The following is a 57,671-nucleotide window of genomic DNA, read 5'->3' as shown; positions in this document are numbered from 1 at the left end:
CTGCTTCCAGCAACAATGTGTCCTGCGGCTGGGCCAGCGTATCGAAGATAGCGGAAGCGTCAGTGCTATACGTGATAGCGCGCTTCGCAGTACTAAATGGCATGTCTGCCCTTTCGCGGAAAGTTAATTTCTGTCGTTTAATCTATTATTTCAAGTTTGCTCAGTCCGCGAGCTGTAGGGCGTCGAAAACGCCAAAAGGCCCGCAGATGCGAGCCCTAAATGTCATGCGAAAAATCGGCCCGCGTACTACGCGTGCCACCACCAGTTTGCAGTGTTGATCTTCAGCATGCCGTTTACTGTAGCACCTCCAGACACCAATGAGATCGCCGCCACCATTGCGGGGGTAGAGAGGTTTCACGTGAAACATGCGAGCGCGGAACCCTTGCACGGATCTCAATTGTGACGTAGGCTACTTCGCAAAACGAATAGTGATTCGTATTGTGAAGGAGACTATGAATGACTGACGTGTACTTTGTGGGAGCTGCTAGGTTGCCAATTGGTAAGTTTGGTGGCTCTTTGTCCAAGTTTAGCTTGGAGGAATTAGGTTCTTTTGCCGCAAAAGAGGCGATTGAGCGTTCGGGTTTTGAGCCGAATGAGCTGCAATCTGCAGTGGTGGCGAATGTGCTGCCGGTGGTGCCGAGCGACCTTTATATCTCCCGCAAGATTGCCAAGAGCGTAGGCATGGAGGACTCCTCCATCGCGATGAACGTCAACCGTCTGTGCGGTTCTGGTGTGCAGGCAATCATTAGCGCCGCGCAGCAGATTCGCGACGGCGATGCCACGGCCGCACTCGCTGCTGGTGTGGAGAACATGTCCCAGGCGCCCTACTCCGTCGAAGGTGCACGCTTTGGCAAGCGCATGGGCGAAGGCAAGCTCTATGACTGGCTGACCGGCGCGTTGAGCTGTCCCTTCGGTACCGGACATATGGGCGTTACGGCAGAAAATGTTGCCCAGGACCGCGACATTTCCCGCCAGCGTCAGGACGCTTTTGCCGCACAGTCCCAGCGCCGTGCAGCCAAGGCGCAGGAAGAAGGCGTACACGATGAGGAAATCGTTGCCGTGGAGACCAAGCGCGGCACCTTCAGCCATGATGAGCACGTTCGCGATACCAGCGTCGACAAGCTAGCTAAGCTCAAGCCGGCCTTCGCGAAGGACGGCACCGTCACCGCCGGTAACGCCTCCGGCATCAATGACGGTGCGGCGGCGGTGGTGCTGGCGGGCAAGGATGACATCGCCAAGCATGATGTACAACCCCTCGGCCGCCTGGTCAGCTGGGGTATTGCTGGTGTGGACCCCACCCGCATGGGCTTAGGCCCTATCGCCGCAGTACCGAAGGCTCTGAACAAGGCGGGTCTGAACATCGAGGACATCGACCTTATCGAGTCCAACGAAGCCTTCGCCGCGCAGGCCATTGCCGTGCAAGATGAGCTGGGCCTGGACCCGGAGAAGACCAATATTTATGGCGGCGCGGTGGCACACGGTCACCCGGTGGGTGCGACCGGCGTCATTTTGACCACAAAGATTCTTTACGCGCTGCGCAGGCTAAACAAGCGCTACGGCATGGTCACCATGTGCATTGGCGGTGGCCAGGGCATTGCCATCATCATCGAAAACGAGGAGGCAGCATAAATGAGCACGCAGATTACCAAGACCGCCGTCGTTGGTGCGGGTTCGATGGGTTCGGGTATTGCCGCGTTGATGGCTTCCGCAGGCTTCGACGTCGTTTTGCTTGACGTCCAGCGTGAGGGTGCGCAGAAGGGTGTGGATATCCAGCTCAAGCGCCGCGGTTTCTACCACCCGGAGCACGCTGGCAACATCCAGATTGGTTCCACCGAAGAGGACCTGCACCTGCTCGAGGATGTCGATTGGGTCGTCGAGGCCATCTTCGAAGACATCGACGCCAAGCATGAGCTTTACGCCAAGGTTGAGCCGCACTTAAGCGAGCATGCCTTCCTGACCTCGAATACCTCTACCCTGCCGCTGGCCAAGCTCAAGGAGGGCATCAAGCGCCCGGAGAAGTTTGGCATCACCCACTTCTTCAACCCGCCGAAGGTCATGCAGCTCGTTGAGCTCATCGCTGAAAACGACGACACCCGCGAGGCGCTGCGCACCGCCATTGACCAGCAGCTGGGAAAGACCGCGGTGGATTGCCGCGACACCCCGGGCTTCATCGCGAACCGCGTGGGCTGTTTCTGGATGGCAGCAGGCGTGCAGGCAGCCAGGGATCACGACCTGGAGCCAGAGCTTGCCGATGCCGCCTTCGGCCGCCCCTTCGGCATCCCGCGCACCGGTATCTATGGCCTTCTAGACTTCATCGGCTTGCAGCTGGTCAAGCCTATCTGGGGTTCCCTGGAAGGTGCCCTGCCGAAGAACGACCGCCTCTTCGACGTACCGCTGGGCAAGGACGAATTCATCGCTGGCCTGGTCGAACGCGGCTTGACTGGCCGTACCGGCGAAGGCGGCTTCTACCGCGGCCGGGGTGAAACCATCACCGCTGACTACACCTACCGCGAGCGCATCAAGCCGGAGGATCCGGCCCTCGAGCACAAAGAACCCCGCGCCGTCATGGAGACCGACTCCCCTGCCGGTCGCTTCGCCCGCCAGGTATTTCTGGAGACCCTGCGCTACTGCTGCGAGGTCGCACCAGAGATCGCTGAGCACGTCGGGCTTATCGACGAAGGCCTCGAACTCGGCTTCGGCTGGAAGAAGGGCATCTTCGCCCTCGCCGACAGCATTGGCCTCGACTGGGTCCGCGAAGCCTACGGCAACGACGTGCCGGAATTGCTGGGCAAGGCCCAGGATGGCTTCTACCCGGATACGGACAAGGTTCTTAATACCGAAGGCGAGGTCGTCGACTACCCACCGCGCGCCGGGGTCGTCACTCTGGCAGGTCTCCTCGACGAGGGTGCTAAGACCGTCATTAAAACCGACGCTGGCAGCCTCCACCGCCTGGACAATGGCGTGGGCATCATCGACCTGCACACCCCACTCAATTCCCTGCCGACTAGCGCGCTGGCCTTCCTCCGCGAGGTCATTGACAGCGTCGACGAGCACGATATTCGCGCCCTGGTCATCGGCAATGATGAAGCACGCGCCTTCTCCGCGGGCGCTGACCTGCCGTCTATCGCAAAGGCTGCCGAGGAAGGCGACGTCGACCGCATCCGCGAGCTGATTACCGACGGCTCGCAGACGATGAGGAAACTCCGCAACGCACCCCTGCCCATTGTTGGCGCGGTGCGTTCCGTGGCACTCGGCGGTGGTGGCGAACTCGCCATGGCTTGCGACCGCCTGGTCGCACACGCCGATGCCAAGATTGGTTTCCCAGAGCGCAACGTCGGTCTTTACCCTGGCTGGAACGGCACCGTCGCCATGCTGGAGCGCAACTACCTCGCCGGCCACGAGGACTACTACCAGCGCGCCTTCGATTTCATCGCCTCGGCCAAGCCCGCCCCGAATGCCTTCCTGGCCCGCGACACTGAAGCCCTGCGCGACGAGGATGTCATCCTCATGTCCGCGCAGCACGTGCTCGCCCGGGCCATTAAGGAAGCAGAAACGCTTGCCGATGACTACAGCCCCCGCCCCAACACCCTCCTCCCGCTGTACAAGCCCGAGGCAGCACCCAGCGGTTCTGCGCTAGATAAGGACTGGCCACTCGAGGACACCACCGACAACGACCACGCAATCATCAAGCAACTGGTCAAGCAGTACACCGCCGAAACCGACATCGAAGAACTCACCTTCGACGAGTACTGCGACCGCGAAATCGACTTCGTCGTCCCCACCCTCACCTGGCCCGCCAACATCGAGCGCACCGCCCACATGGCGGCCACCCGCAAACCGCTGCGCAATTAAAAATTAGTTGCGAAGCAAAGACGTAGAAACGAGCCCAGCGATTGTTGCCGGGCGCGTTTTCTTGTCTTGGCAAAGTCAAAGCCCCGGGTGCATGTCCTAGAGACAGAGGCAACACCGGGGCGTCCAGCTACAGGTTAGCACCTTATTTGTAAGCGGAGAAGCCCGTGATCTTCTTGCCCATGATGAGCGACTGCACGGTGTCGGTGCCTTCGTAGGTGTGCATGGCTTCGACATCGGCGAAGTGGCGGGCGATGTCGTTCTCCAACAGGATGCCGACGCCGCCGAGCATGTCGCGGGCATCCGAAGCAATGCGGCGGGCAGCACGGGTGTTGTGCAGCTTGGCCAGCGAGGCCTGTTCAGGCTGCAGGGTGCCGGCGGCATCGCGTGTGGTCACCTCGCGGCAGGTGAGCATCATCTGGCTTAAGTCGACCACCATGTTGGACAGGCGCTGCTGAATGATCTGGGCCTTGGCTAGTTCGCGGCCGAACTGCTGGCGCTCTAAGACGTACTCGCGAGCCTTTTCGTAGCAAGCCAGTGCGGAACCCAGCGCCATCCAGGCGACACCGATGCGGGTGGCCTTCAGTACGCGGGAGGTGTCTTTGAAGGTACGCGCGCCGGGCAGCTGATTAGCCACCGGAATGCGGACGTCTTCTAGTTTGATGTGTGCTTGGTGAATTGCACGCAGGGAGAGCTTGCCCTCGATGACCTCGGCGTTATAGCCTGGGGTGTTTTGCGGAACGATGAAACCGGAAACATCGCCGTCTTCGGTGCGGGCGTAAATAATCGTGATGCCGCCGGAGGCACCGTTGCCGATCCACTTCTTTTCACCGTTAAGGACGAACTCGTCGCCATCACGCACGGCGGTGGTCTCCAGTGCCACAGAATCAGAGCCGTGGTCCGGTTCGGTCAGGCCGAATGCGCCGAGGAGCTCACCTTTGGCCATGGCGGGTAAGTACTTATCTTTTTGCTCTTGGCTGCCCAGCATGTCGATAGAACGCATCGCCAGGCCGCCCTGCACTGCGATGACAGTACCCATGGAGGCATCGGCACGCGTGACTTCCATGAGCATGAGCCCGGCTGCCAGCTCAGAGTCTTTGTCTTTGCCGGGGACTGGGAGGCCATCGCTAAGCAAATCCAGCTCCCCCAGTCGACCCACGAGACCGAGCGGGTATTCGGACTTCTGCCACGCATCGTTGATGATGGGCAGACAGTCCTCCCGGAAGGAATGAGCACGCTGCCAGGCGGCGTAATCCTCCTCCGAGAGGGAGTCGAATACCCCCAGGAAATCAATCGTGGGAGAAAATGGGTTCTGGGACATGGTAACCTCCGTTTAACGAATCACTATTAGTATGACATTGTGACCGGCCTCTCACGACCTGTCAAGCACCCCCTATCCCAGAAAGGTGGACTCGTTGTGGCTAATCCCCGACGCCGCGAACAGATCGCCGATGCTGCGCTCAAGCTTTTCGATGAGCTGGGCTACCACGGCACCGGTATGGAAGATATCGCCAAGGCAGTAGGCATGCGTGCCTCGAGCCTGTACAACCACTACAGCTCTAAGCAGGAACTTTTAGCGGAAGTTTCCATTAAAGGAATGGAAGACCTCCTGCGCGTCAACGCCGCAGGATTAGCCGGTGTCACCGGACCGGAGAACAAACTGCGTGCCCTGATGCGCGCTCACGTGGTCTTCCACAGCACCAGCGCGCAAAGCGTGCGCGTGGTGAACAATACGATTAATTCGCTCGAGGAGCCGCACCGCAGCGTCGTTAAGCAATTGCGCCGTGACTACGTCGCCCGCTGGATGAATGTGGTGCGCGAAGGCATGGATGCCGGCGTGTTTAGTGCCCCCGATGTCAAAATTGCCTGCTGGGCGCTCATCGACATGGGTATGGGCGTATCGATCTGGTACTCCCCCGACGGGCCGTATACCGCGGAGGAACTCGGTGACATGTACGGCCAATTCGCGTTGCGTCAATTATCCGCGGAGAATGCACTGGAATTCTCCGCGCAGACGGAAGAATTAGAAAGCGTTGTGCGTTAGCTAGCGTGCGCCCACCATGAAGTGGTTGCGGGACTGCTCAGCGGTGTGCTCAGGGCTAAGTTCAATGCCCTTGCGGTCGCGGAGCAGGAAGCTTGTGATAAAGCCGATGACGCACGCTGTGACCAGGTAGCCGGTAACCGCCCAGGTGGTATCGGTGGCTTCGACGAGGCTGGCGGCAATCGTCGGGGCGAAAGCACCACCCAGGATGGAGCCGATGGCATACGTAATCGAGACGCCAGAAGCACGAATCGGTGCGGGGAAGAGTTCGGCGTACCAGGCTGCCTGCGGGCCGTAGGTCAGGCCCAGGCCGACGGTGACCAGGATGAGCGCCAGGTACATCAGGAACAGGTTGCCGGTATTGACCAGCGGGAAGAGCGCGCCGGCTGCGGCAGCCAGCAGCACGAAGCCGATGAGGTAGGTGGTGCGCCTGCCGATGTAGTCCGAGATATAGCCGGCAAAGAGCGTAAACAGGCCCCACGTAAATGCCGACAGCGTCACGGCGTTGAGCACGTCGCCGCGGTCCATGGCCAGTGGTCCATTCGGGTCGGTGGCGTAGTTCTGGATGTAGCCACCGGTGGTCATGTAGCCAATAGTGCCGTTACCGGCGTAAATCAGCGCGGCGATGAAGACCAGCGGGGTGAACTTCTTAAACAGCACCGCAATTGGGTTGGAGACTTCCTCTTCTTTGCGCTCGGTGAGCTCTTCGAAGACGGGAGACTCATCGACACCCATTCGGATGAGGTAGCCGATGATCAGTAGCACGAAGGACAAGATGAAGGGTACGCGCCAGCCCCACTCCATGAAGGCATCGCCAGGTGCGATGACATTCATCAGCGACAGCATGCCCGAGGACATCAGCAGGCCGGCCGGCGCACCCACCTGGGGACCGGCACCGTAGAGGCCACGTTTGTTGACGGGTGCGTGCTCCACCGCCATGAGGACGGCGGAACCCCACTCACCACCAGCGGAAATACCCTGGATAATGCGCAGGAAAATTAGCAAGATGGGCGCCCACACACCAATGGTGTCGTAGGTGGGTAGCAGGCCAATCAGCGTCGTGGCGCCACCCATGGCAAAGAGCGTGACCACCAGGACGACGCGGCGGCCAAAGCGGTCGGCATAGTGACCAGCCAGGAATGCACCCAGTGGGCGGAAGAGGAAGGACAGGCCGACGGTGAGGAAGGCAATGATCGTCGCTAAGCCGCCCTCCAGGGGGCCGAACATGAGCTGGTTAAAGACCAGGCCAGCCACGGCGGCGTAGAGGAAGTAGTCGTACCACTCAATGGCGGTGCCGATGGTGGTGGCCGCAACAACGCGGCGTCGTTCTTTTGCGGAGATCTGCGGTGTGCTCTGTGGGTTGGTCATCGAGATCCTTCTGAGTTTCGGTGTACGCCCGAGTTCACTGTTGTTGAACCTGAGCACTTCTGTGACTTGAGTTAAATATACGGGTTGGGAGGAATATGCGAGTATTTAAGACCGCGTGTCCAGTTGACTCTTCGACGCGTAGCCTGGCGACTGTATAGCTACAGAAAGGATGTCGACATGACCGCAAACGTTTCCGAATTGCTAGCTAAGGTTCCTACCCAACTACTCATCGGTGGCAAGTGGGTGGATGCTACGTCTGGTGAGACTTTCGACGTAGAAAACCCTGCCACCGGCGAGAAGCTCGCTACGTTGTCCTCTGCTAACTCCGACGACGCCAAGGCCGCCCTCGATGCCGCCTGCGCCGTCCAGGATGACTGGGCGCGCACCTCCGCCCGCGAGCGTTCTAATATCCTGCGCCGTGCTTTCGACCTCGTCCACGAGCGCGCCGAAGACTTTGCCGCCCTGATGACCCTGGAGATGGGCAAGCCGATTGCCGAATCCCGCGGTGAGGTCACCTACGGTGCGGAATACCTGCGTTGGTTCAGCGAGGAAGCTGTCCGCGACTACGGCCACAGCGCCACCGTTCCGGAAGGCAGCCTGCGCATGATTACCCGCCGCAAGCCGGTCGGTCCTTGCCTGCTGATTACCCCCTGGAACTTCCCGTTGGCGATGGGCACCCGCAAGGTCGCCCCGGCGATTGCTGCCGGCTGCACGATGGTGCTCAAGCCAGCGAAGCTCACCCCGCTGACCACCCAGTACTTCGCCCAGACCATGCTCGATGCGGGCCTGCCAGAAGGCGTGCTCAACGTGGTCTCTGGTTCTTCGGCCTCGGCCATTTCGGAGCCATTGCTTGCCGATGCCCGCCTCCGCAAAGTCTCCTTCACTGGCTCCACCGAAGTCGGCAAGACCTTGCTTAAGGGTGCAGCAGACAACGTTCTGCGCACCTCCATGGAGCTCGGCGGCAACGCACCGTTCATCGTCTTCGACGACGCTGACATCGACCAGGCCGTCGAAGGTGCCATGGGTGCGAAAATGCGCAACATCGGCGAAGCCTGCACCGCCGCCAACCGCTTCTTAGTCCACGAGGACGTCGCGGAGGAATTCACCACGAAGTTCGCCGAGAAGATCGCCGCACTCGAAGTCGGCAACGGCATGGATGAGAAGTCCACCTGCGGCCCACTGATTGAGAAGAAGGCACTCGACAACATCACCGCACTTGTCGATGACGCCGTGGACAAAGGCGCCACCGTCGTCACCGGTGGCAAGGCCCTAGAGGGCAAGGGCTACTACTACCAGCCCACCGTGCTTTCCGATGTCCCCCGCACCGCGCGTGTTGCCCAAGAAGAGATCTTCGGCCCCGTCGCACCGATTATTACTTTCAAGGACGAAGCGGAAGCAATCCGCATCGCCAACGACACCGAGTACGGCTTGGCTTCTTACGTCTTTACCGAAGACACCAACCGCCTCTGGCGCCTGGCTGATGGCCTCGAGTACGGCCTGATGGGCTTTAATGCCGGCGTCATCTCCAACGCTGCTGCCCCATTCGGCGGCGTCAAGCAATCCGGCATGGGCCGCGAAGGCGGCGCCGAAGGCCTCGACGAGTACACCGAGGTCCAGTACCTCGCCCTGCCCGACCCCTACGCAGACGCTTAATCTCGTCGTGCCGGGGCAGCCCTCTCCCCTGGTGGGGACAATCTGGTGTCGAATTGGCTACTAGCGAGCTGACGATCCTCGTGCGTAATGAGGTCGAGAATATCGTCAGCGTAGTAGCCGATGACACCGCCTTTGCCGATGACTTTGGCTCGGACAATCCCTGCGGCCTTGAGGCTATCTAGCGCCTTACGGGCATTGGTGGCCTTCGTGCCGTAAAGGCGTTCGACGGTCGTCACGGTGATGATCGGATGCGAGGCCATGCCTGCTAGTAGCTTGGCTTCGATGGAGTCGTTACGAAGCGCACGAGTCTTACCTTCTGCCGCGCGGTGTTGTTCAATGCGTTGCCACCAGTCGGACTGGATGTCTTGTAGTTCTTGGGCAAGAATGCGCGCCTGCTCGACAGCAATATCTGCAGCTTCCAGAAACAGCTGTAGCCACGCGTTGACATCGCCGCCGCGGTAGGCGGTTAGCCCTGCGACGTAGCGGCTCGACCATGTCCCCAGTACCAAACTCACAGGAAGAATAGTGTGCTGAGTTAAACCACGCCTCAACAGCGTTCCATGAATGAGCGCGCGTCCCACCCTGCCATTGCCGTCATTAAAGGGATGAATGGTTTCAAATTGTGCGTGCGCAATTGCTGCCTGAATGAGGGCACCATGATGAGCGCCTTCGAGGTATTCACACAAATCCTCTACTAAGTCCGGAACATACTCTGGAGGTGGCGGTACGAACTCAGCACCGATAGGAGTCCATGAGCTTCCTCCAATCCAGTTTTGTTGCGTGCGAATTCCAGTAGGGATAGACGTATTCCCAAGTAGTTCGGCTTGGAAACGTTCCAAAAGCTCAGGAGTGATCGAATCCTCGCGGGAAAAGGATTCTTCCACTGAACGCAGCACACTAAGGTTACGAGCCACAGCCTCAGCGCTTTCTTTAAACCCACGCACGTCCTCACGTTGTGCAAGTTCTGCGAGCACCACTTTGTCGACGTTGGGAGCAATGCCTTCAATCTTGGAAGAAGAAATCGCCTCGGAACGCATGAGCAGACGAGCGATGCTCTCTAGCTGCCCGGACGCAGGGAGCTGGCGAATGTCGACTATCTTCCTTTCAACTTGCGCAGCAAAGCGAGCGATATCGGGCTCCACCTGCCATTTAGGTGAGCGAAGTTTATCGGGGGCATACGCCTCATAGGTACCGCCAGCTTTGTCACGCCGTGACAAGCCTGTTCCGTCAGCGGGCATCCATTGTCGTTCAATGTGGGTAGGCACTTAAGAGTTATCCGTTCTTAGAATGCGATCTGTTGGTTGGATAACTCTTATCCAACCAACAGTTTGGCCTTTGAGCAATAGATAACCGTTAAACGGGTAACCCTGAGCTACTTCGGTATGGCGTGCCTTTAGCCTTCGTCAGGCAGGAGGCGCTGCGCATCCAGGTGAAGCAGAATGTGCTGACACAACGCTTTACAGACGGGGGAATACACTAACTCGTCACTGTCGTGTGGGTCCGGGGTGAGCAAGCCGTAGGTGTAGAAAATGAAGTCGAACCACGCGACGAGGTCATCGGCGGTGAGGCGAACCTCGTCGTTAAAATCTTGCCGGGCCTTCTCCCCTACTGCGGCGTCGAGGAGGAGCCCGGTATAGATCGCGTACTCGCTGCCCAACGATGGCGGCAGGACAAAGAGGAAGTAGTGAGCGGCCTCCACGGGCGAGGCGTCCAGCATCCCTTGGCCCAGCGATGTGGTTTCCAGGTAGCGGCCGGGTTCAATGAGGTGGGTATCGATGAGGAAATTCACCACACCGGACGACGTATAAGCCAACATCTCCAGCGGGATATTGCCCAGCTTTGCGGCAGTTACCACCTTGTGCTGTTGGGCCACATCTTTCCGGCCAGTGCGGTGGAAAGTCTTTAATTCGCCAGTTACCAGCTGCAGCACGCGTTGCAGGGCGGTGCCCAGGTGGGTGAGGTGGGCATCGTCTAGCGTGCGCTTCGGAAGCTGGCGAAAGTGATGAACCAGCCGATCCACGTAATCGCTGGCTAGGTATTCCGCGATAGCCTCGAGATGCTCGCCGTTGCGGATGTGAGTGCGCACGGCATCGAGATCCGGGGTGCGCGGAGGCTGGAATAGGTCGCTTGGGGGATTGAGGCCATCGAGGAGTTCGCGGATCTCCTTGCCGATCAACTCCGCGGCATCGAAATCCTCCTCGCTGTTGAGGGGCTCGAGATAAGGGTCGGCGCGCTTGGTATCACGTTGGAGCTGCTTAAAGCGCACCTCATCCAGACCAGAGACAAACTCCCACGCTTCTGTCGGGGATAGATCACCCAGGAAGTGGTGATAAGCCTCTTCGCTGGCAGGCGGCAGGACATCGCGGGCATAGGCTTGCGCTGTAAGGCCGTGGAGGTTTTCCCAGCCGGGGTAGGAACCGCAATCTTCCAGAGGGGTCTGGCCTTCTGCGTCGTTAAGCGTGGCCTTCTTCCGCTTGCGCTTATCGGTCTTGACCAGGGTGATGGTGTGCTCCCAGTTATCGCCGAAGTCATAGGTGTAAAGCAGGGAGTGCTCCGGGGTCAGTACAGCGCTAAGCACGGTGCTCTCCGGAAGTCTTCATTTCTAGTGGAAAACCGCTGCTGGCACGCGGTGAATGAGAGCTTTAAGGCCGGTAGCTGTCTTGATGTGCGGCTGGCATACACCCAGAGTTGTAAACCTGTTCGGCGAGCTTCTTATCGCCCATCTTGGCGGCAAAGGCCGTGCCCATTGTGATGCCGTGTTCGGGTTCGGGGCCCAGTTCAATGGGCGCGCCGGGTTCAATCGTGCCGGGCTCGATAACGCGCAGGTACGCGCCACAATCGCCGCGCTGGGTAAAGGTCTTGACCCAGCCTTTGATATCCATCCACGCGGCAAAAGTGGCACAGGGTTGGCGGGGAATGGAGACTTCCAGGATGACCTCACCGATGTGGACGCGCTGGTTAATGAGCGTTGTCGTCCAGTCGATGCCGGAGGTGGTGAGGTTCTCGCCAAAGCAGCCATCGTTAAGCGTGCGGTCGAGTTTGTGTTCCCAGTAGTCCAGTTCCTCGCGGGCAACGGCATAGAGTGCTTTGTCGGCGCCGCCGTGGTGCTCGCTGTCGCCGATGAAATCTTGCTCGGCGGCCGACCCATCCCCGTAGTGTGGGCCCACCTTGGTCACTGTGAGCTGCGGGGCCGGACGCTTATCGATGCCCGTAGTCGCATAACGCCGCACCCCACTCGGACGGGGTACGGCGATATTAGTGCTAAGAACCTGCATGCCGCTGTAGTGTACTGGGTCACAGTCGCGGCTGCAGGGCCTTTGGGACTAGAACAGGTCGCGCAGTGCCTTCTCAATCGGAGTGAGGTCAATGCGGACGATGCCCAGGTTCTGCGCCAAGGTCAGGATAGCGCCGATGAGACCAGCGGCGATGCCAGCGCCAGCGAGGCCGGAGAGCAGGCTGCTAGACGAGCTCAGGCTGCTGCCGTTATCCGGAGCTGGGGCGTTGTCGTCGCCGTTGTCGCCATCGTCGTCGGAGGTGCCGTGCCACCACTGCTGCAGGGCCAGGGTAGCCACGGCGGTGTTGTCCAGGTAGTCGCCGCGAACCGGGTCGGTGCCCTTGACCTTGGCCTCCAGATCAGCGGAGCCCGCGCCCTTGAAGAAGAAAGGAACCAGCTGGTTGGTATGGTCACCGGAGTACCACTCGTGCTCCGGCAGCTGACCAGCCTCGCCCTGCTGGGCGTTCCACTTCTCGGTCTCATCCGGGCCAGACAGGCAGCCGGTCTCGTGGTCAGCGGTGACAATCAGCAGGGTCTCATCCCAGTTGGAGTTCTGGTTCACCCACTCGATGGCGGCATCGACGGAAGCGTTGAAGTCCTGCATCTCCTCGATTTCGCGAGCAGAATCGTTAGCGTGGCCGGTCCAGTCGATGGCGCCGCCTTCAATCATGACGCTGAAGCCCTCTTCTTCCTGGCCCAGCACGTTGAGTGCACCGGTGGTCATGGTGGCCAGGTCGACCACGTCGTTGCGCGGGTCGGAGTACGGGGTCTCGCCCTCGCCGTCGCGGCCCTGCTGCAGGGTGGAGGCAACCTGTGGGGTGCCCCAGTACTTCTTATCTGGTTCTACCTGGCCGTTTGCCAGCTGCTCGAAGTCCTCAGTGGTGTCGAAGAAGTTCCAGTCGGTCTCACCGTTGGACAGGCGGTCGAAGTCTTCTTTATCGATGTAGCCGTACTCCGGGGTGTCCAGGAGGTTGTTGGAGTCATCGTAAAGCGGGTGGCCTGCACCCATGACCAAGTCGAGGTCGGAGTCCAGCATCTCGTTGGTGATCTCACCGTAAGCGTTGCGGTCCGGGTTGTGCGCCGCAAAGCCTGCCGGGGTCGCATGCGAGAAAGGAACGGAGGAGACAACGCCAGCTGCCTTGCCGAGCTTCTTTGCGCGCTCCGACATGCTTTCCAGCTTGTGGCCGTAGTTGTTCACACCGATGCGGCCGTTTTCGACCTTGGCGCCGGTAGCCATCGCGGTGCTGGCTGCAGCGGAGTCGGTGATGATGCCCTCGTTGACGTAGTCATGAGTAGCCCAGGCCTGCTCCGGGTCGTAGGTGCCACCGTGGGAGTAGGTGGACATAGCCAAGTGGTTGAAGTCCTCGTAAGCCTGGACGGACTCGCCTTCGATTTCCTGCGGGCCCTCGGCGGAGAACTCACCGTCGACCAGGTACTTGGACTGGCCGGTCTCGAAGAGATTATTGTAGGCAACGTGGTTGTAGCCCATGCCATCACCAATCATGTAGATGATGTTCTTCGGGCCAGCAGATTCCTGTGCAGAAGCCGGGGCAACGACACCGGCGGTGATGACCGAACCGGCAATAGCCGCAGCACCCAGACGGCGTGCGGAAGAGAAGTTACGCATGAGAGATCCTTCGTAGAAGTAAAGAGAGAGACTGCCCCTTACAGCTGTTAACCAGCCGAAGCGGCGACGAAAGCTAACCTATCTGCGCCGGGTTATAGAAAAGAAACATTTTGGTTAAGTGCAAGCAAACACTTGTTAAATTGCCTTTCGAGTCCGTCAAGCCAGGTAATACTTCTGATTCCTTGCCCGCAGTGGCGTCTTTGTGGTGAGCAATTCACCGCTGTCCACCATGCGTTTACGTGTGGGAGCCAACTGTCCCCGGGTCATACCAGTCGCCTCAAGTAATTCTTCATGTGAGAGCGGAATTCCTGCTTCCTGCAACGCTTCGCGAACGCGCGCGGCCTTCTGCTCAGTTGAAAGGTAGCCCTGTGGTTCAGTGTCGTGGCTAATCGATGGCCCTGGAACAGGTTGACGCTGTGGTTCAGGCGTCGCAGGCTCTGGTGTTGGGGGCTGTGATGTTTGGGGCAGGTCGACGCTGAATGGATTTCGCTTGGCACTTTCTTTTAAGGAATAAGCTGTACTGCGACCGCTGCCAGTCACCTCGACCAATCCGAAGTGGACGAGTTCTTGCAGTTCATTTCGAGCTTTGACAGAGTCCATGGGGAAAGCTTCCCGGTAGCTGCTGTTTGTTACTTCTTCTCCGTTGTACATCGTGACCAAAGCATGCTTTTGGGCAGCTGACAAGGTGGCGGCACCGGGGAGCCGGGAGAGCCAGGCAAGCTGCTCCGCGCTAAATGTGGACGTTGAAGACAGCGTTGCTTGGAAGTTGATGACGCCATCTTTGAAGTACGGTTCGGGAAGAAACGCCTCGCTTAAGGCCTGTCGCACTGCAGGAATGCCAGTGGCGTGGGCTTCAATAATGCGGTTTCCATGCTGGGTGCGAATGGCTGAACACATGTCGTACAACACTGGGTTGCGTGCGTGCGGGCCTGTGAAACCGAGCTGCCTTTCGGTAATCCCCCACAGGCCACCAGGACTTTTGATGATGAGTTTGGTTGGGGCTTTGATGATTTCTACATATGTACCGTCGCTGGCAGGTGATAAATCGCGATGCACAATGGCATTGGCAATGAGCTCGCGGATAGCCACCGCGGGCAGTTCAGGTAGATCTCTGCCTTGGCCATCGTTAAATACGACCGCGGAGTTCAAGTGCTCCTGCACCCAGGAAAAAGCTTGATCCAGAAGGTCTGGAACGGGACCAGAAAACTGCCGCTGGTTCATGAGGCGAACTGAAGGATCCGAACCAGGTCCGGGGTTAACATGAGCCTTGATTGCCAGGTGTGGGAAAAACTGTTGTGGGTGAACGCCCAGCGCATAAATCGCAGCAACAGTCGGAGTTCCCGAATCATCAGCGACTACGTTCGTGCGCATCAGCTGTTCCTCGCGGCTGGCGCGGCTCAAGCGAGGAGCCGATTGCAATTGTGCGGCGAGATATTGCTCCACCAGGTTTTGGTCGAGGTCCTTTTCGACGCTTGCCCCAGCTACTGGAGCGCGGTCATAAAACTGATGCTTGCCTGCGCTTGCAAGATAGAGCTCTTCACGTCCAGAAAGTTGATAGTCACCATCTGCGGATCGAGTAAAGCTAGGGCCGTATTTCTTTACGCGAAAAGGTTTGAATTCAGCAGGCTGTGGAGGTACGACACAGGTTACGACCTGCTTACCTTCTACAGTCGCGACATCGATTGCCCCGAGTTGCAGTGCAGGCACAATTCGATTGCGAGCTTTGCCCCCGAGTGCTGCTTGGGCCTCAGCGGCGTCCCACACGCCTGTAACGTCGAAGCTTCCTCCATTTTCAGCCACACCGAGCAGGATGATGCCGCCTTCGGGCATGTTTCCGAAGGCAGACAATGTTTCGTCCAAGGATTCCGGCAATCCTTGGGACGCATCTTTAGCCTCGATGCGGTAATTATCAGAGCCACTTTCACGAAGTAGTTGGATAATTTCGCGGATTTCTTCAACGTTCACGTTTCATACTTTAGCAAAATCGTTTCATGATCCTGTGAAGTATGAAACGAATTTAGGATACACCTCCCAAATATGCTGGTTAATCGTTTCATACTCGTTTCATACTCTGGCTAAAGTATGAAACGATCTCGTGGAAGTATGAAACGGGGTTGCGGGTGGGCATCGTCAAGCATGTGCGTGGGTACAGTTCACGCCAGCAACCTGCGCCTACTACACTGTCTAAGCATGACTAACCCGAGCGATTCCACGGCCCACCGCTATACCCCGGAGCTGGCCAACCAGATTGAAAAGACCTGGCAGCAGTACTGGCAGGAACACGGTACATTCCACGCGCCCAATCCCGTCGGCGCGCTAGCTACCGATGGCGACCTGCCGCAGGAAAAGCTCAACGTCCAGGACATGTTCCCCTACCCTTCCGGTGCGGGTCTGCACGTCGGTCACCCGCTGGGCTACATTGCGACGGATACTTACGCCCGTTACAACCGCATGCTGGGCAAGAATGTCCTGCATACGCTTGGTTATGACGCTTTCGGTCTGCCGGCGGAGCAGTACGCCATCCAGACCGGTACCCACCCGCGCACGACGACGATGGACAACATCGAAAACATGCGCAAGCAGCTAGCGATGCTCGGCTTGGGCCACGACGAGCGCCGCTCCGTGGAGACCACTGACCCGGACTTCTTTAAGTGGACCCAGTGGATCTTCCTGCAGATTTACAACTCCTGGTTCGACGAGGAGCAGCAGAAAGCTCGCCCAATTGCGGAGCTGATTAAGGAGCTTGAGGCCAACAAGCGCACCACCAAGGATGGCCGCTACTTTGAGGACCTCTCCCCTGCTGAGCAGCGCGCGGCTATCGATGAGTTCCGCTTGGTCTACCTGTCTAATTCCACCGTGAACTGGTGCCCGGGCCTGGGTACCGTGCTGGCGAACGAGGAGGTCACCGCCGAGGGCAAGTCCGAGCGCGGCAACTTCCCTGTCTTCCGCAAGAACCTCTCGCAGTGGATGATGCGCATTACCGCCTACTCCGATCGTCTCCTCGATGACCTGGAGCTTCTGGATTGGCCGGAAAAGGTCAAGTCCATGCAGCGCAACTGGATTGGTCGCTCCCGCGGCGCCGAGGTCACCTTTACCGCTGAGGGCTACGGCATTGACGTCTTCACCACCCGCCCGGACACCTTGTTCGGTGCGGAATACATGGTGCTGGCACCGGAGCATGAGCTTGTCGATGCCCTCCTCTCCCCCATCCCTTACGACGACGATGTCGACGAGCGCTGGACCTACGGCAACGACGACCCGAAGGAAGCTGTCGAGTCCTACCGCGCCGATATCGCTGCGAAGTCGGATCTGGAGCGCCAAGAGAATAAGGAAAAGACTGGCGTCTTCCTGGGCACCTATGCCACTAACCCGGTCAATGGTCGCCAGATTCCGATCTTCATCGCCGACTACGTTCTTGCTGGTTACGGTACTGGCGCCATCATGGCGGTGCCGGCGCACGATACCCGTGACTACGAGTTCGCTCAGGAATTCGGGTTGCCGATTACTGAGGTCGTCGCCGGCGGCAACATCGAGGAAGAGGCCTACACCGAAGACGGTACGGCCGTGAACTCTTCCAATGACAAGGGCCTGGACATCAACGGCCTGAACAAGGAAGACGCCATCGCTCGCACCATCGAGTGGTTGGAAGAAGACGGCAGCGGTGTGGAGAAGATCCAGTACAAGCTGCGCGATTGGCTCTTTGCTCGCCAGCGCTACTGGGGCGAGCCTTTCCCGGTCGTCTACGACGCCAAAGGCCAGGCCTATCCCCTGCCCGAGTCCATGCTTCCGGTCGAGCTCCCTGAGGTCGAGGACTACCAGCCGGTTTCCTTCGATCCGGACGACGCTAACTCTGAGCCGCAGCCGCCACTGGCCAAGGCTCGCGAGTGGGTTGAGGTCGAACTCGACCTGGGCGATGGCCCGCAGACCTACTACCGCGACACCAACGTCATGCCACAGTGGGCAGGTTCTTCCTGGTACCAGCTGCGTTATGTCGATCCGCAAAACGACGATGCCTTCTGCGACTTAGAGAACGAGCGCTACTGGACCGGCCCGCGTCCGGACCAGCACGGACCGCAGGATCCCGGCGGCGTCGACCTGTATGTCGGCGGCGTCGAGCACGCCGTGCTTCACCTGCTCTACTCTCGTTTCTGGCACAAGGTACTCTTTGACCTGGGCTTTGTCAGCTCCCAGGAGCCGTACCGTCGCCTCTACAACCAGGGCTACATTCAGGCATACGCCTACACCGATGCCCGTGGCGTCTACGTCCCGGCTGCCGAGGTCGAGGAAAAGGACGGCAAGTTCTTCTACAACGGCGAAGAGGTCAACCAGGAATACGGCAAGATGGGCAAGTCCTTGAAGAACGCCGTCGCCCCGGATGAAATCTGCCGTGACTTCGGTGCTGACACCCTGCGCGTCTACGAGATGTCCATGGGCCCACTCGATACCTCTCGCCCATGGGCTACCAAGGACGTCGTTGGTTCCCAGCGTTTCCTGCAGCGCCTGTGGCGCCTCGCGGTCAACGAAACCACCGGTGAGCTGGCAACTTCCGATGCTGACCTCACCAAGGACGACCTCAAGCAGCTCCACCGCACCATCGCCGGCGTGCGCGACGACTACGCCAACCTGCGCCTGAACACCGTGGTGGCCAAGCTCATCGAGTACGTCAACTACCTAACCAAGGCTTACAAGGATGGTGCCCCGCGTGCTGCAGTCGAGCCCATCGTCCAGATGGTCTCCCCTGTCGCCCCGCACATCGCGGAAGAACTGTGGAAGCGCTTCGGCCACGATGAGACCATCACCTTCGAGCCATTCCCGTCCTTCGACGAGAAGTACCTGGTCGACGACGAAATCGAAATCCCTGTCCAAATCAACGGCAAGGTGAAGTCCCGCATCCAGGTCGCCGCCGATGCCGACAAGGACACCATCCTCGCCGCCGCTTTGGACGACGAAAAAATCGCCCATCAAACCGAAGGCAAGAACGTAGTCAAGCAAATCTACGTCCCCGGCCGCATGGTGAACCTCGTCGTGAAGTAAACCCGCGGACGAGTAGCCCTGACGTTCATTCGACGTGGGGGCTTTTGTCTGTGACGCCCCATCATGGGTCTCTTCGTTCGGCGTTAAAGCTGCTTATTAAGTTGGGCATCCCAAAAACCGGCCGCCGCCAACATGCACGCCGATCCGTGGAACACCATTCCTTCTGCTGGCTCACCTTTCTCTTCAACGTCATCCGCGCCAATGATCAGCGGCAAATTGCCCGCCGGCGTCGCAATCGCGCAGACATAGAAATCCTGATCCGTTAGCTGGTTCGTCCGCTTATCGACACCCCGAATCACCCCACCAAGGCGCACATAAGGCACCACGCCACTCGGTCGGAAGTCCTTGTAATAGCGCTCCGTGGAAGGGGAGTAGAGCTCCGACGGAAACTCCACGTCATAGCCATCTGGCGATGCTTTCCACTCCTCAACGTCCTTATACAGCTCATAGTCCACCCCGACCGCAGCGATTCTTAGCTGGTCAGCGCGCAATTTCTCCCCTCCAGCCGGATTAGCCCCCGGTAGCGCGCACGCCTCATCCGATGCCGCACCGAACTGATTAAATACAGCTCCGTCCTGCGCACGGCGCAATTCCACCATCGCGATATACGGCGTTACCCGATACACCGTCGAATCCACCGTGCTGTCACTGCGGAATCCCGGCAAGCTCGCCCATTCGGCCTCGTACTGGAACGCGGTCAATCGCGCACCCGATGGATCCTCGTAATGCATAGCGCCGTCAAAGCCCGGAACGTTGTACATCTTGTCGTCCGTAGCTTCCGACAGCGTATTAACCAGGTCATCAAAATCGACGAACTCGAACCCGAGTGCTGCGCTTACTTTATCCATGCCGCCATTCTAAGTCCGTTCCCATTCCCACGCGGTCCCCGCCCGCATCCCCGGGTTTCCGCACCCTTCGCGCTCACCGAAATCACCTTTTCGCCCCAAATCCCATTTTCCGTGACCGCGAAGGGCTCCTCGTCATTCCGACCATTTCGGACCTCAAGCCCGTTCTTGCCCCTGGTCCCTTCGCGCTCACCAGGATTTCAGTTTGGCCGCGAATCTCAATTTCGGTGACCGCGAAGGGACCGGGTGCCTCGCGCGGTCAGTTTTCAGCACGACAACGAACCCTTCGCGCTCACTGGAATCGCTGTTTGGCCAGAATTCGTGCTTTCGGTGAGCGCGAAGGGCGCCTTTAACGGAACAAAAACTCCAGGCGACAACTAGATTATGGAGACTGTGACGATACGGGTGAGTAAAGCACTAAGGGACGAAGTGCGCGCCCTCGCGAAAGAAGATGGCCTTTCAGTCGATGAATATCTCCGGAAGTTCGTAAATGACAACAAGAACCGACGGGCTAAGGAAGAGATGGTTCAAGCTATGAAGACCAATTCGCCTGATCAGAGTTATCTGAAGGAAGCGGAGGAGTGGCAGTCGGACCGCTTTAGCTAAAACGAACCCTTCGCGCTCACCGGGGGAACCGACTTTGGCTGAAATGCTGGTTTCGGTGAGCGCGAAGGGGGCGGTTAAGAGGGGAGAAGTGCAGACGACTAAGCGTCGATTTTTACGACGGTGCGGCCGTGGCGCTTGCCGGCGAGGAGATCTGAGGCGGCGCCGGGGGTGTCCTTGAGGGAGATGGTCTCGGTGAAGGAGTCGAGCAGGTCGGTGTCGAGGTGCTCGTCGAGAAGCTTCCAGGCGGCTTCGCGGTAGGAGAGGGGAGCGTCGACGGAGTTCACGCCGTGCAGGTGGACGTTGCGGAGAATGAAGGGCAAGACGGTTGCTGGAAGATCGGGGCCAGCAGCCATGCCGGTGTTTGCGACGACGCCGCCCCATGTGATGTTGGCCAGGATGTTAGCAAGAACGTGGGAGCCGGCGGTGTCGATAGCGGCGTCGTACTGGGCTTTCTGGAGCGGACGGCTCTGTTCGGAGAAGTCGGAGCGGTCGACGATTTCCTTGGCGCCGAGCTTCTTGAGGTAGTCGGATTGCTCAGAAGGACGACCGGTAATGGCGTGGACTTCGTGGCCGAGCTGGGCAAGCAGGTGAACGGCAATGGAGCCAACGCCGCCGGTAGCGCCAGAGACGAGGAGGCGGGAACCCGGTTCGAGATCGCCGAGCGCGTTAACGCACAGCGCAGCGGTGTAGCCGGCGGTTCCGATGGCAGCGGCCTGAGCAGCGCTGAAACGGGATGGAACCTTCACGGTCGCAGAAGCATTGACCAGCTGTCGAGGGGTGTAGCCGCCGTGGCGGAATTCGCCGAGGCCATCGCCAAGCGCTGCAACAAGCGTGCCTGCGGCAAGGCGCTCATCGTCGGATTTTTCGACGGTACCGATAACGTCGATACCCGGCACGAGCGGGTCGACGCGCATCACGCCCTTGTCGGCATTGAGCGCCATGGCGTCTTTGTAGTTCAACGACGAGTGGCTGACGTTAACAAGGATGTCGCCTTCGGCGGTGTAGTCGCCGTCGACGAAATCGTGCTGAGCGGACTTGTCTTCATTTCGGGTGACTAGAAGTGTGTGCATGGTCACCATCGTACGCCGGAAGTGAGTCAGCGTTTTCCCAGCTAGACGCCCAGCCACCCGCCATCACCGCCTGCCGGATATGCCGCAGGTCAATGCGCCGCGCCGCCAGGCAGTGGTGACCAGCGTGCTGGTGCTGCTGATGGTGCTGGCCGCAACGTTGGCGAAGCCGTTTATGGATATCCCGGGCATTATTGATGGATCCGCGCACGCACAGCGCAGCCTGGATTTGGAGATGTTCAACGGATTCGAAAACCCGAAGGTCGCCTACGGCCCGTGGCTCAATACATTGGGCAACGTTGCGTTGTTTATGCCTTTGGGCGCTGCGTTGATTGCCCTGGGTCAGCGTATGCCGCGTTTCCGCTTCGGGATGGGCGGCACGCTGTTGTTCGCACTGTTGCTGAGCTTGAGCATCGAAACCGCGCAGTACATCTTCGCGCTGGGCTTTACGGACCTTGACGACCTGGTTTTAAACACGCTTGGCGCCTTGATTGGCGCGCTCTGGATGAGCAAGCTGCACACCGAACAACAACGGCGCGTTCTCCGAATGCTCCGCTGGATTGCCGTGGTTGCGTTGGTCATCTCCGCTGGCGGCATCCTGTGGGGAGCTATTGCTTAGCGATGTCCCCAGCCACCAACCGGCCAACCTCCCGCGCGAAAGGCGAAACACCAGTAATGGTGGCAGAACCCGGTCCGGTCCAGTTGCCGTAACCGACGAGGTAGAGGCCGTTGACTTTGGGATCGCGGCCATCGAGAAGCCCGGCAATGGGGCGTAGAGCTGGGCGGAAACCAGTAGCCCAGATGAGGTAATCGGCAGAGACCTCGTCGAGGGAATCGAACATTTCGGTGCCGGTTAGCAGGCCTGCATCGCGGGCTTTGAGCACGGGCGGAACCATGACGATACTGCCGATATTCTTGTCCACGCCCGGATCTGGTTCGCCGCGTTGCATGGCGTTGAGGCGTTCGCGGTTGCGGCGGAAAAGGATGCGGCCGTCGACATCGTCAGGCATCCATTGCGGCTTACCGCGCAGGTACCACGTGACGTCATCGACACCATTGAGCAGCAGGTCTGCGGCAATCTGTGCACCGGAATTGCCACCGCCCACGACGGCGACGGAGCTGCCTTGGAAAGCGGACGGACCATCGTAATGTACCGTGTGAAGCTGTTGACCAGCGAAGTTGCCGGGGTAGTAGGGGATAAAGGGTGCCTGCCAGGTTCCCGTCGCAGCGACGACGGCGCGCGCGGTGAAGTGATTCTCACCGGCATAGATATGAAAGGCAGAGCCATCGTGGTCGACGGCATCGACATGCACGGGACGCCGAATGGGCAGGTCGTAGCGTTCTTCATAGCGAGTGAGGTAGTCGACGACGTGCTCGGCAGGCGGAAAGCCGGGATGATAGGGCATCGGCCAGCCGGGCAGATTCGAACCGGCGGAATGGCTAAACAGCGTGAGCGAAGGCCACATGTGCTGCCAGGCGCCGCCGGGGTTCTCCTCTGCGTCGAGGATGAGGAAGTTTACGCCCTGTTTGCGCAGGTAGTAGCCGGTGGCCAGGCCGGATTGCCCACCGCCGATGACGATGCAGTCGTACATAGCCCCAAGTCTAAATCAGCTTGCGAGCGCGGGCAGTGCTCACAGCTGCGGTGCGATTATCGACGCCGAGCTTCTGATAAATGTGAATCAAATGCGTCTTCACGGTCGCCTCGGAAATAAAAAGCTGCTTGGCCAGCTGCTTGTTGCCAGCACCGGTGGCAAGGGCGCGAAGGATCTCCAGTTCGCGCTGGGAAAGGGCCTCTTGAGGCTTGCCCATGCGCGTGGCCAGCAGGTCGATGACCTTGGGCGCCAAGGTACGGCGACCTGCGGCCGTAGCTTGGACGGCGGAGTGGAGTTCTTCCTCTGGGGAGTCTTTAAGCAGGTAGCCCAGCGCGCCGGCTTCGACCGCGGCGACGATGTCAGCCTCGGTGTCATAGGTGGTCAAGATCAGAACTGGTGGACCGCCGGCCTCCTTGAGGCGTTTGACCACTTCGATGCCATCGACGTTAGGCATCTGGATATCGCAGACGACGACGTCGATGGTGGGGGAGGCATCGTTAAGCTGCTCTAGTGCGGTGCCATCCGCGCCTTCGAGGGCGACCAGAATGTCGTCGAAGCTATCGAGAATAGAGCGCAGACCAGCACGAACGACGGGGTGGTCGTCGATGAGCATCACGTTAATCATGGTTGTCTCCTTCGACTGGCAGGCGTACCGCGAGTGCGGTGCCCTCATCAGATTCGATGTTGAGCTCGCCCCCGGCTTTCTCGACGCGTGCTTTAAGGCCGCGCAGCCCGAATCCGGAGCCGTCAGTTTCAGCATGGCGAGCACCCATGCCGACCCCGTTGTCGACGACATCGACGGTTACTGAATCCGAGAAGATGCCCAAAGTAACGACCGCCTGTTCAGCGTGCGCGTGTTTGAGCACGTTATTGAGCCCTTCCTGGGCAACGCGGTAGGCAACAGAGGCGACGTTCTCGGGAAGGGAGCGCTCAGTATCGCCGGAGAGCACGAGGTGGAATTGAGTGTTCTCGCCGGTGGCGGCCGCACGTCGGTTCATCGACTCCACCAATGAGTGCAGGGCGCCGGGCAGGTCCTTCGGGTAAGAGGACAGCTCGGTAACGAAGCGTCGGGCCTCAGCGAGGTTTTCCGAGGCAGTCTTTTCGATGAGATCCAGGTGTTCGGCCAACTGCGGCGGCAGCTCGCCGCCTTTCTGTGAACCCCGAGCAGCACGCGACAACAACACGATGGAGCTCAAACCCTGGGCGACGGTGTCGTGGATTTCGCGAGATAGCCTTTCGCGCTCTTCCAACCTGCCGGCCTGGTGTTCTTGGGCAGCTAGGGCCTCCTGGGTGCGCTGGAGCTGCGTCGCAATGGCTGCGTGGTGGGCGGCTTCCGCCTGCAAGCGGCGATAAATAAAGTAGATGCCTACCGCGAATGCTGTACCGATAAATGGGCCGATGGCCTCAGCAACTGACCAATTTTCCGGGTACATCTGCAAAGGAACAAAGGCCGCCAGTGCCCATAACACGACCGACGCCGCAATGCCCGGGCCTGGAGGAAGCGAAGCTAAAAACGCAAAGACCAGCGGGAATTCCAGCCACATGAAGTGCTGGGCATGGACCATCAATCCCAACCAGAGGATGCACAAGGCGGCCAGCCACAGCAGCGTCGGAATCTTCTTACGCGCAAAGAACACCGCAGCAAGGGCAGCCGACAAGATGGTCACGCGCCAGGAAAAGCCCTCCGCATAAGAGCTGATCAGGCCGAAAATGAGCAGGAAAGCGAACATCGGCTGCAAGCCGATGCGCCAATAATCCAAGCGAAGTGTCACATACCCAGCCTATGCAGACTCCCGCGAAGAGTAATCAACCAGATGGTTGAGCGAGGATTCAACTAGCGCGTCGATTACTTCCAGCCTAAATAACGCGAAGCTAGAAGCATGTTCGTGAGTTTGAGAGAAATCGCCACCGCCCGCGGTCGTTTCGCGCTGATCGGCGGGGTCGTGGCGCTGATTACGCTGTTGTTGACCATGCTGACCGGCCTGACGGAGGGGCTGTCCAAGCAAAATACGTCCGCCCTGGACGCGCTGGGCACGGAATACCCGGAGGTGTCTTTCTCCACCGAGGATCCGGACTTCGCGGAGTCCTACATCAAGGAAGGCGACGTCGACGCGGACGGCATTCCGCTGGGTGCGGTGCAAACCCGCATCGGTGAGACCGGAACTGCCGCCGCGTTCGGCTTGCCTGCCGGCACGCAGATTCCCGGCACTGATGTGACTATCCCGGCTGAGGGCATTGTGGCATCGGAAAGCGTGCAGCTTAACGATGCCCCCGTCGACACCGTCGCCACCATCCCCGACGAGTACTTCTCCCACTCGCTGGTGGTCTGGGCATCCACGGAAACCTGGCAGGAGCTAACCCGCATGCCTGACGATGTCGTCGGCACCGTCGTCCTACACACCGAACCCACCGCGGACTCGGTCTCTATGGATGAGGCACTGTCTGGCCTGGCCGCCTACCAGTCCGAGCGCGGTTCCCTGCTGGCGATGCAAGGTTTCCTCTACGGCATCTCTGCTCTGGTCATCATCGCTTTCTTGAGCGTGTGGACTATTCAGCGCGAACGCGAATTGTCGATTCTGGCAGCACTTGGTGCATCGGCAGGTTACTTGTTCAAAGACGCTCTGGCACAAGCCGCCATCATTTTGGCAGCGGGCGTAGCACTCGGCGCGGTCTGCGGTGCGGGCCTGGGCGCCTTGGTCGCAGAAACCGTTCCCTTCCACTTGAGTGCCTGGACCATCCTGGCGCCTGCGGCAGGCATCTGGGTGCTGGGCATGCTCGGCGCGCTGGTGGCGACCCGACGCGTGACCAAGGCTGACCCGCTCGCAGCACTCAACTAAGAAAGGAATACTTCCATGTTGAATATTCAGAATGTCACCGTCGATTTTCCCGACGGTACCGGCACCGTCCGGGCGTTGGACCACGCAACCCTGCGCGCGGAGAAAGGACAGCTGCTCGCGATTACGGGCGCATCCGGATCCGGTAAGTCCACGCTCTTGTCTGTTGCGGCGGGCCTGATTGAACCGACCGAAGGCCACGTCGAACTCGATGGCGTGGACCTCTATGCCGGCTCGAAGGCGGAGCGTTCCCAGCTGCGTTTAGAAAAGATTGGCCTGATTTTTCAGCAGGCTAACCTCCTGGGCTCGTTGAATGCGCGCGACCAGCTGCTGGTCATGGACCACATGCGTGGTCGTACCCCGCGCCGGGACCGCGCAGAAGAGCTGCTCTCCTTCGTCGGCTTGGCAGGCATGGGGGATAGGCATACCGGCCAGCTTTCTGGTGGCCAGTGCCAGCGCGTCAACATCGCCCGCGCACTGATGGGCGCACCGACGCTCCTGCTTGCCGATGAGCCCACCTCCGCCCTCGATTCCACCTTGTCGGCGGAAATCATGGAACTGCTGCGCTCGGTCACCGAAGAATTCGGCACTGCCACCGCAGTGGTGACCCACGACCTGGAACAGCTCAGCTACGCCGATGCCGTCGCCGAGGTCGCCGACGGCAAGGTGCATATGAAGGAGCTACACGCCATGGAGTAATGTATTTACTCGTCATGCTGCGTACCCCTAAACCCCGTTTGACCCCCTCGAACTATCCCCGCATGCAGCAGTGGAGTCCCCTGCACTATACGATGCTCACGCTGGCGATAGTTGCCTGTGGGGTCTTTACGGTCGTCGCAAAGCGTTTGCGCGGCAAACCTAAAGAGGCCTACTACCGCGCGATGGTGGGCTGGGTCCTGCTGATTACCGGTACAGCGTGGACGATTATTTCGCTGGACCCGAAGCAATTCGATGTCCGCGAATCTTTGCCACTGCACCTGTGCGATGTGCTGCGCCCGATTCTGGCCGTCGGCCTGATTACCGGCAACGAGTCGGCACTGTCGCTGAGCTACTACTGGGGTGTGCTGCTCAACCCGCAGGCGATTATCACCCCGGATGTCATCTACTACTTTGAACCGCGCTGGGTCCGCAATCTCACCTACTGGTTCTTCCACATCGTCGCACTAGCCATTCCGGTCGCCCTGACCTTTGGATCCGGCTACCGTCCGACATGGGGCGGCTACCGTCAAGCCGTCGGCATTACGAGCATCTGGATGGCTGTGACCATGTGGGTGAACAAAAAGACCGACGGCAACTACGGCTTCCTCAACCACGCGCCGGGCAGCCCGTCGATTATCGACATTTTCGGCCCGTGGCCGATCTACATCATCCAGGAAGTCATCGGCGTCGCTATTTCCTGGGCGGGCCTGACCTGGCCTTGGGAAACCGAACGCGGCCGCAAGGGCACCACGCTGGTTGGCCCCCGCGGCCTGCTGCGCAAACTGATTCGCTAACGCAGTCGCGCAATCGCGGTCGGCAGGGCATCGGCAATCTGCGCGGCCGAACAAATCCCATAACCCTCCGGGGTCTTCGCGGCAATCGCTGCGGCATGCGCGTGCAAGGACACCGCCCGCAGCAGCTCGTCGACGATGTCTGCTTCGCTTGGCTCATTATGTGCTGCAAGCTGGGCCAACAGCGCACCACAGATGCCGGAGAGCACATCCCCGGAACCAGGCGTTGCGGCAAAAGAGTGTCCCGCATCGACCGAAGCTGGCACGCTATTCGGTCCAGCGATGGTGGTGATGCGGCCCTTCAACAGGATCACACACTGCAGTTTCGCTGCCAGCTCCGGTAGGGCAGTGGCACGGGGGCCAGGCTGCTTTCCGATGCCCGCCTCATACAACCGCGCAAACTCCCCACCGTGGGGCGTGAGTACAACCGCGGGATGCTTGCGGACCGCTTCGCGTAGGTCCGCGTGGTTGGCCAGCAGGGTGATGCCGTCGGCATCGATAAGTACCGGCTCCGGACGTTTCAGCAGTTCGGCGAGCTCAGCCTTGGCGTTGTCGTCCGTGCCGCGACCAGGACCGAAGACCCAGGCCTGCACGCGACCGGCCTCGGCAACCGAGGGGTGAACGACAATTTCTGGCAGGTGGTGGGTAATCGAGTCGTCGCCGATAAAGCGCACCATCGACGGGGTTGCGCGTACCGCTGCACGAGCACTCAGGATGCCCGCGCCGGGGTAGACCTTTGAACCCGCGCACAGTCCGACGACGCCGCCGGAGTACTTGTCGCTGTAGATTCCCGGGACCGGATCGGTGATAGCACCAACGCCGCCGACGGGACGCAGGGCGGAGACGTATCCTTCGGGGCTATCTAAGACAGGATGCTCTGACCAGGCATAAGGCGACTCAATGGCTTCTTCGTAGGCGATGCGCCCTGCGGGCTCGTGTGCTTCGAGAGCCTCGGCAAAGGACTTTGGGTTCGTGGGCAGTTTCAGATCCGCGACGATGACCTGCCCGCATTCCGGGGCAAAGAGGTGGCCGGCGCGAGCATAACCAAAAGTAATCGTGGCGGTAGCGAAGACAGCGGTGTCGTCGGCGTCGCCGGTATCGGCGTCGATGCCCGTGGGGAGATCGACGGCGAGAATCGGCACCTGCTGTTTACGTGCTTGTTGGTAGGTCTCCCACGCAGTCCCTTCGAGGCCACGGGCGCCGCCGAGGCCGGCGACGGCATCGATAAGCACGGCGGTCTCATCGTTGAGTTCAGCCTCTTCGGTCAGCTTGCCACCGGCGGCCTGAAACGCAGCCAACCCGTCCTCGTGATGCTTGGGTGTGGCTAGAAGGGCAGTGACCGAATAGCCATTGAGCGCGAGCAACGCACCGGCGAAAAGACCATCGCCGCCGTTGCCGCCAGGGCCGACCAGAATGTGAATTCCCGTGGTGTTCTGACTGGTGGCGAGGACCTCCGCCGTTGCGGCAACAGCGCGGGCGGCCAGCCCCATCAATTTATCGGGGCGGCGTTGCTGATCAAGAAGTTCAGCCTCAACGGCGCGGACAGTCTCGGTATCAAAAGCGAAGCGCATCTCAATTCCTGACGTAGTAGGGAGTATGGCTTCAATGCTAGTGCTGGCCACCAGATGAGGTTAGGCGTGCGCAAGGAAGCTTAAGCACAACACATTATTAGAGTTTGTTGTGAGTATGAGGTAAGTAGTCAGGGAACTCGCAGTTGAAGCGTGAAAACTGTGCGGTGGTGTTGTAGTGTCATCGCATTACTAATCCTCAATGCAGGGAGATTAGCCTTATGGTGTTAGGCGTGCGCAGCGAACGGTCGACGACCCCGCTGTCGACCGTGGTGACGCAGGCTCAGCCGAAGTCGTCGATGCTGCGAGAGTTTGTCATCTTCGCGTTCATCGGTGGAATGGGCGCGGTGGTGAACCTGGGCGTGTTCGTGTTTTGTATGAAGGTCGCCGGCTTCTTCGGAGTAGAGGCGAGCTTGCCGATTGTGCCGAACGTGTTTTGGGATTTTAGTTTCCGCGTCGAGCACGTCTTTATCATTCTGGCCTTTGTGCTCGCGAACTTCTTTAACTTTGCGCTCAATAGCCGAGTGAATTTCAAGAATCAGGCCGGGAAACAGAAAAGCGATGGACTGAAATTCCTCATCATTGGCACGGTGGCCTGTTTCGTCCAGATTTACCTGTTCTCGAAATTCACGCAGCCGGGTCCGTTGAATCTCGCGTCGGACTTCCTGGATGGCTCGACGGGATTGCGCAACCCGAAGTACTGGGCGCAGGCGCTGTCTATTGTGCTGGCGACACCAGTGAACTTCATTGGCAATAAGTTATGGACCTTCCGCTAGGCGGAGGTAGCTTTTAGTCCGCTTGGCAGGTCGGACACCAGAACAGGTTGCGTCCTTCCATGACTTTTTCGGCGATGGGATTGCCGCAGATATAGCAGGGGAGACCGGCACGCCGGTAGACGTAGACCTCGCCGCCGTGGTCGTCTTTGCGGGGGTCGCGGCCCATGGCTTCGGGAGTGTGCTCCGGGCGGACGGTGTCGATGCGGCCGTGTTCGACGCCGTAGGCCATGAGGTCGACCAAATCGGCCCAGATGGAATCGAATTCGGTGCGCTGGAGCTGCTTGCCAGGCAAGAAGGGGGAGATGCCCAGGCGGAATAGTGTCTCAGCGCGGTAGATGTTGCCGACACCGGCATAGAGGTGTTGGTCCATCATGAGTGAACCAATCTGCCGACGGGAGCGGTGGACTTTCTGCCAGAGTTGGTCGGGGTCGGCATCGTCACGCAATGGATCCTGGCCGACCTTGGCGAGTGCGGCGTCGTATTCTTCTTCGGTGATCAGCTTGCACCACTGGGGTCCGCGGAGGTTTGCCGCTTGGGTGTCGCTCTCGATTCGCAGGCGCATTTGGCCCCACTGATCGTCAAGTGGTTCGAAGCTCAACTTGCCGATGAGGCCCAAGTGAATATAAATAATGTGACGCGGATCTCCCGCGTCGAAATGGATGAAGAGATGCTTTCCGAAGGCCTCCGCATGCTCAATCCGGGAGTCATCGACGATGGCAGCCTCGGTTGAAAAACGACCCTGTGGGCTGGAAATTTTCAACGGCTCGGGTCGAAAGGATTCGTTGAGTTCGTGAGCTAGACGATGAATGACGTGACCTTCAGGCATAAATTCAATTCTAAGCACGCGGCGGGGCTATATTTCGCTAGGGGTGTAGCGCAGCACATAAAAAAGAGCGTAGGCTTATCGTGCGGAATGTTTTTCGCAGCGGAAGGCTACACAAATCATGACGCGAGCAATCGGATTTGATCGTGACAAGTACATCCAGATGCAGTCGGAGCACATCAGCGCCCGACGTGACGAGCTAGGGGGCAAGCTCTATCTGGAAATGGGCGGCAAGCTCTTCGACGATATGCACGCATCGCGTGTGTTGCCTGGCTTCACCCCGGACAACAAAATCGCCATGTTGGAGCGAATCAAGGATGAGGTCGAAATCCTCGTCTGCATCAATGCCAAGGATATTCAGCGCCAGAAAGTACGTGCTGACCTTGGCATTCTTTATGAGAACGACGTGTTGCGTCTGGTCGACGTATTCCGCGAGCGCGGTTTCGTCGTGGACAACGTCGTCATGACCCAGCTGGAGGATGGCAACACTCAGGCAGAGGCGTTCATCGATAAGCTGGAGCGCCTTGGCGTGAAGGTATCCCGTCACCGTGTGATTCCGGGTTACCCAACGAATACCGACCTCATTGTGTCCGAAGATGGTCTGGGGCAGAACGAGTACGCAGAAACCACCCGCGACCTGGTCGTTGTGACCGCACCAGGACCTGGTTCCGGCAAGCTGGCCACCGCGCTGTCGCAGGTCTACCACGAGCACAAGCGTGGTGTGAATGCTGGTTACGCCAAGTTTGAGACCTTCCCGATCTGGAACCTACCGTTGGAGCACCCGGTCAACCTGGCTTATGAGGCAGCAACCGTTGACCTGAATGACTCGAACATCATCGACCACTTTCACTTGAGCGCGCATGGTGAGTCCACCGTGAACTACAACCGCGACGTGGAAGCGTTCCCACTGCTCAAGACCCTGTTGCAGAAGCTGACCGGTAAGACTCCGTACGAGTCCCCGACGGACATGGGCGTGAACATGGCCGGCTACTGCATCACTGACGATGAAGTCTGCCGTGCTGCATCCAAGCAGGAGATCATCCGCCGTTACTTCAAGGCCCAGGTCGAAGAGGCCGTCAATGGTCTGGATGATTCCCAGTCCGAGCGCGCCGCCGTCGTTATGGCCAAGGCCGGCATCAAGCCAGAAGACCGTCCTGTGGTCACCCCGGCCCGTGAGCGTGCCAAGGAAACCGAGGGCCCGGCATCTGCAATCCAGCTTGCCGATGGCACCATCATCACCGGTCGTACCTCCGAACTGTTGGGTTGCTCTGCAGCGATGCTGCTCAACGCCCTGAAACACCTGGCCGGTATCGACGAGGATGTGCACTTGCTCTCCCCGGATTCCATCGAGCCAATCCAGACTCTGAAGACCAAGCACCTGGGTTCCCGTAACCCGCGTCTGCACACCGACGAAGTGCTCATCGCACTGTCGACTTCTGCCGCCGCGGACGAGAACGCCCGCAAGGCACTGGGCTACCTCAAGGAATTCGAAGGCTGCGACGTGCACACCACCACCATCCTGGGTTCGGTCGACGAAGGCATCTTCCGTAACCTCGGCGTGCTGGTCACCTCCGACCCAGTCTTCGCCCGCAAGCGCGCTCTTTACCAAAAGCGCTAAAGGGCACAAGGCCCTTTAGCGGGGCCAAATGGAGAAGCAACGGACCCTCGCTTTCGCACTGAGCATCATCAGCGTGAAAGTGAGGGCTTTTCGTTTTTCTCCTTATTTAATGCCAGCACTGTCGCCGTCGCACCCAGCGCAGTACAGATCAGAGAATTCAACGTCAGCAGACCAGAACCGAAATCGGGGATCAGTAACGAGGCAAGCAGCATCACAACACCCAATGCCGTCACAGCGATACCGATCCAGAACGGAATCGAGTGCTTTCGAGTCTTGGAAGGTTGAGTATCAGTACGAGCCATAGCGTCGCCGATGTTAGTCCCCGAGCCTGTTGCTTGCTCAGTCAGATTGGGTCGATCTAGTAAGTGGGCCTAAAATTGGGCCTGTGAGCATCGGCAAAGTTCTTCTGTATTACTGCTTTAGTCCCATCGAAGACCCCACGGCGATCATGCTGTGGCAACGCACCTTGTGTGAGTCTCTGGGACTGAAAGGTCGCATCCTTATTTCTTCCCACGGTATTAACGGCACCGTGGGTGGCGACATGGACGCGTGCAAGCGCTACGTCCGCGCCACCAAAGAGTACCCGGGCTTCAAGAAGATGGAGTTCAAGTGGTCCGAAGGTGGTGCTGAGGACTTCCCGCGTTTATCGGTGAAGGTACGCGACGAGATTGTTGCCTTCGGCGCACCCGATGAGCTGCAGGTTGATGAAAACGGTGTTGTCGGTGGCGGTGAGCATCTGAAGCCGGAGCAGGTCAATGAGCTCGTCGAAAAGCGTGGCGACGACGTCGTATTTTTTGACGGTCGCAATGCGATGGAAGCTGAAATTGGCAAGTTTAAGAATGCCGTTGTGCCGGATGTGCGCACGACCCATGACTTCATTCAGGAGCTGGAATCCGGCAAGTACGACTGGATGAAGGATAAGCCGGTGGTGTCGTATTGCACCGGCGGCATTCGCTGCGAAATTCTTTCCGCGCTGATGAAGAACCGTGGTTTTAATGAGGTCTACCAAATTGATGGTGGCATCGTTCGCTATGGCGAAAAGTACGGCAACGATGGGCTATGGGAAGGCTCGATGTATGTCTTCGACAAGCGTATGCACCACGAGTTCGGACAGGGTCTGAAAGATCCAGGATTCGTCCAATTGGGTCACTGCGTGCACTGTGGAAAGGGAACAAACACCTTCCACAACTGCATCAACGAGGACACGTGCCGTCAACAAGTTCTAATTTGTGACGACTGCATCCAGAACACCGAAACCCAGCACTGCGGACGTCCCGACTGTGCCGAGGTTGCTGCTGAATTAGCGCAGGCCAGCGAGTAAATCTGGGTAATTGTCCTTGGTGAGAGGCGTGGAAAATCCACTAGTGACTAGTGGAAAACTCCACACCTCAGGTGTATAAAACTCCAGAAGTTATGCGTCTGGCGTGATTGCTGGACGGTGTGATTACTGGCCGGTGAGGAGGACGGTCTGGAGGCCGGTAAAGGCCCAGATCATGAAGTGGGGGACGAGGAACCAGAAAATGCCCATCCAGGTGCGCCAGCGTAAGTACTTTTTGAGTTTGCGGACCATGATGACAGCGCAGCCCAGCATGCTGACAAGGGGGACGACGATAACGGAGTAGCCCCAGATTTGGCGCTGGGTGGGGGTGCACAGCCAGGCGGAGTCGCCATCGCAAAGCTCGCCGCCCTGGAAGCGGAAGATCACCGCAAGGATCATGGCCACCGCATAAGACAGGATGATGGTGACGATTAGGTAGATGATGGCCTGACGCGAGGAGGCGCGGTTGGAGGCGGCGACCTCAGCCGGATCGGGTTGATCGGCAAGTTCGTCGAAGTCCCGCGGCTCCGGCCGACGCAGGTTGGAGTAGTCGGCGTCGCTAGTTAAATCGTTTTCGGGATGCTCCGGACTCATGCTGTTTAGCTTAGCGGCCAAAGGGGCGAACCAAAATGGGGACGCCAAGATGCGGAAGCATTTCGGTGGCGCGGGAGCCTAAGAAGACGCGTTCGATGGGGCCTTGGGCAGATGAGGACATGCAGGCGATATCGCCCTTCTTCCACTTCAGCGAGTCGATGGCGCCGCCCCAGCCGTTGCCGGTACCGACTTCGGCGGAGACGTCGATATCGCCGACTTCTTTTTGGAGCAAGTCGCAGGCGCGGTCCATGCGGGCCAGGCTATGCTCCCGCCAATCACGGGTGAGCTTCTTGGTCACGTCAATATCGTCGTTGAGAGTCGGTGCCATCAGCCCGTCCGGAGAGAAGACCAACAGGCGCAGAGGGGTATCCCAGCGTTGGGCAAGCTTGCCGGCGATGGTCAGACCGGGCTCGACTTCCTCGTCGCGTTCGTTGATGATGAAGTTCACGCGCTTGATGCCATTTTTAGACAGCTTGATGCCGCGCGGAATCAGGGCGAGTGGGATGGGGGAGTAGTGCAACAGGGCATCGGCAGTCGAGCCGGCGAAGAAGCGGCCCTTGGGTGCAGCCTGGTTGGGGCCTAAGACGATGAGATCGGCGTCGTAATCTTGGGCAACGCCGGTGAGCAGGGTGGGGCGATTGGGGCCATCGACAAGCACGGAAGGCTCCTCATCCCAGGCAGATTCCGGGATGCCATGCTCATGGAGTTCGTGGCGCACGCGCTTGGCCGTGGCCTCTTTTTCCTTCTTGTACCACTTTTTGTACTTGCCACCCAGCTTGGACAAAGAAGTAGTAGCCCAGGGCTGATAGAGCGTGGAAGCCACGCGCACCTGGACGGGTTGGGTCTTGTGGAGCCAGGCTGCGAATTCTAAAACCTCAGTGCCAGTGGACTGCGGGGACCAGCAAACGAGCAGTCGCACGGGACGGTCGTTGTCACCGTTGAGCTGAGAGGAAGAGGAATCTTTTGCCATACAGTTATTGTCGCGTCCTTATAGGGGAACAATCTTGTATTCATTATCGCCCGGAGGGCGGCAAAAGAAGAAATTAGTCCCTGTCCATTGTGGGACGATACACATCTGCCAGGCGGGAGATGATGCGAGTCAGATCGCGAGCCTCGTCCATTTCGTTCGGATCCAGCCACTGCAGAATCTCAGCGAGTGCTTCCGCACGCTGCTTGGAGACGACTTCCAGCTCCGATTCGCCCAAATCGGTAAGAGCAACCAGCACGCCGCGGCGGTCCTGCTCGTCCCGGCGGCGCTCCACGAAACCGTGGCGTTCCAATTGGTATAGCGCATTAGAAGCGGTAGGCATGCGGATGAGTTCCGCCTGCGCAATGGTCGACACACGCGAAGGGCCGCGCATGCGCAGCTGGTTCATGATTGAGACCTGCGAGGTCGTCAGGGATGAACCTTCGGTAGTGCGCTGGAACAAAAGCATCAGCTTGTTCAGCGAGGGCTGGATCGCTCGGGCGACTGCGAGGGCGTCCTCGAAGTTTGTGGGCGGTTTCGGAGCTGGTTCACTCATAGGCACCGATCTTAGCGTGTTAAGGCCTAAAGAAAGCTTAGGGGGGTAAAAATTTTGTAAATTCCCCCTAAGCTTCTACTACTCGGATTTGGTCTAGTCCTCGCCGCGGATGAAGGCCTCGAGCTGGGCGCGGGCTTCATCGTCAGCCAGCTGCACCGGTGGGGACTTCATCAGGTAGGACGACGCCGGCAGGATCGGGCCAGCCAGGCCGCGGTCCAGAGCAATCTTGGCTGCGCGCACCGCATCGATGATGATGCCAGCGGAGTTCGGGGAGTCCCAGACCTCCAACTTGTATTCCAGGTTCAGCGGAACCTCACCGAAGGCAGAGCCCTCGAGGCGGACATAAGCCCACTTGCGGTCATCGAGCCACTCGACGTAATCGGACGGGCCGATGTGCACGTTGCGGTCAGCCTGCTTACCGGCGATAGGGGAGTCATGCAGGTTGGAGGTGACAGCCTGAGTCTTGGAGATCTTCTTGGACTCCAGGCGGTCGCGGTCCAGCATGTTCTTGAAGTCCATGTTGCCGCCGACGTTGAGCTGCATGGTGCGGTCCAGGCGCACGCCACGGTCTTCGAAGAGCTTGGCCATCACGCGGTGGGTGATGGTGGCACCGACCTGGGACTTGATGTCGTCGCCGACAATCGGCAGGCCAGCGTCAACGAACTTCTGTGCCCACTCCGGGTCAGAGGCAATGAAGACTGGCAGGGCGTTGACGAAGGCACAGCCGGCATCGATAGCTGCCTGTGCGTAGAACTTGTCTGCCTCTTCCGAACCCACCGGCAGGTAGGAGACAACCACGTCGGCGTTGGCCTCACGCAGGGCGGCAGCAACGTCGACGACCGGAGCGTCGGACTCTTGGATGGACTCCTGGTAGTGCTTGCCCAGACCATCGTGGGTCGGGCCGCGCTGTACGGTCACGCCGAGCTCAGGGACATCGGCAATCTTGATGGTGCAGTTGCGGGAAGCCTCCGTAGCAACGGAGAGATCCTGGCCGACCTTCTCAGCATCGACGTCAAAAGCAGCGACGAACTCGACGTCGCTGATGTGATAGTCGCCGAACTGGGCGTGCATGAGGCCCGGAATCTTCTCATCGACAGAAGCATTGCGGTAGTACTCCACACCCTGGATGAGCGAGGTGGCGCAGTTACCAATGCCGACGATCGCGACCTTTACTTTTTCTGACATTCTTTCTCCTAGTCAGTTTCTTTTCGCACTTTTATCGCGCAGTGTCCTTGCTCGTTGGGCAAGGCGTGGGCGAGATGTTGTGCGTTAGTTCCGAGAATCGAGCGTAAGTCCATTCCTTCGCAAATAGGTACCTGGGCACGAGGTGGATCGATAAAGTAGCCACAATTAAGATGGTGGGGGTGAGTTCTGTGGCCTATAAACACGTGGTTTCCCACGCGTGGGAGCGTGCCCAACACCTGCGGCAGCTGCGCGCCGGGCAACTACAACGTGAGGAAGTATGTGACGCTGACTTCCTCTTGCGTGCGGCAGCAGAACACCACGGCGTCGCTATGCAGCAGGACTGCCCCATTTGTGGTGGACCTTTAACGCTGACCCGGTGGATTTACGGTGACAATCTCGGCAGACGGTCGGGCAGTGCCCGTTCTGAGCAGGAAATAGCGGATTTGGTAGCCGAAGGCTTGGAATTTACCGTCCATAACGTAGAGGTCTGCAGGGAATGCCGCTGGAATCACCTGATTAGGGCCGCAACGGCCTGTGCTGCGTGTTAGTTTCTCGCGTACAGGATTCGGCAGTAAGCTGCAAATATCTAGTTTTAGTCCAACTGATGAATGAGGGCACAAATCCGTGACCGATAAGGAACAATCCCCGGATGCTGAGGCGGGCACCGCAACCAAGGTGGCCAAGCCAGAAGAAGAGGGCCGCCGTCGCTGGCCCTGGATTCTGCTGGCAGTGCTGGTTGCGCTGATCGCTATTCCGGCTGCGCTGTTTGGTTTCGCATATACCCAGTACAACGTGCCGGAACCGGAGGAGATGGCAAATAACCAGATCTCCACCATTTACGCCAACGATAGCCAGACCCAGTTGGCGCGTTTGGTGCCACCGGAAGGCAACCGCACCCACGTGGAGCTCGACGAGATCTCGGACTACACCATTGATGCAGTCCTGGCGGCTGAGGACCGTGACTTCTGGGACAACCCGGGCTTCTCGGCTTCCGGTCTGGGTCGTGCGGTCATCGGCCAGCTCACTGGCAACCCCTCAGCCGGTGGTGGCTCGACCATTACCCAGCAGTACGTGAAGAACTCCCTGGTCGGCGATGAGTACTCCTACGCTCGTAAGATGCGTGAGCTCATCTACGCCATCAAGATGACCAACCAGTGGGAAAAGGAAGAAATCCTCAACGCCTACCTGAACACGGTCTATTTCGGCCGTAACGCTTATGGCATTCAGGCAGCAGCGAGCGCGTACTTCGACAAGCCTGCTAGCGAGCTGACCGTGGAAGAATCCGCGATGTTGGCCGGTGTCATTCAGTCGCCTTCCGTGTTGGACCCATGGCAGGACGAGCAGGCATCGGAAAACCGCTGGAACTACGTCATGGATGGCCTGGTGGAAGAAGGTGCCCTGCCCGCTGAACAGCGCTCGGGCATGCAGTTCCCGCAGACCCGCGATCCTGCTGAGTACTCCGCGTACACCGAGGCACCGGGCGCGAATGGCCACATCAAGAACCACGTCGTGGCCGAGCTGGAGGCCGTCGGTATTACCGAGGACGAGGTTGCTACCAAGGGCCTGCAGATCACCACGACTATTGACATGACCGTGCAGAACGCCAGTGTCGAAGCAGTTGATTCCAACCTGGCACCGCTGCAGGACGATGCCCGCGCAGCCGCTGTGACCATCGACCCGTCGAACGGCGCAATCCGCGGCTACTTCGGCGGCCACGATGCCACCGGCTGGGACTACGCGAACGCACCGCTGCAGACCGGTTCGACCTTCAAGATCATGGCGGTTGCTGCAGCACTGCAGCAGGGCATTGGCATCGACACCGTGTACTCTTCGGCACCGTTCCAGCTGCCGGGTTCGCAGGTAGTCACCAACGTCAACGGTTCCGGCTGTGGCGCATGTAGTGTCCGCGAGGCACTGGAGAAGTCCTACAACACTTCCTTCCTGCGTCTGCAGGATGACCTGGCAAACAAGACTCAGGACACCGCCGATATGGCACACGCTCTGGGCGTGGCTGACTCCCTGCCGAACATCGACAAGACCCTGACCGAAAATGGCCAGACCCCGTACGAGGGCATCGTGCTGGGCCAGTACCAGTCCCGTGCAGTGGACATGGCTTCTGCTGTGGCCACCCTGTCCAACGAGGGCATCTGGCACCAGCCGCACTTCGTGGAAAAGGTCGAGACCGCTAACGGTGAGGTTCTTTACGAGCACCCGTACGACGGTGGCGAGCGCCGCGTATCAGCCAACGTTGCCAACAACACCATTGAGGCTATGAAGCCGATTGCCGCATGGTCCAACGGTGCGCTGGCCGGCGGCCGTGAATCTGCCTCCAAGACCGGTACTTCCCAGCTGGGCGATACCGGCCTGAACAAGGACACCTGGATGGTCGGTGCCACCCCGCAGCTGTCCACCGCAGTGTGGGTCGGTACCGCTGACAACACCTCTGCAATCTTCAACGAGTGGGGCGGCAACATGTACGGTGCCGGCGCCCCAACCCAGATTTGGAAGTCCATCCTGGACACCGCGCTGGCAGAGGCTGAGTACGAGTCCTTCCCGACCGCTTACCCGGTCCGCTACCACTCCGCAGGTGCTGGCTACGGCGGCGGCAGCGCAGGCTACTACGACCCGGGCTACAGCACCGGCGGTGGTGGCGCTGCAGCAGAGCAGCCTGCCGAAGAAGCCCCAGCCGAAGAAGCCCCAGCCGAAGAGGAAGAGCCCGCTAACGAGCCAGACACCCCATCTGAGAACGGCGGCAACGGCGGTAACGGAAACGGCGGCAATGGCGGCGGCAATGGCGGCGGCAACGGTAACGGCGGTGGCGACGACTCCGGCGGTGGCGGCGGTGCCCCACCAGCACCGGACGTGCCATCACTCGACGACATCTTGGGTGACGTAGAAAGCATCTTCCAGTAGCCAAACCCCACCTAGCAAGGAGCCGCGGTGCGAAGTCAGCTGTCCCAACAGCCGCTTACCCGCGGCTTCGTCGATCGCCTCGGCGGTCCCCGCGGTAGCCACGCCCGTGGCCCGGTGCAATCCTGGTGGACACCGCTGCGCATCATCCTTGCTGTGGCATGGACTTTCTTGGCCGCAGGCTTTCTCTCCAAAGCTAATTGCGCCGTTGGCAAGCCTGGCCCGGGTGGCACCTCGGTGCTCAACTGGGACGGCAACCGGCAGTACACCTCGGCCTGCTACAACGACATCATCCCGCTCTACGCCGGCCGCGGCCTGGACGAGCCGGGCTTTCCCTATGCCTACTCCTGGGTCGAAGATGGACTGACCCGCTACATGGAATACCCGGTGCTCACCGGCATGTTCCAGGGTCTTATGGGCTTTATCGCTCGCCACACCTACGGCCTGGTGTCCTGGGCTGGCGTGCCGGAATCCGGCTGGTACTTTGCGCTGACCGCCCTGGTCCTGTCCTGTTTCTGGGTCGGCACCCTCATCCTGGTCACCCGACTGCTGGGGAACCGCACCTGGGATGCACTCTTGCTGGCTGCTAGCCCACTTATCGTGGTCCATGCCTTCACCAACTGGGACATCCCAGCGGTCTTCTGCGCGGTTGCAGCCCTTTACGCCGCCAGCCGCGGGCGCACTGGCTGGGCCGGTGTCTGGATCGGCCTGGGCACTGCGGTGAAACTCTGGCCGTTGTTCTTGCTTGGCGCTTTCTTCGTCATCGCCTGGCGCAACCGCCGTTGGAAGCAATTCGGCATCCTGGCAGGTACAGCCATCGGCAGCTGGCTCGCGGTCAACCTGCCCATCTGGTTGGCCTACCCGGAAGCCTGGGGTGAGTTCTACCGCCTGAACCAAACCCGCGGTGCGGAATGGACCACTATCTACGCACTTCTGCAGCGCGTCTTTGGTTTCACCTTCTCCCCGGAATTCCTCAACACCTTCTCGTTGTTGGCCTTCCTCGGCCTGTGCGCGGCGATTGCCATCTTTGGTGTTCGCCTGCGCCGCAGCCCCCACCTGGTGGAACTTATCGTGCTCATTCTGGTGGCCTTCCTGCTGTTTAATAAAGTCTGGTCGCCGCAGTACTCCCTGTGGCTGGTGGTTCCGGTGGTCCTGGCCCTTCCGCGCTGGCGGTTGTTGGTGTGCTGGATGCTTGCCGATGCCGCCGTGTGGCCCATCCTCATGTGGCACATGTTGGGCACTGACAACCTGGGCCTTCCACACGAATTCTTAGATGTTGCCGTACTGGTGCGCGACGGCTTCATCATCGCCATCGCCGTGCTGGTTATCCGCCAGATGCGCGGCAAGGGTCAGGACTTGTTGGCCGGGCCCGATCGACTCCTTGGAAAGTTTGCAGCATGATCATCACCATCATTGGAATTGTGTCCATCTTCGTTGGCTTTCTGTGCGTGATGGGAGCCTTTTATAGCTTCCACCGCGGTGAGGACCGCCGTCTACCTATAGCCCTGGGGCTGTTGGGCTTGGTCTTTTTGACCGTCGTGCCGGTGATTTGTGCGGTATTTTTCGCCGCTACCTCTAACGGATAGATTTCTTTTCCGCAGGCAAATGCGGTACTGTGGTGGGGTTGCTTGACGCAACGTACCCTCCTGCCACATCCGCAAAGGTGATGTGGCCGAAAAACTACTAGACCACAGGAGGTGATGAGGTCCGTGCGTCACTACGAAGTCATGATCATTCTGGATCCTAATCAGGATGAGCGCACCGTAACCCCGTCCCTGGATAAGTTCCTCGAAGGCATCCGCAAGGATGGCGGCAAGGTGGAAAACCTTGATGTTTGGGGCAAGCGTCGTCTCGCTTACCCGATCGACAAGAAGGAAGAGGGCATTTACGCCGTCGCTACCTTGGAGTGCGAGTCCCACTCGGTGCTCGAGCTCGATCGTCGTCTGAAGCTCAACGACAACATCCTGCGTACCAAGGTTCTGCGCACTGACAGCAAGTAACGGATACTGGAATCACACGATCCACGTAACCGATAAGGAGAACTGACCATGGCCCAGGGAGATACCAACATCACCGTCGTTGGCAACGTTGTTGCTGACCCGGAACTACGCTTCACCCCAGCGGGTGCAGCCGTAGCAAACTTCAAAGTCGCTTCCACTCCACGCCGCTACAACTCGCAAGAGAACCGGTGGGAAGACGGCGAGGCTATGTTCCTGACTTGCAATGTCTGGCGACAGGCAGCTGAAAACGTTGCAGAAACCCTGACCAAGGGTATGCGCATTGTCGTTACCGGTCGTCTCAAGGCGCGTTCTTTCCAGACGCGTGAAGGCGACAACCGCACTGTGTTTGAGATTGACGTCGACGAGGTCGGCCCGTCTCTGCGCTTTGCCACCGCACAGGTCAACCGCAATCCTCGCGAGGGCGGTAATAACTATGGCGGCGGCGGACAGCAGGGCCAGTCCAACCAGGGCGGCTTTGGCGGTAACCAGCAGTCGCAGCAACCGCAACAGCAGCAGTCCCAGCAGCAGTCTGCTCCTTCGAACGATCCGTGGAACTCCGCACCGCAAGTTGGCGGTTTCGGAGGCGCTGATTCCGAACCCCCGTTCTGATCTGTCACGCATTTGTTCATCGAATAACAAACTCAATTGAAAGGCAGGGATCATGAAGCTGATCCTCACCGCTGCCGTTGAGAACCTCGGCGCCGCTGGCGATATTGTTGAGGTTAAGGACGGCTACGGACGTAACTACCTGCTTCCACGCGGCCTGGCTATTGTTGCCACCCGTGGTGCTGAGAAGCAGATTGAAGGCATCAAGCGTGCCCAGGAGGCCCGTGAGATCCGCGACCTGGACCACGCACGCGAGGTCCGCAACCAGCTGGAGCAGCTGGAGCAGGTCAAGGTAGAGGTCAAGACCTCTGAGAAGGGCAAGCTCTTCGGCTCCGTTACTGCAGAAGACATCGCTAACGCCGTGAAGCAGGCTGGCGGCCCGAACCTGGATAAGCGCATCATCGATATGCCTAAGGGCCTGGTCAAGAAGACCGGCAACTACCAGGTCGAGGTCAAGCTGCACGCTGACGTTCTCGGCAAGGTGAACTTCTCGGTCGTTGCTGCTTAATTAGGCGCACGACGGTCACATAGACCCAAAGACAACAGCAACACTTAAAAGGCTCCGTTGCTGCCATGTGAGGTGGCAGTTGCGGGGCCTTTAGTGCGTTTTACACAAGTTACCCACAACACCTGTGGATAACTCTGGGGATACGGGGTAGTGGTTTAACCTGTCTTAACTTTTTCGACACGTTGTTTACGTGCAGGTGAGGCGGTTATCCACGTATTTTGAGAGATTTTCCACAGTCACAAAAACCTGTCCTGACCTGCAGAAATAATAACCCCAGGTGAGCGCTATGAAAAGTTATCCACAACCACCAACAGGGACTTTGTAGAGCAATTCTCCACTGACCTGGCAATTCCACAGGCTGCTGTGGATAACTTTCACAGTTGTACCCAGGGGGTAGGTCTCCTGGCCGGTTTGGAACGGGAGGCTAGACTGTGGCTGATAGTTACGGGGGAAGAAAGGAATAAGTCCGAAGATGACTAACGCCAGCTTCGATGACGAGGCATACGTGCCACCGGAAGAGCCGCAATATCGGCCACAGCAGGAAGAGCCGCAGCGCTACGGGGAGTTCCGCCAACCACCATCCGATAAGGAAGCAGAGCAAGGCGTCCTCGGTGCGATGTTGCTTAGCCCCAACACGGTCATGGAGGTCATCGAGGAACTCGACCCGGATGACTTTTACTACCCGGCACACTCGCTCATCTACGGCGCGATGCTGGATTTGTATGCACAGGGCACCGATATCGACGCGGTGATCGTTGCATCCCGCCTGGATCGCTACAACAACTTAGAGCGCGCCGGCGGTGCGCCTTATCTGCACACTCTGCTGGCGACGGTCCCTACGGCCGCCAATGCCCGCTACTACGCCGAAATCGTCGCGGAGAAGGCAGTGCTGCGCAAGCTTGTCGATGCCGGCACCCGCGTCGTCCAGCTCGGCTTCTCTGGCAACGAGGACGCCGAAATTGAATCGGTCCTCGACCGCGCACAGCAAGAAGTCTTTGCCGTGGCGCAAAAGAAAACCACCGAGGACTACCACGTGCTCGGTGATTTGATTGACCCCACCATTGACGAACTCGTCGCCCTACAGCAGCACGGCGGCGCCGAAGCTGGCGTGCCCACCGGCTTTATTGACTTAGACAAGCTGACCAACGGCCTGCGTCCTGGTCAGATGATCATCATCGCTGCCCGCCCGGGTGTGGGTAAGTCGACCCTGGCGATGGACTTCATCCGCTCTGCCTCCTTGGAACACGGCAAGACTTCGGTCATCTTCTCGCTGGAGATGTCAGCCTCGGAAATCATCATGCGCCTGCTCTCTGCGGAAGCAGAGGTCAAGCTGTCTGATATGCGCGGCGGCAACGTCAGTACCGAAGACTGGGCAAAGATCGATGACACCTTAAACCGCATCCAGGATGCCAAGCTGTTTATCGACGATTCGCCGAACTTGACGATGATGGAGATCCGTTCCAAGGCCCGTCGCCTCAAGCAGCAACACGGCCTGGACCTACTGGTGCTCGACTACATGCAGCTGATGTCTTCCGGCAAGAAGGTCGAGTCCCGTCAGCAAGAGGTCTCGGAATTCTCCCGCTCGCTGAAGCTGCTGGCCAAGGAACTCGAAGTCCCAGTCATCGCTATTTCGCAGCTGAACCGTGGTCCGGAGTCCCGTACCGACAAAAAGCCACAGCTCGCCGACCTGCGTGAGTCCGGTTCGCTGGAGCAGGACGCCGACATGGTTATGCTGCTCTACCGCCCGGATTCCCAGGACCGCGACAACGAGCGCGCCGGCGAGGCCGACATCATCCTGGCCAAGCACCGTGGCGGCCCGATCGACACCATCCCGGTGGCCCACCAGCTGCACTACTCGAAGTTCGTCAACATGGCGCACGGCTAAACGCCAAGCGTTTAGCCGTGCCGATCCGAACGCAAAGCGTTGGCCACTATGCGGCCAACGCTTTGCCCTTCAGCTCGGGGAGGGCAGCCGCGGCGGCAGCTGCAATAGCGAAAGCGGCGGCGAAGAGGACGAAGAGCCAGCCCTTGCCTGCGGTAGCCACCAGTGGCGGCACGATGAGTGGCGCTATGATCGATGCGATGCGGCCAAAGCCGGCGGCAGCGCCGGTGCCGCGACCGCGCAGGGCGGTTGGGTAGAGCTCTGGTCCAATGGCATACAGGGCACCCCAGGCGCCTAGGTTGAAGAAGGACAGTACGCAGCCGGCCAGCACGATGGTGACGGCAGAGCCAGCGAAGCCGTAGGCGCCGGCAGCCAATGCGGAGCCCACCAGGAACACGGCGAGGGTGATGCGGCGTCCCCACTTTTCGATGAGCCAAGCGGCCGTCGCATAGCCGGGCAGCTGCGCCAGGGTAATGATCAGGGTGAAGCCAAAGGACGTGACCAGCGTGTAGCCGTCCTGGACGAGCAGCGACGGAATCCAGATAAACGCGCCGTAGTAGGACAGGTTCACGCAGAACCAGATGGTCCACAGGGCAATCGTGCGGCGGCGCAGTGCCCCATCCCAGATGGATGTGGCATTGACGTGCGGTTCCGGGGTGGGTTCCGGTTCTTTGTCGGAGTGCGCAACACCGACGGCGGCAGCTTCAAACTCCTGGACGATTTCTTCAGCTTCGTCGTGACGGCCTTTGCTTTCTAAGAAACGCACCGATTCCGGCAGCTTCATGCGCACGTACAGGGCATAAAAGGCCGGCACCATGCCGAGGGCCAAGCCCCAGCGCCAGCCGTTATCGCCGGAACCGACGACAAAGGTGCCGATAATCGCAGCGAGAATCCAGCCAAGTGCCCAGAAGGCTTCGAGGATAACGACCATGCGGCCGCGCACACGGCGCGGAGCAAACTCCGAGACCAGCGTGGAGGCCACGGGTAGCTCAGCACCCAGGCCGAGACCGACAATAAAGCGCAGGACAATAAGGATGCCTAAGCCGGTGGCTAGGGCGGAAGCGCCCGTCGCTAAGCCATAGACGAGCAGCGTTAGGGCAAAGACTTGGCGGCGGCCAATTTTATCGGCCAGCAGACCGCCAAAGGTGGCGCCGACAGCCATACCGACAAAGCCCGCGGAGGCGAGCCAGGAGGTTTCGGTGGCCTCTAAATTCCAATGCACCGCAAGTGCGGCCATGATGAAGGAAATCAATCCGACATCCATGGCGTCTAAGGCCCAGCCGATGCCGGAACCAAAGAGCAACTTGCGGTGCTTAGGGGTAACAGGAAGGCGGTCTAACCGCTGATTTCTAGTGAGCATGGATAGACCTTAATCCCGCTCGACGTTAAACCTCCGCAAAAGTAGCGAATTAGATACAACAAACACTGAACTGAATGCCATTGCTAGCCCCGCAAAGAGGGGATTTAGTAATCCGACGGCTGCGACAGGGATAAGCACAACGTTGTAGGCAAAGGCCCAGAAGAGGTTGCCCTTGATGGTGCGCAGGGTCCGCCGCGACAGGCGAATGGCATCGGCAGCAGAGCGGAGGTCGCTGTGCATCAAGGTGATATCGGAGGCTTCAATGGCCACGTCGGTGCCAGCACCCATCGCTAAGCCCAGGTCGGCTTGGGCCAGGGCAGCAGCATCGTTAACACCATCGCCCACCATGGCCACGTTGTTGCCTTGCGCTTGCAGACGCTTGACGACGTCCACCTTGTCCTCCGGCATCACTCCCGCCGTGACGTTGGCAGGGTCGATGCCGACTTCTTCGGCTACGGCTTGAGCGGCACCAGCGTTATCACCGGTAAGCAGGTGTGGGGTCAGGCCCAGCTCGCGCAGCTCAGCAATGGCATCGGCGGCGGTGTCTTTGACGGTATCGCGGACCTCGATGATGCCGGCGAGCTCTTCGTCGACGTACACGCAGACTGGGGTGCCACCGGCGGCTTCGGATTCCTCAAACGCCGTGGTGAATTCGCCGAGATCACCCGCGGCGCGACCGACGCGTACGCGCTTGCCGTTGACGGTGCCTTCAACACCCTGGCCATCGATGGAGCGGAAGTCGCTGGCAGGTTCCACCGCGCAGGCGTTCTGGATGGCCTGTGCGATTGGGTGGGCGGAGCTGGCCTCGACAGCGGCGGCGAGCTCGAGGACATCGCCGTGCACGTTGGCCACGGACATCTCACCGGTGGTGACGGTGCCGGTCTTATCGAGCACGACAGTATCGATGCGGCGGGTGGACTCCAGGATTTCTGGTCCCTTGATGAGCAGGCCCAGTTGAGCGCCGCGGCCGGTGCCGACCAGGATGGCGGTCGGCGTCGCTAAGCCCATTGCGCAGGGGCAGGCGATAATCAGCACGGAGACTGCCGCGAGGAAGGCCGGGGCCACGCCGCCAAAGAAGAGCTGGATGACCAGCGTGAGTATTGCAATGCCGATGACGACAGGCACGAAGACCTGCGCGATGCGGTCGACGAGCTTTTGTACTGGTGCCTTGCCGACTTGGGCTTGGGTGACCAGCTCAGCCATCTGGCTGAGCACAGTGTCGCTGCCCACGCGGGTGGCGCGGACTTCTAGCTTGCCAGACGAATTGATGGTCGCGCCGGTAACGGTGTCGCCCTCGCTGACCTCGACGGGGAGGGATTCGCCGGTGAGCATGGACTCATCGACAGCTGATGCGCCGCTGAGCACCACGCCATCGGTAGCAATTTTCTCGCCCGGGCGGACGATGAAGACATCACCCTCCTGGACCTGCGAGATGGGGATGCGTTTCTCGGTGCCATCGACAAGCACTGAGGCATCCTTGGCACCCATGTTGAGCAGATTGCGCAACGCTTCCGAGGACTGGCCTTTGGCTTTAACCTCAAACCAGCGGCCCAACAGCAGGAATGTAATCACCATGCCGACAGACTCGAAGTAGATGTGGTCCATCTTCGCATGGTGGGCGGTGAAAGTCATGTGCATCTGCATGCCCGGCTGGCCAGCATTGCCGAAGAAGAGCGCATAAAGCGACCAGAAGTAGGCGGCCGAGGTGCCCATCGTGATGAGCGTGTCCATGGTAAAAGAACCATGCTTGATATTCGCCCAGGTCGCCTTGTGGAAGGGCGCACCGCCGAAGATGTAGACGATGGTGGCCAAAATGGCACAGGCCCACTGCCAGTACTCAAACTGCCAGGCTGGAATCATCGACAGCGCCATGATCGGCGTGGAAATGACTGCCGCGACGATGGTGCGGTGCAGTAAGTCCTGCTGTTCTTCCTCGCGGGCAGCATCGACGGGGTCGGTGGCCGAGTCAGTATCGTCAGGCTGCTCTGGCTCTAAAGAAAAGGCCTCGTAACCTGCCTTGGAGACGACATCCATGAGCTCTTGCGGAGTAGTCGACTCCGGGGAGTACTCAATGGAAGCGGACTCGGTGGCGTAGTTCACGCTGGCGGTAACGCCATCGACCTTGTTGAGCTTGCGCTCGACGCGGGAGGAACAGGACGTACAGGTCATTCCCGCGATGCCGAGGTCGAGATGCACGGGAGTAGTCATTAGCGCAGCTCGTAGCCTGCTTCGTCCACGGCGGCAGCGATCTGATCGTCGTTAAAGCCTTCGCCTTCGACGGTGACTTCGCCGGTCTTGTGGTCAGCGTGCACGGTGGCGACGCCTTCGATTTCGGAGATTTCTTCCTGGACGGACAGCTCGCAGTGTCCGCAGGTCATGCCTTCAACCTGGTAGGTATGGGTAGCCATAACGGGGTCCTTTCTTAGGTTTCTTGCTAACAATCTCCACGATATACCCCCTAGGGGTATACGGCAAGGAATAGTCAGGCATCATGTACCGTTGATCGAGAACGCAAGCACGAAAGCTTTTAGTTAAGGAGCTAGACACAATGGCAACGATTGACGTTACGGAAGATACCTTCGAAGAAACCGTTACCGGTGAGGGCATTACCCTGGTTGATGCATGGGCTGACTGGTGCGGTCCCTGCAAGCGCTTCGCCCCGGTCTTTGAGAAGGCTTCCGAGGAGCACACCGATGCTACCTTCGCGAAGCTGGATACTGAGGCTAACCAGGGCCTGGCTGCGGCACTGGAAATCCAGTCCATCCCAACCCTGATGGTCTTCCGCGATGGCATCCTCGTCTTCCGCGAGGCTGGCGCCCTGCCACCGGCTGCCCTGGAGGATCTCATCAAGCAGGTCAAGGATCTGGACATGGATGAGGTTCGCCGTCAAGTCGACGAGCAGAACGCACAGGGCTAATCGCCTAAGCATTCTCACAGCGCTTTCTGGCTAGTGTCGCTACACTCGCTGGAAAGCGCATTTTTGATCTCACTTAAAGGAGTGTTGAGTAATGGCTAATCCGTTTAGCAAGGGCTGGAAGTACATGATGAGCTCTTTCGATCAAAAGATCGACGAAAACGCTGATCCGAAGGTGCAGATTAAACAAGCAGTCGATGCTGCTAAGAAGCAGCACCAGCAGATTACGGAGCAGGCTGCAGAGATTATCGGCAACAAGAAGCAGCTGCAGATTCGCCTGGACCGCCTGGTGAAGTCCCAGGAGGATTACCAGAACCAGACGCGCCGGGCTCTCGAGCTGGCGGAGCAGTCTGATGACCCGCAGAAGGCGTCCGAGTACAACCAGGCTGCCGAGGTAGTGGCATCCCAGCTGGTTGCCGTGGAGCAGGAGCTGGAAGATACCAAGCAGCAGTACGCTGCCGCTGAGCAGGCTGCCGAGCAGGCACAGGCCCAGCAGAAGGAATCCGAGGCTCGTCTCAAGGAGCAGCTTGCTCAGGTCAGCCAGCTCGAAGCACAGGCCGACCAAGCCGCCATGCAGGAGCAGAACGCCAAGGCCATGGACTCGATGAACGAGCTCAAGCCGGATGATTCCGTGCCGACCCTGGATTCGGTGCGCGCCAAGATTGAGCAGCGCTACACCACCTCTCTCGGCCAGCAGGAAATCCATCAGGCCTCGGGTGGCGACCGCATTCAGGAGATCTCTGCTGCCGGCAACGACATGAAGGCCACCGCGCGCCTCGATGCCATTCGCTCGGAGATGCAGCAGAGCAAGCAGCTGGAGTCTGGCGCTGACTCGATTGAGAACGACGCCGTGCAAGACGCCCTCAACGAGGTCAAAAACGACACAAACGACGAGAAGTAACTGGTACTTCTCGCCGCTTTAAGCTTTAGGATTCGCGGTTGATGTTGATTAACACGCCGCGAATTCCGGAGTGGAAACCGTCGCGCAGATTCACGCGCTGAGTTTCGGTCAGTGTGTACTCGTGCAGAGTCTCACACGCGAACTGCAGCAGCGGACGGTCAATTTCCGGGGGAAGTCCGCCACCGGAGAGCATGTGCGCTTGGTCGCGCTGCTCTGAATTGGCGGCATTTTCAAACCACCAGGAGGCGTATTGCCTGCCGACGTCGAAAGGCGACTGGAAACCAGCAGTCGTCCAGACCTCTTCCGGCAGTGGTACATACTTCGAGCGCAGCTTACGACGCGGCGCCATCATCGACGGCTTCGGAGCCTGCTTGCCCTCAGAGGAGCCAGGCTTCTTCGCAGCGGCATCGCCAGGCGTCGGCGTCGACTTCTGGGATTCTGTGGCCGGTGCAGGCTTCGGCGTCGGTGGCGGTCCTGGCTTCGGGGAGGACGCAAAGGCTGCCTCGACCTCGGAAGGCTCTTCGCAATCTTCGGTGGCGGTGGTGTCCTTGCGCGGAGAGTCGCCCGCCGGTGCGGCCTCGGTCTCTGCCGGTACAGGCTGTTCTGCCTGGCCTTCTGCAGATTCGGCGTTCTCTCCCTCCGAAGACTCTTCAGAATCTCCCACGGTTTGCTCGCGGACCACTGGTGGCAGCGGGCCTTCGAGGACCTGCAGCTCCATCGCATCGGAGAAGTCCTCACGTGGATCCAGGATGGTGGTGGTATCGCAGGCATGGCGCAGGGCAGATGACATCGAATCCCAGCCAAAACCATAGAGGTGGACGCGCACGCCGTTGGTGACGGCTTCTTGCACGCCCGGGATCATGTCGGCATCGCCGCTAACCAGCACGAAGTCTGTGACTTGCTGCTTCATGGCGGAGACCACCATGTCTGCAACGAGGCGGGTGTCCACTGCCTTTTGGGTACGGCGCTCACCCCACTCAATGAGCTGGCCTGTACGCAGTTGCACACCGTCACACGTGCGCAGTGCACGCTGGTAACGGTGCGGACCGGTATCGGGGATGCCGTCATACCAGTATTGGCGGTGAATGCCATTGCCCAGCTGGGCCTCAATCATGGAGCTGAGGGTGTTAACTACCTCCGGAAGGTCAATTTCTAGCTGAGCGCGCGCTCCAGTTTCGTATGAGTTATAAAAGCTTGCCAACAAATATGAGGTGTCGACAAAGACAAGTGTGCGTTCAAGCATGGCTCCTAAGTTCCGTTCCTAATTGTTCTAAGTAAATTTCTGTGGGATCCAGTGTGCCCCATCATTAACAAAACGTCGATCGACTTTTAGATATTCCCAGGTCACGGCCAGGTAATTTCTTTTTAGGTTTCAGCTATTGCCGCGTGAGGATGTCGGTACTATGGTTGGTTACTGAAGTAACGAACCAAGTAACCACTAACGAAGTTCCCAAGCCGAAACCAACACTGAACTGGGGGAGGATGCATGGACAACTCCACGCAGCCACTTTTTCGGCAGATCGCGGCCCTGATTGAGGACTCCATCGTCGATGGAACCCTCGCTGAGGGCGACCGCGCGCCGTCGACGAATGAGCTGGCTGCTTTCCACAGCATCAACCCGGCCACCGCCCGCAAAGGACTCACCTTGCTGGTGGAGCTAGAAATCCTGGATAAGCGACGTGGCATCGGCATGTTTGTTGCCGAGGGGGCCGCCGCGAAGATTCGTGAGCGCCGCCGCGGCGACTTTGCCGCCGAGTACGTCGCACCGCTTATCGATGAAGCCGTCCGCCTGAGCTATTCCCGCGAACAGCTCCACGACCTCATCAACCGAGTAGCCGAAAGCCGAGGACTCTACGAATGATTCACGCTCAGAACTTAGAGATGCTGCGCACTCCTGCCTTGAGCTTCACGCTTAACGATGGCCTCGTCCACGGCCTGGTCGGACCCAACGGCATTGGCAAGACCACGCTGCTGCGCATGATTGCCGGCCAGCACGACTCGACTGGGCTGGAAGTATACGGCGAGCAGCCCTTCGACAATTCGCAGGTCATGGACCGCACCATCCTCATGGGCATCGACAACCCACTCCCCGAAGGCTGGAATATGAAAAAGCTCTTCCAACTAGGTAAGTCCCGTTGGAAGACCTGGAACGACCAGCGCGCCGACGAGCTCATTGAGCGTTTCGGGCTGCCCATGACCAATTACAGTGGCCTGTCCCGCGGTCAGAAATCTGCCGCCGGCATCATCATGGCTGTGGCCTCAGGTTGCGAGCTCATGCTTCTCGATGAGCCTTACCTCGGCCTCGACCACCAACGCCGCCAGGTCTTCTTCGACGTACTCCGCGAGGAGCGCGGCCGCACCATCGTCATCTCCACCCATCATCTCGCCGAGGTCTCCGACTACCTCGACACCGTGCTGCAGCTAGGCGAAAACCCAATGTTCCACACCGTCGACGACCTCCTGGACGCCGTCGTCGAAATCGCCGGCACTGAGGATAAACTCACGCTCTTCCTCCGCGACCTCAGCCTTCCAGTCCTGCACCGGGACAGCAGCGCCTTGGGCGACAAAGCACTTGTCGATGCCCGCAGCACCGACATCACCGAACTCTTCGAGCGCGTCAACGCCGCTGGCCTGCGCACCGCCAACGTCGGTCTGGAACAAGCAGTGGAAGCGCTAGGTGGTGAGTGGCGTTGAAACAGATGTGGAACCTCATGGGGCCAAGTAGCTTGCTACTTAACCCACTCATCATCGCTGCCCTGAGCTTTCTTGCAACCGACAACTTCGGCCGAGGACTCTTTAGTGTCGTCCTCGCAAGCCTTGTCGGTGGTGCCCAGCCTGATGGAAAGAAGTATCAGACCTTCAGCGTTCCCGCGCAGACCTGGCGCAAGCATTCGTCGATTCTTGCGACGGCCTACATGGTTATAGGTGGGCTGACCTACTTCGCACACGAAACCTGGTGGCCCTACATCCTTCCCGTGATTGCCTGGGTCTGGCGCATCGTCCACGACGCCCGGGACAAAGGGCCAATCCCCGAACCTGCGGAGAAGCGCTTACGCGCGAACTCCCCGGGGCGCGACGACTTCGGCCGTTGGGCACCGACACCGCGCGCCCAGCTCGTACTCGCGCCACTAGTTCGCAGCTGGAGCGGTACCTGGCTCGCAGTCATCGTTATTGGTGCCCTCACCCTTGTCCCCGACGGGCTCTTCAGCGATCGCGTCACCGACATCATTGAAACCATCGGTGCCGCGGGGATGCTCATCATCTTGGCGGCCGTCTTCATTGTCTTTGTCTTCGGCGAAGAACACGTCGGTTCCCTGCACAACTACGTCACCATGGGCGGCAACCGAAAAGACTGGACTAAGACCGCTGTGCTTGCACCCCTAGCTGGCGTCGCAATGACAACAGTCGCGATGTTGCTCTATGCCGTCATCACCGGGTTGTGGCCCTGGTGGCTAGTAATGGCCTCACTGCTTTTCCCAGCAACGATGATTTCGCTCGAGATGGCGAATAAGAAGACCTGGTTCGTCGCAGTCGTCATGATTGCGGTGGCCATCGCTCTATTCATTCTCCACAACCGCGTTAACTCGCAGTCGCTCCTCACTCTCGGTGCCGCTGGCGTCTATCTACTCTGGGTTCCCGCAGTAGCGTGGCAAGTACGTCTTAAAGAGCCTTTCAAACCCGGTATTAGTGCGTGGTTTGGAACCGACTAAAACATGTATCGACCTGGAGATTTGTAAAGTTTCAGATCGGTGTGTAACTTTATACGAGTCAGCGCGACCGACAGCGCCCCACAGAAACAAAGTTTCTGGCTGAAGCGGCGAGAGGAAAACAGCACTGACAATCCAAAAATTACTCGTAAGAGTGTTGTGCGCGACTGTGCGTGCAGGCCTTGCGTAGTCATGATGTTTGAGAACTCAATAGTGTGCCAATACTTATTTTTTGTTGTGGTCTGCTGTAGGTGGACTTGTGTTGGTGCCATCACTTCAATAGGTGGTGGTGTTGGTGTGTGCCGGATGGTGCCTTTCGGTTTTGAGGGTGTCATTGAAATAGAATTAATAATTTTCTTTACCGGCTACATACTAAGGGTTAACCAGCATGGGTTTTACTGTTTATCAGTAGGTCATGTGCCAGCCTTGCTTGTACCCCGTCGGGTAGGAGGCTGGTCGAGTTTATTCTTTATGTAGTAATTTTTAAGCCAGTATATGTAGAACACTTTGTGTTCTGCGTGTTTGGTTTGTTTGTCTAGGTTTGGGCTTTTCACGGCCTTTATTTTTCTGATTCACGGAAGGCTTTGCTTTTCGTGTGTGGATTTTTTGTGGAGAGTTTGATCCTGGCTCAGGACGAACGCTGGCGGCGTGCTTAACACATGCAAGTCGAACGGAAAGGCCCCCAGCTTGCTGGGGGTACTCGAGTGGCGAACGGGTGAGTAACACGTGGGTGATCTGCCCTGCACTTCGGGATAAGCCTGGGAAACTGGGTCTAATACCGGATAGGAGCCATCTTTGGTGTGATGGTTGGAAAGTTTTTTCGGTGTAGGATGAGCCTGCGGCCTATCAGCTTGTTGGTGGGGTAATGGCCTACCAAGGCGTCGACGGGTAGCCGGCCTGAGAGGGTGTACGGCCACATTGGGACTGAGATACGGCCCAGACTCCTACGGGAGGCAGCAGTGGGGAATATTGCACAATGGGCGCAAGCCTGATGCAGCGACGCCGCGTGGGGGATGACGGCCTTCGGGTTGTAAACTCCTTTCGCCAGGGACGAAGCGTTTTGTGACGGTACCTGGATAAGAAGCACCGGCTAACTACGTGCCAGCAGCCGCGGTAATACGTAGGGTGCGAGCGTTGTCCGGAATTACTGGGCGTAAAGAGCTCGTAGGTGGTTTGTCGCGTCGTCTGTGAAATCCCGGGGCTTAACTTCGGGCGTGCAGGCGATACGGGCATAACTTGAGTGCTGTAGGGGAGACTGGAATTCCTGGTGTAGCGGTGAAATGCGCAGATATCAGGAGGAACACCGATGGCGAAGGCAGGTCTCTGGGCAGTAACTGACGCTGAGGAGCGAAAGCATGGGTAGCGAACAGGATTAGATACCCTGGTAGTCCATGCCGTAAACGGTGGGCGCTAGGTGTGAGTCCCTTCCACGGGGTTCGTGCCGTAGCTAACGCATTAAGCGCCCCGCCTGGGGAGTACGGCCGCAAGGCTAAAACTCAAAGGAATTGACGGGGGCCCGCACAAGCGGCGGAGCATGTGGATTAATTCGATGCAACGCGAAGAACCTTACCTGGGCTTGACATGTACCAGAYCGCSRYAGAGATRTSGYTTCCCTTGTGGCTGGTTCACAGGTGGTGCATGGTTGTCGTCAGCTCGTGTCGTGAGATGTTGGGTTAAGTCCCGCAACGAGCGCAACCCTTATCTTATGTTGCCAGCACGTAGTGGTGGGGACTCATGAGAGACTGCCGGGGTCAACTCGGAGGAAGGTGGGGATGACGTCAAATCATCATGCCCCTTATGTCCAGGGCTTCACACATGCTACAATGGTCGGTACAACGCGCAGCGAGACTGTGAGGTTAAGCGAATCGCTGAAAGCCGGCCTTAGTTCGGATTGGGGTCTGCAACTCGACCCCATGAAGTCGGAGTCGCTAGTAATCGCAGATCAGCAATGCTGCGGTGAATACGTTCCCGGGCCTTGTACACACCGCCCGTCACGTCATGAAAGTTGGTAACACCCGAAGCCAGTGGCCCAAACTCGTTTAGGGAGCTGTCGAAGGTGGGATCGGCGATTGGGACGAAGTCGTAACAAGGTAGCCGTACCGGAAGGTGCGGCTGGATCACCTCCTTTCTAAGGAGCATTAAAAAAGTCYCACAGTTGTGGGCATTGGTTGGTTGATGTACCCGCACGTGGTACTGCCACCGCATAGTTAATCGGGTGGAGACATACCACAAGACCAACAAACACAAACAAGTCCACTCACGGACCACAACGATWMAAAGAAATARAGTGTTCAACTGTTTGTCAGTTGGGCGGTATTGGTGCATTGTTGGGTGTCTGGGGCATCATCGCTCCTTGTGTWACCCCACAAACACGGATAACCACGTACATGGTGGTGGTTGTTTGGTTGGTGGGTGTGTTGTGTGAGAACTGTATAGTGGACGCGAGCATCGACCAGCAMCATTTACATGTTGCCGTGCAGTATGTATGTGTTGTTGGTTGTGTGATTTTATCTCTATAGATGCTCAGAGCTTGTTTGTTCTGGGTGTTTATTTTTTGTGTTTATTCTTTGTTGTAGGTGTTTTGTGTGTTCGTTACAAAGGGCGCATGGTGGATGCCTTGGCAGTGTGAGCCGATGAAGGACGTGAAAGGCTGCGTTAAGCCTCGGGGAGTTGTCAATTAAGCGTTGATCCGAGGATGTCCGAATGGGGAAACCTGGCCATCGTTATGGGTGGTTACTACATGGTGAATTCATAGCTGTGTGGGGGTTGACGCGGGGAAGTGAAACATCTTAGTACCCGTAGGAAGAGAAAATAATAATGATTCTGCTAGTAGCGGCGAGCGAACGTGGATGAGGCTAAACCGTATGCATGTGATACTTGGTAGGGGTTGTGTGTGCGGTGTTGTGGGCGCTTGATGTTACGTAGCTACCACTGCGTTGCTGGTTTGTGTGTTGGTTAGATGAAAAGGCTTGGAATGGTCTACCGGAGAAGGTGAGAGTCCTGTAGTTGAAGGCTAATGCATACTGGTTGTTGGGTTGCCCGAGTAGCAGCGGGCTCGTGGAATCTGCTGTGAATCTGCCGGGACCACCCGGTAAGCCTAAATACTTATACTGACCGATAGTGGATAGTACCGTGAGGGAATGGTGAAAAGTACCCCGGGAGGGGAGTGAAATAGTTCCTGAAACCATGTGCTTACAATCCGTCAGAGGCYCTTTTGTGGCTGATGGCGTGCCTTTTGAAGAATGAGCCTGCGAGTCAGCGGCATGTCGCGAGGTTAACCCGTGTGGGGTAGCCGTAGGGAAACCGAATCCTAATGGGGTGTWRTTAGTGGCATGTCCTGGACCCGAAGCGGGGTGATCTACCCATGGCCAGTGTGAAGCGATGGTAAGACGTCGTGGAGGCGCGAACCCACGTAGGTTGAAAACTGCGGGGATGAGTTGTGGGTAGGGGTGAAAGGCCAATCAAACTCCGTGATAGCTGGTTCTCCCCGAAATGCATTTAGGTGCAGCGTCGTAGTAGCTTGGTGGAGGTAGAGCGACTGGTTGGTTGAGCGGGACTACAATCTTAGCAACATCAGCCAAACTCCGAATGCCACTAATTTGTGTTCTACGGCAGTGAGACTGTGGGGGATAAGCTTCATAGTCGAAAGGGAAACAGCCCAGATCGCCGGTTAAGGCCCCTAAGGGTGTGCTAAGTGGAAAAGGATGTGGGATCGCGAAGACAGCCAGGAGGTTGGCTTAGAAGCAGCCATCCTTGAAAGAGTGCGTAATAGCTCACTGGTCGAGTGGTTCTGCGCCGACAATGTAGTGGGGCTCAAGCACACCGCCGAAGCCGCGGCAACAACTTTTGTTGTTGGGTAGGGGAGCGTCGTACATGCGTTGAAGCGTTACCGTGAGGAGGCGTGGAGTGTGTGCGAGTGAGAATGCAGGCATGAGTAACGAATTGTAAGGTGAGAATCCTTACCGCCGGATGACTAAGGGTTCCTGGGTCAAGTTCGTCTTCCCAGGGTGAGTCGGGACCTAAGGCGAGGCCGACAGGCGTAGTCGATGGACAACCAGTTGATATTCTGGTACCCGTATACACGCGCCCCTGATAAAGCACTGATACTAACCACCGCGGATACYTTAGTATCACTCTTTGAGTGATGTTGTGGTTGATGTCGTGGGGCCTGATGTGTGGTTCAAGCGATGGGGTGACA

50 protein-coding genes and 2 rRNA genes (2 of these 52 only partly in view) are annotated in these 57,671 nt (G+C 58.7%); 28 read left to right on the top strand and 24 right to left on the bottom strand.

Annotated features, from left to right (window positions below; translation table 11 throughout):
* Positions 1–103: the start of an anthranilate synthase component 1 gene (locus tag UL81_RS11245; RefSeq protein WP_035106148.1), read on the bottom strand. 1,424 nt of this gene lie to the left of the window's left edge; only the first 103 of its 1,527 coding nucleotides appear in the window; the start codon lies at positions 101–103; the stop codon falls past the left edge of the window.
* Between the two features lie 353 nt (positions 104–456).
* Between UL81_RS11245 and UL81_RS11240 the strand changes: the two genes are divergently transcribed.
* Positions 457–1,629, top strand: a complete 1,173-nt coding sequence (locus UL81_RS11240) for an acetyl-CoA C-acyltransferase (RefSeq protein ID WP_035106150.1) — start codon at positions 457–459, stop codon at positions 1,627–1,629.
* Positions 1,630–3,852, top strand: a complete 2,223-nt coding sequence (locus UL81_RS11235) for a 3-hydroxyacyl-CoA dehydrogenase/enoyl-CoA hydratase family protein (protein ID WP_046453611.1) — start codon at positions 1,630–1,632, stop codon at positions 3,850–3,852.
* A gap of 142 nt (positions 3,853–3,994) precedes the next feature.
* On the opposite strand, the gene UL81_RS11230 is transcribed toward UL81_RS11235, so the two are convergent.
* Positions 3,995–5,170, bottom strand: a complete 1,176-nt coding sequence (locus UL81_RS11230; protein ID WP_035106152.1) for an acyl-CoA dehydrogenase family protein — start codon at positions 5,168–5,170, stop codon at positions 3,995–3,997.
* A 96-nt stretch (positions 5,171–5,266) separates the two neighbouring features.
* Here UL81_RS11230 and UL81_RS11225 point away from each other — a divergent pair, with 96 nt between their 5' ends.
* Complete coding sequence (locus tag UL81_RS11225; protein WP_046453610.1) at positions 5,267–5,893, top strand: TetR/AcrR family transcriptional regulator; 627 nt, start codon at positions 5,267–5,269, stop codon at positions 5,891–5,893.
* Here the strand turns inward: UL81_RS11225 and UL81_RS11220 are convergent, their stop codons facing one another.
* Complete coding sequence (locus UL81_RS11220) at positions 5,894–7,258, bottom strand: MFS transporter (RefSeq protein WP_035106154.1); 1,365 nt, start codon at positions 7,256–7,258, stop codon at positions 5,894–5,896. It lies immediately after the preceding gene.
* A 177-nt stretch (positions 7,259–7,435) separates the two neighbouring features.
* On the opposite strand from UL81_RS11220, the gene UL81_RS11215 reads away from it, so the two are divergent.
* Positions 7,436–8,911 carry an NAD-dependent succinate-semialdehyde dehydrogenase gene (locus tag UL81_RS11215; protein ID WP_035106156.1) on the top strand — a complete coding sequence of 492 codons (1,476 nt, stop codon included), beginning with the start codon at positions 7,436–7,438 and terminating at the stop codon, positions 8,909–8,911.
* Here the strand turns inward: UL81_RS11215 and UL81_RS11210 are convergent.
* The 5 genes from UL81_RS11210 to UL81_RS11190 all read right to left on the bottom strand — a co-directional run bounded on the left by UL81_RS11210 (position 8,908) and on the right by UL81_RS11190 (position 15,777).
* Entirely contained in the window at positions 8,908–10,176 is a 1,269-nt protein-coding gene (locus tag UL81_RS11210; protein ID WP_144407192.1) for a Fic family protein, read from the bottom strand. The genes UL81_RS11215 and UL81_RS11210 overlap by 4 nt on opposite strands.
* Before the next feature lie 128 nt (positions 10,177–10,304).
* Positions 10,305–11,489: an IS1096 element passenger TnpR family protein gene (locus tag UL81_RS11205; RefSeq protein WP_035106158.1), complete on the bottom strand. Its 1,185-nt coding sequence runs from the start codon at positions 11,487–11,489 to the stop codon at positions 10,305–10,307.
* 64 nt (positions 11,490–11,553) lie between these two features.
* The gene (locus UL81_RS11200) at positions 11,554–12,186 is read right to left on the bottom strand and encodes an MOSC domain-containing protein (RefSeq protein ID WP_035106160.1); all 633 of its coding nucleotides are present in this window, start codon (positions 12,184–12,186) and stop codon (positions 11,554–11,556) included.
* A gap of 48 nt (positions 12,187–12,234) precedes the next feature.
* Positions 12,235–13,812 (bottom strand): alkaline phosphatase, encoded by a 1,578-nt coding sequence (locus UL81_RS11735; protein WP_082099232.1) that lies wholly within the window; start codon positions 13,810–13,812, stop codon positions 12,235–12,237.
* 156 nt (positions 13,813–13,968) lie between these two features.
* The gene (locus UL81_RS11190) at positions 13,969–15,777 is read right to left on the bottom strand and encodes an ATP-binding protein (protein WP_035106164.1); all 1,809 of its coding nucleotides are present in this window, start codon (positions 15,775–15,777) and stop codon (positions 13,969–13,971) included.
* A 225-nt stretch (positions 15,778–16,002) separates the two neighbouring features.
* On the opposite strand from UL81_RS11190, the gene leuS reads away from it, so the two are divergent.
* The gene (leuS, locus tag UL81_RS11185; protein ID WP_035106166.1) at positions 16,003–18,846 is read left to right on the top strand and encodes a leucine--tRNA ligase; all 2,844 of its coding nucleotides are present in this window, start codon (positions 16,003–16,005) and stop codon (positions 18,844–18,846) included.
* A gap of 83 nt (positions 18,847–18,929) precedes the next feature.
* Here the strand turns inward: leuS and UL81_RS11180 are convergent, their stop codons facing one another.
* Entirely contained in the window at positions 18,930–19,694 is a 765-nt protein-coding gene (locus tag UL81_RS11180; RefSeq protein ID WP_035106167.1) for a hypothetical protein, read from the bottom strand.
* A gap of 381 nt (positions 19,695–20,075) precedes the next feature.
* Between UL81_RS11180 and UL81_RS11175 the strand changes: the two genes are divergently transcribed.
* Positions 20,076–20,297 carry a hypothetical protein gene (locus UL81_RS11175; protein WP_035106168.1) on the top strand — a complete coding sequence of 74 codons (222 nt, stop codon included), beginning with the start codon at positions 20,076–20,078 and terminating at the stop codon, positions 20,295–20,297.
* A 98-nt stretch (positions 20,298–20,395) separates the two neighbouring features.
* Here UL81_RS11175 and UL81_RS11170 read toward each other — a convergent pair whose 3' ends face one another.
* The gene (locus tag UL81_RS11170) at positions 20,396–21,367 is read right to left on the bottom strand and encodes an acrylyl-CoA reductase family protein (RefSeq protein ID WP_035106232.1); all 972 of its coding nucleotides are present in this window, start codon (positions 21,365–21,367) and stop codon (positions 20,396–20,398) included.
* A gap of 79 nt (positions 21,368–21,446) precedes the next feature.
* Between UL81_RS11170 and UL81_RS11165 the strand changes: the two genes are divergently transcribed.
* Positions 21,447–21,983, top strand: a complete 537-nt coding sequence (locus UL81_RS11165; RefSeq protein ID WP_035106169.1) for a VanZ family protein — start codon at positions 21,447–21,449, stop codon at positions 21,981–21,983.
* On the opposite strand, the gene UL81_RS11160 is transcribed toward UL81_RS11165, so the two are convergent.
* The 3 genes from UL81_RS11160 to UL81_RS11150 are packed head-to-tail and all read right to left on the bottom strand — an operon-like array spanning position 21,973 to position 24,728.
* Entirely contained in the window at positions 21,973–22,956 is a 984-nt protein-coding gene (locus tag UL81_RS11160; RefSeq protein WP_046453608.1) for an NAD(P)-binding domain-containing protein, read from the bottom strand. The two genes, UL81_RS11165 and UL81_RS11160, sit on opposite strands and share 11 nt — an antisense overlap.
* A gap of 10 nt (positions 22,957–22,966) precedes the next feature.
* Complete coding sequence (locus tag UL81_RS11155; RefSeq protein WP_046453607.1) at positions 22,967–23,581, bottom strand: response regulator; 615 nt, start codon at positions 23,579–23,581, stop codon at positions 22,967–22,969.
* Positions 23,574–24,728, bottom strand: a complete 1,155-nt coding sequence (locus tag UL81_RS11150; protein WP_330217031.1) for a sensor histidine kinase — start codon at positions 24,726–24,728, stop codon at positions 23,574–23,576. The genes UL81_RS11155 and UL81_RS11150 overlap by 8 nt, the downstream gene beginning before the upstream one ends.
* A gap of 108 nt (positions 24,729–24,836) precedes the next feature.
* On the opposite strand from UL81_RS11150, the gene UL81_RS11870 reads away from it, so the two are divergent.
* Genes UL81_RS11870 through UL81_RS11135 form a run of 3 tightly spaced genes read left to right on the top strand, consistent with a single transcriptional unit; the run spans position 24,837 to position 27,283 of the window.
* On the top strand, positions 24,837–25,793 hold the full coding sequence (locus UL81_RS11870) for an ABC transporter permease (protein ID WP_035106170.1): 957 nt from the start codon (positions 24,837–24,839) through the stop codon (positions 25,791–25,793).
* A gap of 15 nt (positions 25,794–25,808) precedes the next feature.
* Complete coding sequence (locus tag UL81_RS11865) at positions 25,809–26,489, top strand: ABC transporter ATP-binding protein (RefSeq protein ID WP_035106171.1); 681 nt, start codon at positions 25,809–25,811, stop codon at positions 26,487–26,489.
* Positions 26,489–27,283, top strand: coding sequence for a YwaF family protein (locus UL81_RS11135; RefSeq protein WP_236684478.1), 795 nt, complete (start codon positions 26,489–26,491; stop codon positions 27,281–27,283). Before UL81_RS11865 ends, UL81_RS11135 begins: the two co-directional genes overlap by 1 nt.
* On the opposite strand, the gene UL81_RS11130 is transcribed toward UL81_RS11135, so the two are convergent.
* Positions 27,280–28,851, bottom strand: coding sequence for a bifunctional ADP-dependent NAD(P)H-hydrate dehydratase/NAD(P)H-hydrate epimerase (locus UL81_RS11130; RefSeq protein WP_035106172.1), 1,572 nt, complete (start codon positions 28,849–28,851; stop codon positions 27,280–27,282). The genes UL81_RS11135 and UL81_RS11130 overlap by 4 nt on opposite strands.
* A gap of 218 nt (positions 28,852–29,069) precedes the next feature.
* Here UL81_RS11130 and UL81_RS11125 point away from each other — a divergent pair, with 218 nt between their 5' ends.
* Complete coding sequence (locus UL81_RS11125; RefSeq protein WP_081961494.1) at positions 29,070–29,624, top strand: GtrA family protein; 555 nt, start codon at positions 29,070–29,072, stop codon at positions 29,622–29,624.
* Positions 29,625–29,637: 13 nt separating this feature from the next.
* On the opposite strand, the gene UL81_RS11120 is transcribed toward UL81_RS11125, so the two are convergent.
* On the bottom strand, positions 29,638–30,450 hold the full coding sequence (locus UL81_RS11120; RefSeq protein WP_046453606.1) for an Fpg/Nei family DNA glycosylase: 813 nt from the start codon (positions 30,448–30,450) through the stop codon (positions 29,638–29,640).
* Positions 30,451–30,568: 118 nt separating this feature from the next.
* Between UL81_RS11120 and UL81_RS11115 the strand changes: the two genes are divergently transcribed.
* Complete coding sequence (locus tag UL81_RS11115) at positions 30,569–32,065, top strand: DUF1846 domain-containing protein (RefSeq protein WP_035106173.1); 1,497 nt, start codon at positions 30,569–30,571, stop codon at positions 32,063–32,065.
* A gap of 68 nt (positions 32,066–32,133) precedes the next feature.
* Here UL81_RS11115 and UL81_RS11860 read toward each other — a convergent pair whose 3' ends face one another.
* Positions 32,134–32,367, bottom strand: a complete 234-nt coding sequence (locus UL81_RS11860; protein WP_144407191.1) for a hypothetical protein — start codon at positions 32,365–32,367, stop codon at positions 32,134–32,136.
* A gap of 83 nt (positions 32,368–32,450) precedes the next feature.
* Between UL81_RS11860 and trhO the strand changes: the two genes are divergently transcribed.
* Positions 32,451–33,386 carry an oxygen-dependent tRNA uridine(34) hydroxylase TrhO gene (trhO, locus tag UL81_RS11110; RefSeq protein ID WP_035106174.1) on the top strand — a complete coding sequence of 312 codons (936 nt, stop codon included), beginning with the start codon at positions 32,451–32,453 and terminating at the stop codon, positions 33,384–33,386.
* Between the two features lie 123 nt (positions 33,387–33,509).
* Here the strand turns inward: trhO and UL81_RS11105 are convergent, their stop codons facing one another.
* The 4 genes from UL81_RS11105 to UL81_RS11090 form a co-directional block, all read right to left on the bottom strand.
* Entirely contained in the window at positions 33,510–33,977 is a 468-nt protein-coding gene (locus UL81_RS11105; RefSeq protein WP_035106175.1) for a hypothetical protein, read from the bottom strand.
* A 10-nt stretch (positions 33,978–33,987) separates the two neighbouring features.
* A complete protein-coding gene (locus tag UL81_RS11100) occupies positions 33,988–34,947 on the bottom strand; it encodes a universal stress protein (protein WP_046453605.1) in 960 nt (319 codons plus the stop codon).
* Between the two features lie 73 nt (positions 34,948–35,020).
* Complete coding sequence (locus UL81_RS11095) at positions 35,021–35,500, bottom strand: MarR family winged helix-turn-helix transcriptional regulator (protein WP_035106176.1); 480 nt, start codon at positions 35,498–35,500, stop codon at positions 35,021–35,023.
* Between the two features lie 93 nt (positions 35,501–35,593).
* On the bottom strand, positions 35,594–36,685 hold the full coding sequence (locus UL81_RS11090) for an inositol-3-phosphate synthase (RefSeq protein WP_046453604.1): 1,092 nt from the start codon (positions 36,683–36,685) through the stop codon (positions 35,594–35,596).
* 170 nt (positions 36,686–36,855) lie between these two features.
* On the opposite strand from UL81_RS11090, the gene UL81_RS11085 reads away from it, so the two are divergent.
* The 8 genes from UL81_RS11085 to dnaB all read left to right on the top strand — a co-directional run bounded on the left by UL81_RS11085 (position 36,856) and on the right by dnaB (position 44,594).
* Positions 36,856–37,233, top strand: coding sequence for a DUF5318 family protein (locus UL81_RS11085; protein WP_179944100.1), 378 nt, complete (start codon positions 36,856–36,858; stop codon positions 37,231–37,233).
* 76 nt (positions 37,234–37,309) lie between these two features.
* Positions 37,310–39,598 (top strand): transglycosylase domain-containing protein, encoded by a 2,289-nt coding sequence (locus tag UL81_RS11080; protein ID WP_035106177.1) that lies wholly within the window; start codon positions 37,310–37,312, stop codon positions 39,596–39,598.
* Between the two features lie 27 nt (positions 39,599–39,625).
* The gene (locus tag UL81_RS11075; protein ID WP_035106178.1) at positions 39,626–40,996 is read left to right on the top strand and encodes a glycosyltransferase family 87 protein; all 1,371 of its coding nucleotides are present in this window, start codon (positions 39,626–39,628) and stop codon (positions 40,994–40,996) included.
* Complete coding sequence (locus tag UL81_RS11070) at positions 40,993–41,181, top strand: hypothetical protein (protein ID WP_035106179.1); 189 nt, start codon at positions 40,993–40,995, stop codon at positions 41,179–41,181. The genes UL81_RS11075 and UL81_RS11070 overlap by 4 nt, the downstream gene beginning before the upstream one ends.
* A gap of 123 nt (positions 41,182–41,304) precedes the next feature.
* The gene (gene rpsF, locus UL81_RS11065) at positions 41,305–41,595 is read left to right on the top strand and encodes a 30S ribosomal protein S6 (protein WP_179944099.1); all 291 of its coding nucleotides are present in this window, start codon (positions 41,305–41,307) and stop codon (positions 41,593–41,595) included.
* Between the two features lie 48 nt (positions 41,596–41,643).
* Complete coding sequence (locus tag UL81_RS11060; protein ID WP_035106182.1) at positions 41,644–42,204, top strand: single-stranded DNA-binding protein; 561 nt, start codon at positions 41,644–41,646, stop codon at positions 42,202–42,204.
* Between the two features lie 52 nt (positions 42,205–42,256).
* Positions 42,257–42,709 (top strand): 50S ribosomal protein L9, encoded by a 453-nt coding sequence (rplI, locus tag UL81_RS11055; protein WP_035106183.1) that lies wholly within the window; start codon positions 42,257–42,259, stop codon positions 42,707–42,709.
* 472 nt (positions 42,710–43,181) lie between these two features.
* Positions 43,182–44,594 (top strand): replicative DNA helicase, encoded by a 1,413-nt coding sequence (gene dnaB, locus UL81_RS11050; protein WP_035106184.1) that lies wholly within the window; start codon positions 43,182–43,184, stop codon positions 44,592–44,594.
* Positions 44,595–44,640: 46 nt separating this feature from the next.
* Here dnaB and UL81_RS11045 read toward each other — a convergent pair whose 3' ends face one another.
* The 3 genes from UL81_RS11045 to UL81_RS11035 are packed head-to-tail and all read right to left on the bottom strand — an operon-like array spanning position 44,641 to position 48,359.
* Complete coding sequence (locus tag UL81_RS11045; protein ID WP_035106185.1) at positions 44,641–45,951, bottom strand: MFS transporter; 1,311 nt, start codon at positions 45,949–45,951, stop codon at positions 44,641–44,643.
* A gap of 9 nt (positions 45,952–45,960) precedes the next feature.
* The gene (locus UL81_RS11040; protein WP_046453603.1) at positions 45,961–48,159 is read right to left on the bottom strand and encodes a heavy metal translocating P-type ATPase; all 2,199 of its coding nucleotides are present in this window, start codon (positions 48,157–48,159) and stop codon (positions 45,961–45,963) included.
* Complete coding sequence (locus UL81_RS11035) at positions 48,159–48,359, bottom strand: heavy-metal-associated domain-containing protein (protein WP_035106186.1); 201 nt, start codon at positions 48,357–48,359, stop codon at positions 48,159–48,161. Before UL81_RS11035 ends, UL81_RS11040 begins: the two co-directional genes overlap by 1 nt.
* 140 nt (positions 48,360–48,499) lie before the next feature.
* Here UL81_RS11035 and trxA point away from each other — a divergent pair, with 140 nt between their 5' ends.
* Together trxA and UL81_RS11025 are read left to right on the top strand one after the other, a co-directional pair.
* Positions 48,500–48,868, top strand: coding sequence for a thioredoxin (gene trxA, locus UL81_RS11030; protein WP_046453602.1), 369 nt, complete (start codon positions 48,500–48,502; stop codon positions 48,866–48,868).
* Positions 48,869–48,959: 91 nt separating this feature from the next.
* On the top strand, positions 48,960–49,766 hold the full coding sequence (locus tag UL81_RS11025) for a PspA/IM30 family protein (protein WP_046453601.1): 807 nt from the start codon (positions 48,960–48,962) through the stop codon (positions 49,764–49,766).
* Between the two features lie 25 nt (positions 49,767–49,791).
* Here the strand turns inward: UL81_RS11025 and UL81_RS11020 are convergent, their stop codons facing one another.
* On the bottom strand, positions 49,792–51,009 hold the full coding sequence (locus tag UL81_RS11020) for an NYN domain-containing protein (protein ID WP_035106188.1): 1,218 nt from the start codon (positions 51,007–51,009) through the stop codon (positions 49,792–49,794).
* 243 nt (positions 51,010–51,252) lie between these two features.
* On the opposite strand from UL81_RS11020, the gene UL81_RS11015 reads away from it, so the two are divergent.
* From UL81_RS11015 to UL81_RS10995, 5 genes are all read left to right on the top strand, one after another.
* Positions 51,253–51,627: a GntR family transcriptional regulator gene (locus UL81_RS11015; protein WP_035106189.1), complete on the top strand. Its 375-nt coding sequence runs from the start codon at positions 51,253–51,255 to the stop codon at positions 51,625–51,627.
* Positions 51,624–52,460, top strand: coding sequence for an ATP-binding cassette domain-containing protein (locus tag UL81_RS11010; RefSeq protein ID WP_236684477.1), 837 nt, complete (start codon positions 51,624–51,626; stop codon positions 52,458–52,460). The genes UL81_RS11015 and UL81_RS11010 overlap by 4 nt, the downstream gene beginning before the upstream one ends.
* Positions 52,451–53,476 carry a hypothetical protein gene (locus tag UL81_RS11005; RefSeq protein ID WP_035106190.1) on the top strand — a complete coding sequence of 342 codons (1,026 nt, stop codon included), beginning with the start codon at positions 52,451–52,453 and terminating at the stop codon, positions 53,474–53,476. The genes UL81_RS11010 and UL81_RS11005 overlap by 10 nt, the downstream gene beginning before the upstream one ends.
* Positions 53,477–54,078: 602 nt before the next feature.
* Positions 54,079–55,601, top strand: a 16S ribosomal RNA gene (locus UL81_RS11000).
* 457 nt (positions 55,602–56,058) lie between these two features.
* Positions 56,059–57,671, top strand: a 23S ribosomal RNA gene (locus UL81_RS10995); it runs 1,460 nt beyond the window's last position.
* Together the 16S and 23S rRNA genes form the textbook arrangement of a ribosomal RNA operon.

It is taken from the genome of Corynebacterium camporealensis, from assembly GCF_000980815.1.
Taxonomy (GTDB): domain Bacteria; phylum Actinomycetota; class Actinomycetes; order Mycobacteriales; family Mycobacteriaceae; genus Corynebacterium; species Corynebacterium camporealense.
Note: the sequence above shows the minus strand (reverse complement) of the source record. Positions and strands in the feature narration are given on the sequence as shown.

Excerpts from the sequence above, each read along its gene's own strand:
- UL81_RS11105 (WP_035106175.1), bottom strand. The coding sequence starts at position 33,977 with ATGAGTCCGGAGCATCCCGAAAACGATTTAACTAGCGACGCCGACTAC.
- UL81_RS11135 (WP_236684478.1), top strand. The coding sequence starts at position 26,489 with ATGTATTTACTCGTCATGCTGCGTACCCCTAAACCCCGTTTGACCCCC.
- UL81_RS11220 (WP_035106154.1), bottom strand. The coding sequence starts at position 7,258 with ATGACCAACCCACAGAGCACACCGCAGATCTCCGCAAAAGAACGACGC.
- UL81_RS11160 (WP_046453608.1), bottom strand. The coding sequence starts at position 22,956 with ATGTACGACTGCATCGTCATCGGCGGTGGGCAATCCGGCCTGGCCACC.
- UL81_RS11115 (WP_035106173.1), top strand. The coding sequence starts at position 30,569 with ATGACGCGAGCAATCGGATTTGATCGTGACAAGTACATCCAGATGCAG.
- UL81_RS11735 (WP_082099232.1), bottom strand. The coding sequence starts at position 13,812 with ATGCGTAACTTCTCTTCCGCACGCCGTCTGGGTGCTGCGGCTATTGCC.
- UL81_RS11025 (WP_046453601.1), top strand. The coding sequence starts at position 48,960 with ATGGCTAATCCGTTTAGCAAGGGCTGGAAGTACATGATGAGCTCTTTC.
- UL81_RS11240 (WP_035106150.1), top strand. The coding sequence starts at position 457 with ATGACTGACGTGTACTTTGTGGGAGCTGCTAGGTTGCCAATTGGTAAG.
- UL81_RS11125 (WP_081961494.1), top strand. The coding sequence starts at position 29,070 with ATGGTGTTAGGCGTGCGCAGCGAACGGTCGACGACCCCGCTGTCGACC.
- UL81_RS11215 (WP_035106156.1), top strand. The coding sequence starts at position 7,436 with ATGACCGCAAACGTTTCCGAATTGCTAGCTAAGGTTCCTACCCAACTA.
- UL81_RS11175 (WP_035106168.1), top strand. The coding sequence starts at position 20,076 with ATGGAGACTGTGACGATACGGGTGAGTAAAGCACTAAGGGACGAAGTG.
- UL81_RS11235 (WP_046453611.1), top strand. The coding sequence starts at position 1,630 with ATGAGCACGCAGATTACCAAGACCGCCGTCGTTGGTGCGGGTTCGATG.
- UL81_RS11230 (WP_035106152.1), bottom strand. The coding sequence starts at position 5,170 with ATGTCCCAGAACCCATTTTCTCCCACGATTGATTTCCTGGGGGTATTC.
- UL81_RS11015 (WP_035106189.1), top strand. The coding sequence starts at position 51,253 with ATGGACAACTCCACGCAGCCACTTTTTCGGCAGATCGCGGCCCTGATT.
- UL81_RS11070 (WP_035106179.1), top strand. The coding sequence starts at position 40,993 with ATGATCATCACCATCATTGGAATTGTGTCCATCTTCGTTGGCTTTCTG.
- UL81_RS11180 (WP_035106167.1), bottom strand. The coding sequence starts at position 19,694 with ATGGATAAAGTAAGCGCAGCACTCGGGTTCGAGTTCGTCGATTTTGAT.
- UL81_RS11165 (WP_035106169.1), top strand. The coding sequence starts at position 21,447 with ATGCCGCAGGTCAATGCGCCGCGCCGCCAGGCAGTGGTGACCAGCGTG.
- UL81_RS11010 (WP_236684477.1), top strand. The coding sequence starts at position 51,624 with ATGATTCACGCTCAGAACTTAGAGATGCTGCGCACTCCTGCCTTGAGC.
- UL81_RS11090 (WP_046453604.1), bottom strand. The coding sequence starts at position 36,685 with ATGTCAGAAAAAGTAAAGGTCGCGATCGTCGGCATTGGTAACTGCGCC.
- UL81_RS11130 (WP_035106172.1), bottom strand. The coding sequence starts at position 28,851 with ATGCGCTTCGCTTTTGATACCGAGACTGTCCGCGCCGTTGAGGCTGAA.
- UL81_RS11200 (WP_035106160.1), bottom strand. The coding sequence starts at position 12,186 with ATGCAGGTTCTTAGCACTAATATCGCCGTACCCCGTCCGAGTGGGGTG.
- dnaB (WP_035106184.1), top strand. The coding sequence starts at position 43,182 with ATGACTAACGCCAGCTTCGATGACGAGGCATACGTGCCACCGGAAGAG.
- trxA (WP_046453602.1), top strand. The coding sequence starts at position 48,500 with ATGGCAACGATTGACGTTACGGAAGATACCTTCGAAGAAACCGTTACC.
- UL81_RS11865 (WP_035106171.1), top strand. The coding sequence starts at position 25,809 with ATGTTGAATATTCAGAATGTCACCGTCGATTTTCCCGACGGTACCGGC.
- UL81_RS11085 (WP_179944100.1), top strand. The coding sequence starts at position 36,856 with ATGGTGGGGGTGAGTTCTGTGGCCTATAAACACGTGGTTTCCCACGCG.
- UL81_RS11020 (WP_035106188.1), bottom strand. The coding sequence starts at position 51,009 with ATGCTTGAACGCACACTTGTCTTTGTCGACACCTCATATTTGTTGGCA.
- UL81_RS11060 (WP_035106182.1), top strand. The coding sequence starts at position 41,644 with ATGGCCCAGGGAGATACCAACATCACCGTCGTTGGCAACGTTGTTGCT.
- rplI (WP_035106183.1), top strand. The coding sequence starts at position 42,257 with ATGAAGCTGATCCTCACCGCTGCCGTTGAGAACCTCGGCGCCGCTGGC.
- UL81_RS11120 (WP_046453606.1), bottom strand. The coding sequence starts at position 30,450 with ATGCCTGAAGGTCACGTCATTCATCGTCTAGCTCACGAACTCAACGAA.
- UL81_RS11870 (WP_035106170.1), top strand. The coding sequence starts at position 24,837 with ATGTTCGTGAGTTTGAGAGAAATCGCCACCGCCCGCGGTCGTTTCGCG.
- UL81_RS11155 (WP_046453607.1), bottom strand. The coding sequence starts at position 23,581 with ATGATTAACGTGATGCTCATCGACGACCACCCCGTCGTTCGTGCTGGT.
- UL81_RS11045 (WP_035106185.1), bottom strand. The coding sequence starts at position 45,951 with ATGCTCACTAGAAATCAGCGGTTAGACCGCCTTCCTGTTACCCCTAAG.
- UL81_RS11100 (WP_046453605.1), bottom strand. The coding sequence starts at position 34,947 with ATGGCAAAAGATTCCTCTTCCTCTCAGCTCAACGGTGACAACGACCGT.
- UL81_RS11095 (WP_035106176.1), bottom strand. The coding sequence starts at position 35,500 with ATGAGTGAACCAGCTCCGAAACCGCCCACAAACTTCGAGGACGCCCTC.
- UL81_RS11170 (WP_035106232.1), bottom strand. The coding sequence starts at position 21,367 with ATGCACACACTTCTAGTCACCCGAAATGAAGACAAGTCCGCTCAGCAC.
- leuS (WP_035106166.1), top strand. The coding sequence starts at position 16,003 with ATGACTAACCCGAGCGATTCCACGGCCCACCGCTATACCCCGGAGCTG.
- UL81_RS11040 (WP_046453603.1), bottom strand. The coding sequence starts at position 48,159 with ATGACTACTCCCGTGCATCTCGACCTCGGCATCGCGGGAATGACCTGT.
- UL81_RS11860 (WP_144407191.1), bottom strand. The coding sequence starts at position 32,367 with ATGGCTCGTACTGATACTCAACCTTCCAAGACTCGAAAGCACTCGATT.
- UL81_RS11035 (WP_035106186.1), bottom strand. The coding sequence starts at position 48,359 with ATGGCTACCCATACCTACCAGGTTGAAGGCATGACCTGCGGACACTGC.